This is a genomic window from Hufsiella arboris (assembly GCF_009834875.1).
Lineage (GTDB): Bacteria > Bacteroidota > Bacteroidia > Sphingobacteriales > Sphingobacteriaceae > Hufsiella_A > Hufsiella_A arboris.
The window spans coordinates 1-57671 of the sequence record NZ_WVHT01000004.1 but is presented as its reverse complement, the minus strand read 5'-3'; the positions used below and the strand labels follow the sequence as shown (position 1 = coordinate 57671).

The following is a 57671-nucleotide window of genomic DNA, read 5'->3' as shown; positions in this document are numbered from 1 at the left end:
CCGCGTAAGCGCCCCGGTTCTGTGCATTACTGCGGGAGATCCAGAAGGAATTCATAAAAGGCAAACACAGGATTTCGCCAATGGTGATCATCGTTACCACAATGACGCCCGAAACGGGCAGAACGGGAAGCAGGTTAAGTAGGATATAAGCGCCCCCTGATATAAGCGTCCCCATAACGATATAAAATAGCGGGTGCTTTTTGCCATCGATCTTGTGTATGATGATCATCTCAAAGAATGCGATTATTATCCCGTTCAAGGCCATCAGCATTCCTATTAATCGTTCGTTAAAACCCCACTGCGTTTTAAAGAAAACCGGTTCCATGGTAAATAATTGAAAAAAGCAGGAAGCGAATAATATTACCAGTCCGATAAAAGCCAGGTAAATCCGGTCGCGGTACGGAGACGTTCCGTCCTGCGTATTCTTTGATTTTTTTTCGGCAACAATCGATTTGTAAGGCAATAGCCAAAGAAGAAGGAAAGCCGCGAAGATATTTGTGCAGCCGTCTACCCAAAACAGCAAATGATAATTAAAGGACGCCAGGAAACCACCAAGCGCTCCGCCGAACGACCAGCCCAGGTTAATCGCCAGCCTGTTCAAAGCATAGGAACGTGTTTGATTTTCGGGTGTGCTGTAGTGCGCGATGGCGGTGGAATTAGCCGGCCGGAATGATTCGTTACAGATACTTAAAACGAATGTCCCGATACATAACGCAATGAAATGTGTGAGTAAACCGATCACGATAAACATAATGCCGCCGCTCATGAGCGCGCCGACCTGCAGCTGGTAAAAGCCAAGCTTATCCGTGATCTTGCCGCCGATGAATGCTCCTGCAATCGACCCCAGGCCAAACAACGCCATAATTGTTCCCGCTTGTGTAATTGTATAATGAAGCTGCTGCGTGCAATAGATGGTCATGAATGGTATCACCATCGTGCCGCTGCGGTTGATCAGCATGACAATGCTGAGATACCAGCTGTTTTTGGAAAGGCCGGTATAGGCTGTTTTGTATAATTGAATGGTTGAGGTAAACATGGGAAAGCAAAGATAGGGTTAGAGGAGGTATTTAGGCGTGCAGATTGTTCACTGTGTATTTAGTATTGTAAATTTTTCAAAATATAAAATCCCGAATTAAAGAAAGAGTATTCAGTTTGTTCGATGATTTGTTGAACGGCTTTTTTACCGACGAAGAGTTTTTGAAAGCTACCGCCAGGCAAGGAAAATTACGGATCGTGGAGGAAGAAAGGCCGGCGAGGAAGTGGTTGAGTTGAAAGCGGGCGCATAAGACCTGGACGCAATTATAAATTTTAAAGACTATTTGCGGGGATGCGGACGGCCTTTTTAGTGGATAAGAATACTGGTAAATTATTGTTCGGTTAAAGGGATTGAAAATAAATTATCTTAGCCGAAAGAAAGAAGGAAAATCATCCTTACAAACGGGTTGGCAGCAACATTAATGAACGAGAAAACAAATAACGAAAGGAAATAGCAAAAATGAGTAATATAAAAAAATATGCAATAAACGGACTCTTTAACACTCAAAATGTGGTTATTCCGTTTGATGAAAATATTAAAATTCTTATAGGAGAAAATGGACTTGGGAAAACAACAATTCTTAATTCTCTGTATTATGTCTTGACAAAAAAATGGCATAAACTCATAAAAATTCCATTTGAAAGCATTGAGCTGACTTTTGATAGTAATTCAATAATACGATTTTCAAAAAAACATTTGGAAGCCTATTTAATGGATGACAAAAGGCAACGGAAAAGAGGACACCTCCAAATCATTTCTCAACTTAAAAGCTTAATCCCTAATGTAAACAAGCTTAAAGAGGAGTTATTGAAACCTGATACGGTCAATCAGCAAACTATAATCAACCATCAGGATATTATTAATTATATCATAAAGAACAGAATAAATCAACAAATTGGAGCACCAACGGGTGTGCTTGTTGATTGCTTAATCAGATTATTAACAGATGAATTTGTACTCGTTTTTGACGACATAAATAAAATAATTGAGGAACAACTCGACACAACTATAATGTACTTTCCAACATATAGACGGGTTGAAGAAGAACTACAAAATCTTGGTCAACTTAGAAAAATCAGTAATGACGACTTTGATTTTTCAGACCCATTTGAAGAAGAAGAACGAATTGAGTTATCAAACATAGAAGAAGAAACATTAATACAATTCGGGATGCAAGACGTAGAAACCCGAATTAAAAGTGTGTTATTTCAAATTAGCGAAATGTCTCTGACCGGTTTTACCACGGTTACAGGTCAAGTGTTGTCCCAAATGCTAAAAGGATTTCCTACGGTAGATGAATCATCATTATTACATTTAAACAAAGATGACATTGAAATAATTTTAAATAGAGTAAGGGGGAATCTGTCTGAAACTGACAGAAGGAATATTATTGGAATTGTTGAGTCAAAAAAACTATCAGATAAAAAAGATTTAGTTTTCTTTTTATCAAAATTGATAGGCGTATATGAAACACAAAAAGAACTTGATAACAGAATCAAAAACTTTGTGGCTGTTTGTAACAAATATTTAGTTGGAAAAGAATTGAAATTTGATGAAAGTTCTGTGTCAATTGATATAATCAGAAAAAAATCTGGACAAATGGTCAAATTAAACCAACTTTCGTCCGGTGAAAAACAAATAGTTTCCTTGTTTTCAAAAATCTATCTTGAAGAACATAGTAGCATAACGGTTCTATTTGACGAACCTGAATTATCACTTTCCATTGAATGGCAAAAGCTTCTTCTTCCTGATATTTTAAGTTCTGGAAAATGTAAATTTTTGTTAGCTGTAACACACTCACCTTTCATCTTTAAAAATGAATTGGACAAATATGCGGTGGGTATGAATATATTTATTGATTGATTAATATGGATATTGTAGAACGCCTGAGAGAAGAAGCGACATCTGATTGTGTGGCTTATACGGAATTTATGCTCCAATACAAGAAAACAGAGGATGCTCTTTATTGCTTTTTTGAAGGGTTTGAAGATCCAATTTATTACACAATACGGATAGAAAGCATATCATATAAGACTGTTGTAGATTTTGTTTGTGGAGGAAAAGATGATGTGATTAAAGTTCACAACCTTATTAAAGAAAGTCCTCACTATAAAAATGTAAAAACAGGATTTTTTATTGACAGTGATTTTGACAATTATAATCTTCCTGAAACTATTTACAAAACACCCACCTATAGTATAGAAAATCTCTACTGTGTCCAGGAGGCATTTGAAAAAATACTTCTTGCAGAATTCAAAATGAAAAGAACAGATGATGACTTTGTAAAATGTATCGAGAACTATAAAACTCTTCAACAAAAATTCACATCTGAAATGTTACTATTCAATGCTTGGTTAGCTTGTCAGTCAGATATACGGAATGACCTAAAAACCAAAACAAGATTAAATATTGACAATAAGGTAAAAGCAAAATTTGATAAAGTTGTATTGCCAGACTTGACTGGCATAAAACCTTTAGAGGGATTAACATCCAAACAAGAAATACAAAGCATTTACAACAATTCACCAAGTGTTTCTGACGATGCTTTGAATATAAAATCTCAAGAGTTCGCATACATTAATCAATCCGAAAAATTTAGAGGTAAGTTTTTAATACGATTTCTTGAAAGTTATTTATGTCGGCTGCAATCTATTTTTGGCACTACTTGTTCACCTTTTGTAAACAAATATTCTTGTAACTTGAGAATTGAAAATGCAACTATGTGTTCAAGTTTAAGCCAATATGCAAAGACACCAGAATGCTTGAAGCGATATATAATTGAAACATTACGATAAAGGGAACAAAACCAGCTATCCAGCTGTTCGACATGTTCCGCAGGGCATGTCGAATAATTCGATAGAAGGGATTTCTAATCCCACTTTGTAATTCTCCAAAATTTTTTCATTTTTTCATAATGGCCTTAACTAAACCGGTCAAATTGGATTAGTTGATGGTAAAGGCGGGAATGCACGTTTTAGTTATCCCAGTAATATACGCTATGCCAAAGACGGAACATTGTGGGTTGTGGATGGGAATGGGGGCGGTGAAAACAACTCCGGGGGGAAATACTCCGAACCTGGGCGGCCAAACCATACGACATATAAAAATGGATGGAACTGTAACCACGTTCCTTAAGTTGGATCCTTCTTTGAATTGGGCTATCAACGACGTCGCCGTAACAAAGCGCGACAAGGATTTCAATTTGACTTCTCACGAAAACGCCTTTATATCAATTACCCGTTCAGCTGTAAGTGACACCTCTTCGCTGACCCAAAGAAAGTACCAGATACTGCACTTGTCGTACGATAAGGTTTTGACGCCCATTACCGGGTTGCTTACCGAAGGATTTCAAAACGGAGCAGCAGCACAGGCCACTTTCAGGGGACCGACCGGTCTTACGGTGAACCCAAGCGGCATATTTGTTGCCGATATCTCGAATAACGCTATCCGGAAAATATCCAGGCAGTAGCTAAGTGTGAGTTTTAGTTTTGTGCGGCAGGCGTATGTTTGTCGCTCAGCGGCTCTTAAAAGTGTGCTGAACTGACACTTGCTTTTAAAAGCAATAGAATTATAATTTATCATTTGTATATCCACAAACTTTCCCGAACAACAACAACGGGGGCCAGTTCCGGAACGACGAATTGTTCTACCCATTTCCCTAAACCCATTTCCCCAAACCCATTTCCCGCTCCCCATCAATCCTTTCCCCCATCCACAATCCCCGATTTTTCAACAATCCCGATAAACCAATCCCAATAATTTAATTTAGCGCGTTTAATCAAATACCTTGGCAAAGAGCGCGACGAAAGAAACCCCTTTAATGCAGCAATATAACACCATCAAGGCGAAATATCCCGGCGCCTTGCTGTTGTTCCGTGTGGGAGATTTTTATGAGACATTTGGGGAAGATGCCATCAAAGCATCTGGGATATTAGGAATCGTACTTACAAGGCGGGCCAATGGTGCTGCGACGCATATTGAACTGGCTGGGTTTCCGCACCATTCGCTGGAGACTTATCTGCCGAAACTGGTAAGAGCTGGCCAAAGGGTAGCTATTTGCGATCAGCTAGAGGATCCGAAGACTGTTAAAACCATCGTTAAGCGCGGGGTGACCGAACTGGTAACACCTGGTGTGGCCTATAATGACAATATCCTGAACCAAAAGTCGAACAACTACCTGGCTTCGCTTTTCTTTGATAAGAGTATCATCGGTATCGCGCTTATCGATATTTCAACCGGTGAGTTCATGGTTGCGCAAGGAAATCAGCAATATATCGACAAATTGCTTCAGAGCTTCAGGCCGAGCGAGCTGATCTTTCAGAAGAGCCGTCACAGGGATTTTATTGAGGCTTTTGGCGATAAATATTACACTTATACACTGGACGAATGGCCTTATTCCGGCGACTATGCTTCTGAAAATCTGCTTAAACATTTCGAGGTAAAGTCGCTGAAAGGCTTTGGTATTGAACGTTTAACAGCGGGGATAACTGCAGCCGGCGTAGCACTTCATTACCTCAACGAAACTGAGCACCGCAACCTGCAGCATATCTCCTCTATCTCAAGAATCGAAGAAGATCGTTACATGTGGCTCGACCGCTTTACGATCCGTAACCTGGAACTGATCGGCTCGGCAAATGAAAACGCGCGGACGCTGGTCGACGTTCTGGATCATACCTGCTCGCCGATGGGCGGACGCTTGCTGCGCCGCTGGATCGTAATGCCGCTGAAAGAAAAGAAACCGGTACAGGCCAGGCTGGACGTGGTGGAGTATTTCACAAAACACGAGGAATTACGGGAGCAACTTTCGAATGAGTTGAAACAGATCGGCGATCTTGAACGGCTCATTTCAAAAATCGGTTTACAGAAAGCAAATCCGCGGGAAGTTTGCCAGTTGAAACGCGCGTTGCATTCGATCGAGGCTATAAAGACAGTTTGCGATGCATCGGATAATAATGCTTTAAAAGTAATTGGTGAGCAGCTGAATCCCTGCATACTTATCCGTGACCGGATTGAGAAAGAAATGCATGCTGAGCCGCCTGCCTTGCTGAACAAGGGAAATGTAATCGCATCCGGCGTTGATGAAGAGCTTGACAGGCTGCGAAAGATCGCTTTCGGCGGCAAGGACTACCTGGTGGAAATCCAGCGCCGCGAAGCAGAAGCGACCGGCATCCCTTCGCTGAAAATTGCCTTTAATAATGTATTTGGCTATTACCTCGAGGTGACTCATTCTCATAAGGATAAAGTGCCGGCAGAATGGATACGGAAGCAAACGCTGGTGAACGCCGAGCGTTATATCACGCCTGAGCTAAAGGAATATGAAGATCAGATTTTAGGGGCCGAAGAGAAAATCAATGCGCTGGAAACGAGGTTGTATATTTCTTTGCTGGCGGATCTGCTGGAATATATTAAACCGGTACAGCTAAATGCGCAGCTCGTTGCTCAGCTTGACGTGCTGCTGTGTTTTGCTACCGTCGCGATTAAAAATTATTACGTAAAGCCGGAATTGCTCGACGAAAATGTCCTGGATATCAAGGGCGGCCGGCACCCGGTTATCGAGAAACATTTGCCGACCGGTGAGGAATATATCACGAACGATGTATACCTGGACGGCGAAAGTCAGCAGATTATTATCATCACCGGTCCGAATATGGCCGGTAAATCGGCGTTATTACGTCAAACCGGTTTAATTGTGCTGATGGCGCAGATGGGCTGCTTTGTACCGGTGAAGGAGGCGAAAATCGGCCTTGTCGATAAAATTTTCACGAGGGTAGGAGCTTCCGATAATTTATCTTCCGGTGAATCGACGTTTATGGTGGAGATGAACGAAACGGCCAGTATCTTAAATAATTTGTCCGACCGAAGTTTAATCTTGTTGGATGAAATCGGCCGTGGCACTTCCACCTATGATGGTATTTCGATTGCCTGGTCAATTGCCGAATATTTACACAATCACCAAACGGCAAGAGCCAAAACCTTATTCGCGACGCACTACCATGAGCTGAATGAATTATCGAACTCATTTCCCAGGATCAAAAATTTCAATGTTTCGGTGCGCGAAGTAGCCAATAAAGTAATTTTCCTGCGCAAGCTGGTGCCCGGCGGAAGCGAGCATAGTTTCGGTATTCATGTAGCCAAGATGGCCGGTATGCCGCAGAAACTTATCGGTCGCGCGAATGAAATTTTGAAACGCCTGGAACAGGAGAGGACCGGCGGCGAGCATATCAAGGACAGTATTAAAAAAGTCCAGCAGCAGGCATACCAGCTTCAAATGTTTTCAATCGACGATCCTGTCCTGGTTAAGATTCGCGATGTGCTGAATAATCTTGATGTAAACACGCTGACGCCGGTTGAAGCGCTGATGAAATTGGATGAGATACAAAGGGTGTTAAAGGGCTGATCAATATTGCCAGGCATACGAGCTGCAATGTGAATACTGACGTCTCCATATATTTCGCTTATTCATATATTCTTGCACGGGAAACGGCCACTTTTTTTATCTCAGTGTATTTAAGAACGTTAGGAAAAATTCTCAAAATTTTCACAATTTGACCGGCCTCTATATATAGAAAAGCTATATCCCTAGCTTTACAAATACCAAATTATATTCTAATGAAACGTGAGATATTCAGAGTAATAGCTGTAGCTAGCGCCGCTATTTTCGTTGCTTCTTTTTCAAATTGTAAGAAAGACGATGTTCTTTCGTCTGCCGCGGATAGTTCAACTTTAGCGGTAACAAAAAACACCGACAAAACTTCTGTCGTGTCAGACTCTTTTGTAGTAAGTACGGTTGTCAAATTTGTTTCAGATAAAGGTATCAGCAGGGTCGCCACAGGAGAAGATGGAACACTGTACGCCACCGCGAGCAAAAGTAATGAAGTTTACCGGGTTAAAGGCTCGACCGTCAGCCTGTTTGCGAAAGTGGCAGGCCATCCTTTCGGAATCAAAGTGGGGAAGAATGGCGATGTTTTCGTTATGTGTAAAGACGCCACAAGAGGTATAGCAAGATTTTCGTCTGACGGCCGAATACTGCCTGCCATCCAAACATCCCAGGAATTGTATCAGCCCACCGACATGGCAGTTCTTGATGACGGTACGGCTTACATTACCGATTCCTATCACCATCGGATCATTAAAGTAACACCTGATGGAACTTCAACTGTGATTGCGGGTAACGGATATCCGGGAACAATGGATGGAATTGGTGCCGCAGTCAGGCTTACCAATCCCACAAGTATTAAATACGGTGGCGATGGTTTTATTTATTTTGTTGATGGCAGATCTTTTGGACCGAACTCAGGGGCATTCGAACCTGGACGTTATATTCGCCGCATCAATCAATACGGCAGAGTGAGCACGGTATTTAAAGCGCTGGACGATGTCCAAATCCTGGATTTTGCACTTGCGAAAAAGGACAACTACTTCAATCCAACTCCGGAAACAAATATTTTCGTAACCAATACTAATAATACGATAGGCTTTGTTCAAACAACCGGCGGTGAACAAAGAATGCTTGGCCCGCATGGCAATGGATATACCGACGGACTTTTAAAATATGCGCAATTTCATTATCCGTATGGAATTTCTATAAAAGGTGATGTTATGTATATAGCGGATTACGAAAACAACGCGATCAGAAGAGTAGTAAGGAAATAAGACGTCAATTTCTGGAAATAGCCTTTTCCACAGCTGTGAGTAAAATCAGGTTGCCGCAAAAGTGTACCTTGCGATCTTGTACTATGATACGTTCAAGAAATCGCGCTGTCCTTATACTTTTTTTGTTTCTCCTGATTTTCGGTACGGCTTGCAAAAGTAAAAAGCTGCTGACAGATGCAAGCGACCTTCGTGGAACAAAAAAACTTTCGGGTAGTGTTAAAGAGCGTTATGCTGAGATTTTGAACGTTTCCGGACGGGATATAAAAAACGAGAAGCTTTATAAATTTATCGATGAGTGGATGGGCGTTCCTTATCGTTCAAACGGGATGGATAAAAACGGCGTTGACTGTTCAGGATTTACCACGCTTTTGGAAAGAGAAATTTACGACACTTCGCTTCCGCGGATCGCTAAGCAAATGGCCGCGACGGTTAAGCGAAAATATGAGGAAGATTTACAGGAAGGCGATCTTGTATTTTTTGATTTCGGTGGCCAAAAATATAGCCACGTTGGCGTATATCTTCGGAATAATAAGTTTGTGCATGCATCGACCTCGAAGGGAGTTATCATCAGCGATTTGAAAGATCCCTGGTATTATAAATATTTTTCACGAGCGGGATCTCCCAAAGCGATGTCTTCAGTGCAGGTTCCTGATTAATCAGGAAGCGGCTCTGGCGAGATGTCGTAATCGATATCTTCTTCATTAAAAGTTTCGATCTCGCCGGTTTGAGTAATTTTAACTTCAACTTCATTGGCTTCCTGATCTTTATTAACCAGGCCGTAGCCGGAAGGGGTGGTAACTTTGTCGTTTTTCTTGAAGATCATGTTAGATTTTTTGTCTGAAAACGCAATCCTGTTGAAAAGGTTTTCCGTTTCCAAAAAAACGCGGCTAATTATTCGCCTGTTTCTTTTTCGATTTCTCTACCGATACGGTTAACTTCTTCATCCTCAATAAACAATGGAAGGTCCGTTTCATTATCTAATTTCAACCAATGGTTTTCGGTGTCTTTCAGGATTTTAACGAATTCTTCACCATCTTTAAAAATTGTATATACATCGCCTTCTTCAGGGAAAACCGCGTAATCGATGCCGTTAATCTCTATGTCGAATGGTTCTTTCATCGCTCAAATATACGCACTGTTAAAAATACCAGGAATAGATAATGCTAATTGAAGTAACAATGCAGGCGCTTACAGCGATATTAAACCACCACTTGTTTTTTATTCGGAAGAAGGAAAGCATTGAGTGATGGATTATAAAAGCTACACTAGTCAGCTCGATCCCGATAACAATAAGCAGGCTCAGCAACCGGCTTACCAAACTCGTTACATTATACTGGTAGCTAAATTCGCGTCCCAGTAAAAAAAGCTGGATAGTTATGTTTACGATGAGATAAATGTAGGTCAGAAACCAACCGGACCTTCTTCGCTTAAAAAGCAGAATCAATGCGGGAACAGGTAAAATATATCGTATCAAATGATATAGTACATGCTGCTTATGCTGCAACAGTGATGTCAGAACCGATTGAAAAAGCCCTTCGTTAACAATGAACTGATAAATGTAAACACAGCTTAGTGAGAGCACTATCCACCAGATTCGTTTTTCTGTTTCCGGCTCAAATTCATTGTTTTTTCGCTTGTCATACGGCTCTTGTTCCATGTATCGTTGTCAATCTGATTAAATATACGTTTTGGGTTTTAGAGGTTTTTAACTATCGGTGAAACAATAATTTAATGTGTCGTGTATTGTGTAATATTTCTCGTTTATGGATTTATCGACTCAAATAATCTGGCTTTTCCTGTTAGCCGTACCGATCGCCTGCATTGCATGGACAGTGACACATGAGGAAGTCTTTCGTGAACCAAGGGAGTTTTGTGAAAGGTTAAGCAATGATTGTAACTCCGTCTGGAAGCGTAAGTTCTTTTATCTTTTTACCTGCGAATACTGCTTTAGTCATTATGTTACCGTTGCAGCCTTGTTTTTTACCGACTATCATTTGTTGCTGGATAATTGGAAAGGATATGTTTTGGCCGGCTTTTCACTGGTATGGATAGCCAATATCTACATGAGTCTTTTTGGGTTTTTACGCATCAATATCAAAAAAGACCGCGTAGAAACTAAGGTTGAAGAAATTAAAATTGAAGAGCAGGAATCAGTTAATTCACAAGAATCTTAAAACAGTCTTTTGAAAGCGCTGTTCTCAAGCCAAATTTACTACAACTATGAAATTACTACACCGGATATTTTTAGGATTAACTCTTCTAGCATCATTTAAGCAAGCACAAAGTCAAACCGAATCTCCATATAAAACAAGCTGGAAAGTTGATGCCCCTATCATTGGCGCAGGAGTTGGGTTATCAGTTTTAGGTGTTTCTTTTATAAAAAACAAAGATGGATTAACCGAGCAACAAGTGAATTCTGTGTCAAAAAGCGATGTAAATGGTACCGACAGATTTATAGCAGGAAATTATTCTACTTCGGCAGATAAAGCTAGCTATTACCCGTTTTATGCATCTTTTGCTATGCCCGTAGCCTTGCTGCTAAATAAAAATGAAGGAAGTAAAGCGGGGCAGATAGTCGCACTTTATATAGAAACTATGGCTATCACCGGCGCTTTATATTCAAATTCGGCGGGCTTAATCAACCGTAATCGTCCGTTTGTTTATAGTGACAATGCGCCTATGGATAAAAAAACGAGTGCAGGAGCGAGACGGTCATTTTATGCAGGCCATACGGCAGCAACAGCGGCGGCAACTTTTTTTGCGGCAAAAGTTTTCCAGGATTTTAATCCCGACTCAAAAGCAAAACCTTATGTCTGGGCGGCTGCGGCAATTGTTCCCGCATCAGTGGCGTATTTACGGTCGAAAGCCGGAATGCATTTCCTTACTGATAATTTACTCGGTTACGCACTTGGAGCTGGCGCCGGAATTTTAGTTCCGCAGCTACATAAGAAAACAAATAAAACTAATCTTACCTTAACGCCTGTAATAACACCAGAATACAAATATGCTACGCTCGCCTGCACATTTTAATTTATCTATGATGGCCAAATCATTTTTAATCGCATTTTTTGTGCTTATTAGTATTTCACCAGTAAAATCACAAACCAAAAGTGAAAAGCAGCTGTCCGCAGCACTCGAACAACTGCGCAATGCTATGTTAAATGCTGATAAAGATGTATTGGAAAAAGTCACCTCTAATCAGTTAAGCTACGGGCACTCAAGCGGTAAGATTCAAACCAAGTCGGAGTTTATTAGCTCTTTGGTTACCAAAGAATCGGATTTTGTTACACTTGATTTTAGCAATGTTACGACGGTGGTCTCAGGCAAAACTGCCTTAGTGAGACACCAGTTACAGGCACAAACAGCCGACAGCGGCAAGCCCGGAACGGTGAAGCTCGGAATTTTACTTGTATGGCAAAAACAGGGCTCAGCATGGAAGCTGCTTGGCCGTCAAGCCTATAAGATATAGCCCGACTCGCTGAACAATCAGCTATTTTGCTTGTTTATTTTAAAAGCCAATTGTGGAAAAAAGAAAACCTTTAGCGGCGTTAAACATTGTTTTTTTTATCGTAGCATGCGCTGTTTCGAACCTCAGTTCGTTTAAGATTTTCAGGAGCCGTGATATAGGAAGTATTTCTGATAAGTTCGGAACCATTTTTGCCCCAACCGGCATTACTTTTTCTATCTGGGGAGTGATTTATATAAGTCTGCTCGGCTTTTGTATTTATCATTTGAGAAAGGCGTACAGCAGCGATGCGAATAAAGAATCAACAACTGAGATTTTGCAAATCAATTGGCTGTTTATTATCAACAACCTCGCTGTCGCTGCCTGGGTTTTCGCCTGGTTATACGAAAAGCTGGCTATTTCGGTAATATTGATGTTGATACAACTCATCACTTTATTGCTAATCAATATCCGGCTTAGTATTTATGACCCTTCTCGTTCAGCGAACTCGCGTATTTTCACTCAATGGCCTTTAAGTATTTATTTCGCGTGGATATGTATCGCAACGATAGCGAATATCAGCACTTGGCTGGTAAGCATCGGATGGCGCGGAATGGGTATTTCGGATTCTTACTGGACTATCATCATGATCGGTATCGCAAGCCTCATAACGCTATTTGTTGTTTTGGTTAGGCGGAACGTGTTTTTTGGCTTAGTTGTTATATGGGCTCTTTATGGGATCGTTTTGAAACGTAATGAAGTCAATGGCCAACTTTATCACGATGTTATTCTTGCGTGCTGGGGCGGAATCGTTTTTATCGCTTTGGCGGCGATCATTCAACTCTATAAAAATACGAGATCGGGTTCTTCTCATGTCGAACCAGTTGCTCAAATCTGACGTGCTCAAAATAGCTTACGATCCGATCTATGCGCATAACTTACCTCCCGGGCACAGGTTTCCTATGGTTAAATATGAACTGATTCCAGGGCAGTTATTACATGAAGGATTAATCACCGAAGAAAATATATTTAGTCCTGAGCCTCTTGGCGGGGAAACAATTTTGCTGGTTCATGAAAGGGACTATTGGAATCGCTTAAAAAATCTTACAGTAACGCCAAAAGAGGAGCGACGAATAGGTTTTCCACTATCTGCCAGACTCATCGAACGTGAAACAAGGATTGCAAATGGAACGGTTCAGGGTTGTTTCCATGCAATAGAAAACGGTGTATCTTTCAATGTGGCTGGTGGAACGCATCACGCAGGTACCAATTGGGGTGAAGGTTTTTGCCTGTTAAATGACCAGGCGATCGCAGCTGCATATCTCCTGAAAAAAAGAATAGCTTCTTCAGTTCTTATTATTGACCTGGATGTTCATCAAGGGAATGGGACAGCCCAGATTTTCAGGAATGAACCCGCTGTATTTACATTTTCCATGCATGGTGAAAAGAATTTCCCTTTTCATAAAGAAAAATCAGATTATGACATTGGCTTGCAGGATGGCATCGGTGATGATGAATATTTATCAATTCTAAAGGAAAATCTTTCAAGCCTTTTTGATCAGATCCATCCGGACTTTGTATTTTATCTTTCCGGGGTCGATGTTCTGGAGACTGATAAACTGGGTAAGCTCGCTTTAACCAGGCAGGGCTGTAAAGAACGCGACCGCATGGTTTTTGAGCAGTGTTTTCAACGAAATATTCCGGTGCAGGTAAGCATGGGCGGCGGTTATTCGGCTCACATCCGCGACATTGTCGAGGCGCATTGTAACACTTACCGGGTTGCACATCAGATCTATTTTTAGGGAACCTACGAGGGAAGTGAATGTTAGAATTGGCAAAAACTTTCCTGCTAGTTGGAAGGACGTGCTTGCAATACAGCGCCGACTCAGTGCACAGGCTCCATTTCGCCATGAAAATCAAGCCGTTCGGTAGTAAACCCGACAGCAAGGTAAAGCCCGCAGCAAAGCGTTGGTTTGTGTGCCTGTGGCGAGGACTTGGACTGAATGGCGGGGCTGCAAATGCAAAAAGTGATGAGCGTTCGTTTTCAATAAGTCATCCCAGGTTTTTTATAATCCGGTAAAGTGCTTCTTCATTGGTTCAATAATTATCGGGCTTAAAATATAGAATTAACGAAAACCCACATTTTATCTAAATCGTATCACGCTTCGTGAAATCACGATTGATTAACCTTTTAAACTGGTTATTTAACTTCGATTTTCCTACCTTTGCCCCGTCTCTTCAAAACCCAAATAACATTGGAAAATAATCAGCTTACAACCGTTGAAACCGCTCAGGAACTAGGCCTAAGGCCGGAAGAATTCGATCGTATAAAGGAAATTTTAGGTCGCGTACCCAACTTTACAGAACTGTCGATCTTTTCGGTGATGTGGAGCGAACATTGCTCTTATAAAAACTCAATAGTTTGGCTAAAAACTTTGCCAAAGGATGGCCCGCGAATGCTTGCAAAAGCAGGTGAGGAAAACGCAGGAATGGTTGACCTTGGTGACGGAATTGCCTGTGTATTCAAGATAGAATCGCACAATCATCCTTCGGCTCTCGAGCCTTATCAGGGTGCCGCTACCGGTGTTGGTGGGATCAACCGCGATATTTTTACCATGGGCGCACGCCCGATCGCACAACTTAATTCGCTGCGTTTTGGCGATATAAACCTGGAAAAAACCAAATGGCTAATCAAAGGCGTGGTAAAAGGAATTGGCGACTACGGCAACGCGTTCGGTATTCCGACGGTGGGTGGCGAGTTGTTTTTTGACGAGTCGTACAATATCAATCCATTGGTAAATGCCATGTCGGCCGGCATTGTGAGAGTTGGCGAAACAGTATCGGCAACTTCCTACGGAGTTGGAAACCCGGTTTATATTGTTGGCTCTTCTACCGGTAAAGACGGAATTCACGGAGCGGCTTTCGCTTCAAAAGATATTACCGAAGATTCGGTGAACGATTTACCTTCCGTTCAGGTTGGCGATCCGTTCCAGGAGAAACTTTTATTAGAAGCTACGCTTGAGGTGATCAAAACCGGAGCTGTGGTAGGTATGCAGGATATGGGCGCTGCCGGTATCATTTGTTCAAATTCAGAAATGTCGGCTAAAGGCGAGCATGGAATGCGCATTTATCTTGATCGCGTTCCGACAAGACAGCAAAACATGAAGCCTTTTGAGATTCTTTTGTCCGAATCGCAGGAACGTATGCTGATTGTCGTTGAAAAAGGCAGGGAAAAGGATGTGGAAGCAGTTTTCGACAAATGGGATCTCAACTGTGCCATTATCGGGGAAGTAACGGATACAAAACGACTGGAATATTTCGTTAACGGCGAATTGGTTGCCGACGTACCTGCGGACGACCTCGTTTTAGGTGGCGGAGCACCGGTTTATCACCGGGAATATAAGGAACCAGCTTACTTCGAAGAATACAAGAAATTTTCGATAGACCGGGTTGAGGAGCCGCAAGACCTGAAAGTAGTTGCAGAACACCTGGTTTCACATCATAATATTGCATCAAAACGTTGGGTAACTGACCAGTACGATTCAATGATCGGAACCTCCACAGTCACAACCAACCGTCCAAGTGACGCGGCGATTGTTGCTGTTAAAGATACTGACAAAGCGATCGCCCTTACTGTTGACTGTAACTCAAGGTATGTAAATGCCGACCCTGAAACTGGCTGTGCTATTGCGGTAGCTGAAGCTGCACGGAACCTAACTTGCTCTGGGGCGGAACCGGTGGCGATCACCAATTGTTTAAATTTCGGGAATCCATATGTTCCGGAAGTTTACTGGCAGTTTGTAAGTGCGATCAAGGGAATGTCTAAAGCTTGTACCAAGTTTGAAACACCTGTTACCGGCGGTAACGTTTCGTTTTATAACCAGTCGTCGGACGAAGGCCCGGTTTTTCCTACGCCGACTATCGGTATGCTTGGCGTAATTGATGACCTGGACAGCGTAATGACTTCTGATTTTAAATCAGAAGGTGATCTGATTTTCCTTGTTGGTGAAAGTAAAAACGATATTTCCTCGTCACAATACCTGGCTTCTTTCCACAAAATTACCGCTTCGCCGGCTCCTTATTTTGATTTGGAAAAAGAATATGCCACCCACCAGGTAATTAAGCAACTTATCGGCGAAAAACTGATCGAATCGGCGCATGACGTAGCTGACGGCGGCTTGTATATAACGTTATTTGAATCGGCGATGCCGCAAAACTTAGGCTTCGATATCGAAAGCGATTCGGATATTCGTAAAGATGCATTTCTTTTCGGAGAAGCACAGGGCCGTATCGTAGTATCTGTTAAACCCGAGAAACAAGATCAATTCGTTGAAACGATGGCAACTTCAGAAATAGAGTTTTCATTGCTGGGTACCGTAACATCCGGAAGCCTGATTGTCGATAACGAGTTGTTTTCTACTGTTGGAGAATCAAAACAAGTATTCGACAGCGTGTTGCATAACATTCTTGGAAACTAGAGAAATAAGAAGGCCCCGATCGGGGCCTTTCTTTTGAAGTCTTATTTTTTCTTTTTGTCGGAATTCAGCTCTTTTGCTGCTTTTGACTTTTCTGATTTTGAAGTGTTTGGCGATCTCATTTCCTGAGATGCTTTGCTTTTTGAATCTTTTTTACTGTTAGGCATGATGTTATTAATTTAAGTTTAACAATAGGATTTGGATTAATAACAATCTACTTTAATGTCGGTTCTATCTAATTTGAATTATGTTTAGATTTAAACAGTTCAGCGTCGATCAAACCGATTGCGCTATGAAAATTAATACAGATGGCGTACTGCTGGCTGCCTTGTTAGTATCAGAAACTCCCAAAAGAATAATTGATATAGGAACCGGTACCGGCGTCATCGCTCTTATGCTTGCGCAGCGCTTTGAAAATGCCGCGCTTACCGGGATAGAGCTTGATGAGAAAGCCGTGAAAACTGCGAAGAAAAACTTTTCAGAATCATCGTTTTTATCGCGGGTAGAAGCATATAGCGGGCCTTTTCAAAGTTATTTTGTGGCGGAACAGGAACCGGTAGATTTGATTGTTTCTAATCCGCCCTTTTTTATCGATGCATTGAAATCGCCAAACAAGCAAAAGGAAATTGCAAAACACGCTGACATGTCTTTTTTTGATGATTTACTTCTTGCGGCGAAGACTTTTTTAAAACAATCGGGTGAGTTATGGCTAATCCTTCCTCCTGATACAGCTCAGAAAGTTTTAATCGCTGCAGAAAAATTCGACTTTCACCTTCATTTAATGATACGGCTGAAGTCATTCGAAAGCAGTCAGGAGCACAGGCACATTATCTCTTTAAGCAAGCAAAAGCGACAAGTGCATGAAACGCAATTCGTTATTTACTCAGGCCCCGGACAATATTCAGCACAATATCGCGAGGCTCTAAAAGACTTCTTCATAAATTTTTAATATTGTCATGGTTAAAATTGGGCTAATTTCCGATACACATAACTACCTGGACGACTTGGTTTTTAAGTATTTCGATGATCGCGACGAGATCTGGCATGCCGGTGATTTCGGTTCAATTGAACTAGCCGACAGATTAGCGAATTTTAAACCCTTAAAAGGTGTTTTTGGAAATATTGATGGCAAGGATATCCGGTTGACTTATCCGGAGAATTTACGGTTTATGTGTGAGAGCGTCGACGTCTGGATGACCCATATTGGAGGTTATCCTGATAAGTACAGTCCTAAGATTCGCGCTGAAATTTATCGTAATCCGCCAAAACTGTTTATAACCGGGCATTCTCATATTTTAAAGGTTATTTACGATAAGAAAATATCCTGTCTGCATATGAATCCGGGCGCTGCCGGCAAACAAGGTTGGCACAGGTTGCGGACTTTGCTCAGGTTTAATATTATTGAAGATAGAATCCTCGATCTGGAGATTATTGAATTGGGTCCTAAATAAAGAAAGCATGCATCCTGTAAAAACACTCGGTCAATTTATTATTGAAAAACAAGCTGATTTTCCCTATGCGAAAGGAGAGTTGTCACGATTGCTTCGCGACATAGGAATTGCAGCAAAAATTGTAAACCGCGAAATTAATAAGGCCGGGCTAATCGATATTTTAGGTGAAGTAGGAACCACCAATATACAGGGTGAATCGCAAAAAAAATTAGACGTTTACGCCAATGAACAGTTTATAGCCGCGCTGACAAGCGGAGGCGAATGCTGCATGGTTGTTTCGGAAGAAAACGAGGAAGTAAATCATATAGACTCACCGGTGTCAAGCGATGCAAAATATATTGTAGCTATCGATCCGCTTGACGGCTCGTCGAATATTGAGGTTAATGTAAGTGTAGGCACAGTTTTTTCTATTTACCGCCGGAGGTCTATTGATGGCAGGTGCACGCTCGAAGATATCTATCAAAAAGGTATTAATCAGGTTGCAGCAGGTTATGTCATTTATGGAACATCGACTATGCTGGTTTACACAACGGGCAAAGGAGTGAATGGCTTTACGCTCGATCCCTCCATCGGCGAATTTTGCCTCTCAAATCCCGATATGACGATGCCGAAGGACGGATATATTTACTCTGTTAACGAAGGTAATTATAGGCAGTTTCCGGAAGGGCTGAAAAAATACATTAAGTTTTGCCAGGAAGAGGATGAAGCTACCGGCCGGCCTTATACCGCCCGGTATGTTGGCTCAATGATCGCTGATCTACACCGCAGTATGATAAAAGGAGGGATTTTTATGTACCCCGCATCCGTAAATGCTCCTAAAGGAAAACTTCGACTGGTTTACGAGTGTAATCCTATGGCATTTATCGTTGAGCAGGCCGGGGGAAGAGCAACGACCGGTCAGCAACGTATTCTCGAACTGGAAGTAAATGAACTCCACCAGCGATCATCCATTTATATTGGCTCAGAAAACATGGTATCAAAAGTGGAGCAATTGTTAAACGAGTTTCCGGAATTGGGCGAATAGCGTCAAGAAATGAAAGTTTAAAGCAGCGATTGCCTTTTACATTCCTCTTCGAAAACAGAGTCAATGAGTAGCTTATCTTTCTGCAGGTACGCGGCTACGGCGAGCCTGTCGCAACGCTCATTCTCAGGGTGGCCGGCATGGCCTTTAATCCATTGAAATCTGATATTATGCAGTTTGTAAGATGCAAGGAAGCGGATCCAGAGATCCTTATTTTTTTTGCCTTCAAACCCTTTGTTCAGCCAGCCGAATACCCATTTCTTTTCAACGGCATCTACAACATACTTTGAGTCGGAATAGATAACGATATCTTGTTTAGGTTTTTTTATGGCTTCTAATCCGACGATAACGGCGAGCAGTTCCATCCGGTTATTCGTAGTCTTCCGGAATCCGCCGGAAATCTCCTTATAATGCTGGCCAGACCTTAAAATGGTCCCATAACCACCTGGTCCCGGATTTCCGCTTGAAGCTCCGTCTGTAAAAATTTCAATCGCCATTTGTCTGCAAACATCTTAAAATTATTTCAGTTAAAAGCCGCTAAATGCACTACTCTTTAACAAGAAACGGGATGTTGGCCGTTCCAACCTTGTTGTTTCCGTCACTTAGATAAACAAACAGGCGATAAGCGCCCTCTTTATCAGGCGCTTTTACTGTAGCACCTTTATCATTAGCGCTGTTTACTAATCCGGATATTGGCTGTGGTCTTGATTCGCGGTCGCCGCCGGTTTTCAGATCAGTGCTTTCCGGAAGCAACTCCCAGCGTGCCGTTAGTTTATCATGGTCGGGGTCTTTTCCAAATAACCTGGCAGCATACGTTTTGCCTGGCTGCAATGTGATAAAGTCAAGTACTTGCTTCCCGTCCAGTGTTAACGAGTCAATATGCGGTGCGCGATTAGCAGGCCATTTCCCTGTCCATAAATATTGCATAACATCAATTACTTCCGTTTCCTCGCCGGATTCGGTAAATAAACCGTACCACGTTGGTGTACGTTCCTGTTTCTGTCCCCAAAGAAAAACATACGACCCGACACAGTTTTTGTCAACCTTAATAGAAGCTTCGTAGCGGCTTTTATAAACGGCGGCTTTTTGGCTGCTCGTCTCCTCAACAGACGCCTTCCATGGTGTTTGTGGGCCTTCCCAGTGACCGGTTGGTCCCCATTCAGTTACCATATAAGGCCCATTATAACCAGCCTGGCGAATTTGTTGCGGAACACTGGCGAGTCCGCCATATACCTGGACAGACAAAAGATCAAGGTCGCGGCATCGTGGCAATAGCTCACTCATAACACCTGGATTGACACCAGCAAGCATCGTCGTGCTTAAATGATTCGGGTCTTCCTGGTGGATCATTTTTGAAATATCATTTACTGCGTCCCAAACCTTTGGGTTTTTATAGTCAAGGTTCAGCTCATTTCCAATTCCCCATGCCAGAAGCGCCGGATGATTCCGATATTTAATTACTTGCTGACGCAATGTTTCGAGTTGTTTGTGTACCGCGGCGGTATCGTTGTAGTTGAAACCATGACGTTCACGCGCAACGTTTAACCCCAAAGTTACTGTGAGGCCAAGCTTTTGAGCATTGTCTAAAATAGTATCAGCGTCTCTGGTATCCCAGGTCCTGACTGAATTACCTCCGTACTTTGCTAAGCGATCAATGTACTTTTTGCCGCCTGCACCCTTTATGAAATATGGTTTTCCGTTTCGCGTTAGCGTATAACCAGTTGTTGACTTTACAACTTTAGTTTTAACGGGTTGGGCATTTGCTATTCCGCAAAATCCTGACAATATAGTCGCGGCAGAAAAAAGAATCAACGATTTCATTTGATGAGCTGACTGATTACTTGGTAAAGATGTTCAATTTTCCAACAACGGAAATACTGGAAACAAAAAAAGCAGCCGTTAAGCTGCTTATATTTCGGGTAAGTAATGGGGCTCGAACCCACGACCCCTAGAACCACAATCTAGTGCTCTAACCAACTGAGCTATACCTACCGTTTATGAGATTGCAAAAATATCAATCTTTATTCTATTATCAAGTTTTAAAGGTTGTTTTTTTAAAATTGCCCGCAAATTGCTGATAGTCAATTTGGCAAATAAATGAACAGCCGGTGGAATAACTGTTTACTTATTCAAAAGAGCTTACACACTCTTCCGAATACTCGATAAAGTAGATGAAATCATCTTCATTCTTTAATTCACCAGAGCTAAACGAAATTTTTCTGCCCCAGTTCTCCCAAAAAACTTCGTAAAGATAACGGCCGTTCTTTTCCAATATTTCCATCACATAATGATTGAAAAGCCGGTACTTGACCTTTCCGTTTTTCAGGAATTCCGGCTCAATTTTAAATCTTTTCAATATTTCCGGAGAGATGATCATAATTAAAACCTACGTATGAAGCTGGAAAATGTTTCGAAATTTTTTAAGGTTTGCGAAGAAAAATCTGAGACAACAGAGCAGTGATTCAATCAATAATCGTCATAACTTCACTGATGTTTTTTTAGTCACTTGATTTTCAAGTTATTGAGAAAATGTGCGTTTAAACTCATTTCTTAAAAAAAAAATTTGCAATTCAATTTATTGTGTATATTTGTAATGCCCTCCCAAAGGGCATGTTTTTCATAGGTAGATGTAGGGTCGAGTACTAGTATTCGACCCTTTTTTATTGCTCTTATTTCAGGTTATATTTGTTCGATATGACACGTAAAAAAAAGGTCGTCCTGGCCGTTACCGGAGCAAGCGGGGCCGTATACGCGAAAGTTTTATTAGACAAGCTCACTAAGCTTCACGATCAGATTGAAGACGTCGGTCTGATAATGTCCGACAACGCAAAACAGGTTTGGGAATATGAGCTTCTAAATACAGATTATCTGAATTACCAGTTTAAAACGTATTCAAAGGATGATTTTTTTGCACCCTTCGCGTCCGGTTCAGCGAAGTATGACACGATGATTGTATGTCCGTGTTCCATGGGTACATTGGGTCGAATCGCTACCGGTGTATCTAACGATCTGACCACACGCGCTGCAGATGTAATTTTAAAGGAACGCCGCAAGCTGGTACTGGTTGTACGAGATACTCCGTTTAGTTTGATTCATATCAACAATATGAAAATTATAACTGAGGCAGGTGGAATTATTTGCCCGGCAAACCCATCATTTTATAGTTTGCCGGAAAGTATTGAAGATGTCGCAGAAACCGTTGTTAGCCGTATTATTGATCTTTGCGGTTTTGAGAACGAGTCCTACCGCTGGGGTGAGGATTAAACATGTCAAAGCACTGATAATTAGCTAATCCTCAAAAAAAATTAATCCTTATCTTTGCAGCCTGAAAGTTATGGGCAAAAAAGTAGCATTTTATACATTAGGCTGTAAGTTAAATTATTCGGAAACATCTGCAATTGGCAGGCAATTTCAGAACGCAGGTTTTGAAACTGTTGATTTTACTGCTGCACCTGACGTGTTTGTTATCAATACTTGCTCGGTTACTGATAATGCCGACAAAAAATGCCGGAAGGTGGTTAAGGAGGCGTTAAAACAGTCGCCAAATGCCTATATAACCATTGTTGGTTGTTACGCGCAGTTGAAGCCAAAGGAGATTTCTGAAATTCCCGGGGTGGATATGGTGCTTGGCGCTGCAGAAAAATTTCAAATAATAGATCATATTACAGATCTGACTAAAAAGCCCAAAGCTGTAGTCTACAATCAACCGATAGAATTTGCTAATCAGTTCAATTCCTCGTTTTCAATTGGTGACAGAACACGAACCTTTCTAAAAGTTCAGGATGGGTGCGATTACTCCTGTACGTTTTGTACGATCCCACTGGCGCGCGGTTCAAGCCGAAGTGACACGATTGAAAATATTGTTAAACAGGCAAATGAAATTGCTGCTTCCGGAGTAAAGGAGATTGTATTAACTGGTGTAAATATCGGCGATTTCGGTATAATAGATGGCAAACGCGGAAATCGTTTTTTTGAACTGGTTAAGGAACTGGATAATGTTGAAGGGATCGACCGGATTAGAATATCATCGATAGAACCGAATCTGTTAACGGATGAAATTATCGAATTTGTAGCGACGTCGAATCGTTTTGTGCCGCACTTTCATATTCCGTTACAGTCTGGCTCAAATAAAATCTTGTCGCTTATGCGCCGGCGTTACCGTCGCGAACTTTACAGCGACAGGGTTGCTAAAATCAAATCCTTAATGCCAGATGCGTGTATTGGTGTCGACGTAATTGTGGGCTTCCCTGGCGAATCCCGCGAAGATTTTATTGATACTTATAACTTTTTAAATGAGTTGAATATCTCTTATCTGCACGTTTTTACTTACTCGGAGAGAGAAAATACGTTGGCCGCAACAATGGAGAACACTGTTCCGGGCTCGTTGCGTGCTGACAGAAGCAAAATGCTGCATATACTTTCTGAAAAGAAAAGACGTGCCTTTTACGAAAGTCAGCTGAATACATCTGCGACAGTACTGTTTGAAGGCGATAACAAAGATGGAATCATGCACGGTTTTACGGCTAATTATGTCAAAGTTAAAGCGCTATATGATCCATTACTTGTAAATGAATTAAAAAGAGTTCGCCTTATTTCTATTGCCGCTGATGGGGAAGTTGACATAGAAGAAGAGTCAGAAGTGTTTGTCCATTAAGCATTTTTTTAAGCGAAATACAACCTTCCACAAGTAATCCTTATACTTGTGCCTTAAAAATGTATCATCCGTAACATTCATTTATGTTCCCGACTATATCTTATCTTCTGAATTATTTATTTGGCATTCAAATCCCTCTTCCTGTACAAACCTTCGGCTTTTTTGTAGCTATGGCGTTTATTGCTGGTTACTGGGCGTTTACCCAGGAACTTAAACGGAAGGAAGCGGACGGCCTTATTCATCCTTTCAAAAGAACTGTCAAAGTAGGAGAAGCTCCCCATCCGCTGGAGCTCGTATTGAACGGAATATTTGGCTTTATCATCGGTTATAAGCTGGTATACGGTATTTTTAACTATTCCGAATTTGTTAATGATCCACAAGGTTCTTTGTTATCATTAAAAGGAAATTTTATTGGCGGACTGGTTGTTGCAGCAGTATTTGCTTACTGGGCGTACTCTGAAAAAAAGAAGGCTCAATTACCACAACCTAAGGAAGTGCAGGAAACGGTACATCCGTACCAGTTGATGAGTTCGGTTGTTGTATGGGCTGCTGTTTGGGGCTTCCTCGGTGCGAAGATTTTCAACAGTCTGGAATACTTTGATAACTTCCTTAAAGATCCCGTGGCCGATTTATTATCATTCAGCGGTTTAACATTTTACGGAGGATTGATTTGCGGAGGTGCCGCGGTGCTTTATATTGTTTACCAACGTGGAATTAGGCCCTTGGTAATGTTAGATGTGGGTGCGCCGGGAATGATGCTTGCCTATGCCGTAGGCCGTATCGGCTGTCATCTTTCTGGTGATGGCGACTGGGGAATTGTCAATTCAAATCCTAAGCCTTCGTTATTGAACTTTCTGCCTGACTGGATGTGGTCTTTTAAGTTTCCTCACAATGTGATCAACGAAGGTGTTCCAATTGCCGGATGTACCGGGCGTTATTGCAGTGAGCTTCCAATGGCTGTTTATCCCACTTCGTTTTACGAGGTTATCATATGCCTTATTCTTTTCGTAATACTTTGGAGTATACGTAAAAATATTAAAGCAACCGGATTTATGTTTTCGCTATACCTCGTGTTAAATGGACTTGAGCGGTTTTTTATTGAACACATCCGGGTGAACTCATTATATCATGTTTTCGGTTACGCTTTTACACAAGCCGAACTCATCTCGTTTATTATGATAATTTTAGGGATAGCAGGAATGATTTGGACATCCAGACGTTATAGAAATGAGAAGACGCAATTGACAACTGATTTCTAATTCCAATAAAGCGAGAGATGAATTTAGAAGAAATTACTTTTAAGGTTTCGGAGATCGCAAGGTCGGCTGGCTCGTTTATACGTAATGAGTCGCTAAATTTCAGTTCCTCAAAAATCGAGTACAAAGGATTGAATGACCTGGTATCATATGTTGATAAAGAAGCAGAGAAAAGGATCGTAGAAGGGCTGAAGTCCTTGCTCCCGGAGGCAGGTTTTATCACCGAAGAAAAGACATTGAATATACAGGGCGAAGATTACAACTGGATCGTTGATCCGCTGGATGGAACAACTAATTTTATACATGGCCTGCCGGCGTATTCGGTAAGTATAGCGTTAGAGTATCAGGGAGCACTTGTATCTGGCGTTGTGTATGAAATAAACCGGGATGAATGTTTTTACGCCTGGAAAGATGGTGGTGCCTGGCTTAATGGAACTAAGATTAAAGTTTCTGAAAATGTCGACCTTTCCCAATCATTGCTTGCTACCGGGTTTCCTTATTACAAATTTGATTTGCTTGAAAAATATATTAATGTTTTCAGGGATTTGACACAGGTTTGCCATGGCCTTCGCAGGGTTGGTTCTGCAGCGGTTGACCTGGCCTATGTTGCCTGTGGACGCTATGATGGATATTTTGAATACAATCTCAATTCGTATGATATGGCTGCAGGTATAGTCCTTGTCAATGAAGCCGGCGGACAGACATTCAATTTTTCAGGCGGAACAGAATATTTCAATTCGCGTGAAATTGTTGCTACCAACAAAAAAATCACAGACGAGTTACTGTCTGTGATTCAGAAATATTTTTAAATTTTTAATTTACAACGCTTCAGAAACCACTTCGGTAACCTCCGGAACCATGCGTTTCAAAAGAGCTTCAATACCAGCCTTCAATGTGATGGTTGATGACGGACAACCGCTGCATGAACCCCTCAATTCAACAGTTACAACGCCTTCGTTAAACGATTTGTACGTAATGGCTCCGCCGTCCTGTTCAACTGCTGGACGGACATAATCATGAAGAATTTGCTGAATTTTAACTTCTGCTTCATTGCCTTCGAACGAAACTTCCTGTTCAGATATGTCGTCTTTAACTTTTAATTCTGCTTCGACAGCGCCTTTAACGAAATCTTTTAATACCGGTTCAATATCATCCCAGCTTGCAGTTTCTGTTTTGGTAACTGTTACGAAGTTGCTGGCAAAAAATACACCGTTAACAAAATCAAACTTAAACAGCTCCTTTGCAAAAGGTGATTTTTCAGCGCTCTCTTTGGTAGCATAATCAACACTGCCGTTAATCAGTAATTTGTTTACCAAAAACTTCATAGTAGCAGGATTTGGCGTTGATTCTGTAAATACGTTTATGTTCGATGTTGCTGTGCTCATGACAAAATTATTTGTATACAAAAATACCATTTTTTAGAGGCCGGTATATAGCTTGCAGAGTTTTTACCGCAAAATGACTGCTAGGCCCCGGTATAAGTTTCCGGACTAATACGCTTAATTTCTTCTTTAACTGATGAGGAGATATTAAGTGTTTCGACAAAGCCTGCAATTGTTTCCGCATTCACCTGATGGTTTGTGCGGGTTAGCTCTTTCAGTGCTTCGTATGGATTAGGATAAGACTCTCTTCTGAGGATTGTTTGAATAGCTTCGGCAACAACGGCCCAGTTATCATTCAGATCGCTTTTAATTTTCGCTTCGTTAAGCAGGAGTTTATTCAGCCCTTTAATTGTCGACTTGATGGCAATCAGCGTATGCGCCATCGGAACACCTATATTCCTGAAAACGGTCGAATCTGTAAGGTCGCGCTGAAGCCTGGAAACCGGAAGTTTTGCAGCTAAATGCTCAAATAAAGCGTTGGCTATGCCAAGATTTCCTTCTGAGTTTTCAAAATCGATCGGGTTAACTTTATGCGGCATCGCGGATGATCCTACTTCGCCGGCTTTGATTTTCTGCTTGAAATAATTCATTGAGATATAGGTCCACATATCGCGGTCCAGGTCAATCAAAATGCTGTTAATTCGTTTTAATGCGTCGCAATGTGCAGCGAAGTTGTCGTAATGCTCAACTTGGGTAGTGTACTGTGAACGGTTCAGCTTTAAAGTTCCGTTTACAAAATTGTTCGCGAAAACAACCCAGTCAATCTTTGGATAAGCAATTACATGCGCGTTAAAATTTCCTGTTGCACCACCAAACTTTGCAGAAAACGGAATATGCTTAAGCAATTTGATTTGAGCTTCAATCCGCTCAACAAAAACCAGTATTTCTTTTCCAAGGCGTGTTGGAGATGCCGGTTGTCCATGTGTATGGGCTAGCATTGGTATGTCCTTCCAGTCCCCGGCAAGTTTTTTAAGCAGGTCTTTTAGTCCGTTAATCGCCGGCATATAGCTTTTTTCAACTGCCAATTTAAACGAGTGAGGGATAGAAGTGTTGTTAATATCCTGAGAAGTTAAGCCGAAGTGAATGAATTCCTTAAAGTCGGACAAACCTAAATTATCGAACTTTTCTTTTAGAAAATATTCTACCGCTTTAACATCGTGATTCGTGACTTTTTCGATTTCCTTTACACGTTCTGCATCATCCTGGTGGAAGCGTTCGTAAATCCTTCGTAAATCAGCGAACTTTGACTTGTCAAAATCTTTTAACTGAGGTAACGGCAGTTCACAAAGTGCAATGAAGTACTCAATTTCAACATACACTCTAAATTCAATTAAAGCTGCCTCCGAGAAATAAGAAGCAAGTTCATGAGTAGTGTTTCTATAACGTCCGTCAACAGGCGATATAGCGTATAAAGGCGAAAAGCTCATTTTTTGTGAATTAAAGGCCAAAGTTACATTTTTTGTTAATTGCGGCAATTGTTCGATTCGTTAATATTGGCTTAACGCGAAATAGATAAATTGCCAACAAAAAGATATCAATGAAATTCAAGCAAATCATCTCTGCAGCAGTCTGTTTTATGGCGGTTTTAAATGTATCGGGACAAAGCTATTCGCAATTAAGCGGTTATACTTTTGAAAAAGGAAATAAATATGTTGGTACTTTAATCGGAAAGGAAGGCCCGGTGAAACTTATTGGCGCCGGTTCGGAAAAATTCCGGCTAAAAGGATACAAGCTCTATGTAAATACGAAAGCACTTAATGACAAGTGGCGGGATGTAATGATCGCCGATAACGAAAATCATATTGACACGTTCAGAATCGTACGAAACGACTTCCTGAAAAATCCTGTTGTTGCACATCGCGGAGCATGGAAGAACACAGGCGAGACCGAGAATTCAATCGGTTCTTTAAAAAAGGCAATAGAGCTAGGTTGTTCGGGCAGCGAAACCGACGTTCATCTTTCCGGCGATTCTGTTATTTATATTCACCACGATCCTAAACTTCAGGGCGTGGCGATTGAACAAACAACGTCTGCTGAACTTTCCAAATTAAAGCTTTCCAACGGTGAGCAACTTCCAACTCTTGAAGCTTACCTGCAGGAGGTAATGACACAAAATAAAACAAAACTTGTCCTGGAAATTAAAGCATCGATTGTGAGTAAGGAACGTTCCCTGGCGCTCACAAAAAAGGTATTGAACATGGTACATGAACAAAAAGCACAAGCCTGGATTACTTATATAAGTTTCGATTGGGATGTTTGTAAGCTTATCAGGCAGTTGCAGCCTTACGCTAACGTTGAGTACCTGAACGGTGACAAATCAGTCGGCGAATTATCTGAAAACAAAATGAATGGCCTGGATTACCATTACAGCGTCCTGAAAAAGAACGAAGCTATTTTTAAAGAAGCCGGCGAGAAAAATATCGACGTAAATGTGTGGACAGTAAATGACGAGGCTGATATGGATTGGCTGCTTAAAAATAAGGCAGATTTCATTACGACAAACGAACCTGAAATATTGCTTAAAAAGCTGGCCAAATAATCTCATTCATTTTATTAGATATTTTTTCCTCGGAAACTTTTGAATTGAAAAAAGTTTCCGTAGTTTTGCGTTGATAAAATTTTACCATTAATTGGATATTAAGGAGCATATTTTAACAGAAACCGATAAGCTTTTTTGCCGGTATGGTATTAAAAGTGTTACGATGGATGATATCGCCAGGCAGTTGGGCATATCGAAAAAAACGATATACCAGTTTTTTAAAGATAAAAACGAACTGGTTCAAGTATTGATAGCAGGCCGGATGGAATTGCAGGAATGTGCGATAGACGTTTCAATCAAAAACTCGGAAAACGCCGTTGAGGAAATTTTTTCCAGTGTAACAGAAATGAAACAATTATTATCTAATACCAACGCAATGCTTTTTTACGACTTGCAAAAATATCATCCGGAAGTTTGGAACATTTTCAAAAAATTTAAAGATACCAAGTTAAAAGAGGCGATACGCAGCAATCTGGAACGGGGGATACACGAAAATCTCTTTAGGTCGGACATTAATATTGATATACTGACACGCTTAAGATTAGAACAGGTAGAACGAGTGTTATCAGGAATGTATATGACTAATGATTACAGTTTAGTTGAAGTGATGACTGAAATAACAGAACATTTTTTATATGGGGTTTGCTCGCTAAAAGGGCATCAATTGCTAAACGAATACAGAAACACGAATGAAAACTAAACTCTCACTAATGAAACAGTTATACACACTAATATTTGTGTTTGCAGGATTTACCGCTGTCGCGCAGCAGGATACCTCGCAAATACATAATTTCAACTTGCAGCAATGTATTGATTACGCTTACGAGCATCAGGTTAGCGTTAAAAACGCGCAGCTTGACATAAAGAAAGCGGAATATAAAGTCAAAGAAACCATCGGCATTGGTTTACCGCAAATAGATGGTACCGCAAATTTTCAGGATTATCTGAAGTTGCCAACTACTTTGCTTCCCGGTGAGTTTGTAGGGCAGCCAGGCACCTTTATCCCAGTTAAATTTGGCGTAAAATATCAAAGTACAGTGGCGTTTCAGGCCACGCAATTGCTATTTAACGGTACGTATCTGGTAGGATTGAAAGCATCGAAAACTTACAAGGAATTATCTCAGCGGAGTTTTACCAGGACTCAGATAGAAACAAATGCATCCGTAACCAAGGCCTATTACCAGGTTTTGGTTAACGATGAGCAACTGAGGCTGGTGGACGCTAACATTAAAGAAATAGCACAACAACGTAATGAAGTAACTCAGTTGAATAAGCAGGGTTTTTCGGAAAAGATTGACGTAGATAGGATTAATGTCCAATATAACAACCTGGTAACCGCGCGCGAAAATACAGTGCGCTCACTGGCGTTGGCTGTGCAACTTCTAAAATTCCAGATGGGAATGCCTGTTTCGGAGAATCTTATTATTAAAGAAAAGATTGCAAACCTGAATATCAGCGAAGCAGCGAACAGCAATACTGCGATGGATTCAACAGCTTATCACAACCGGATTGAGTATGGATTGCTTGAAACTCAGAAAAAATTAAATGAGCTGGATCTGAAACGTTATAAAAGCCAATATCTTCCAACTTTATCGGCGTTTTCGAACGGATCATACTCCTTTCAAAATAACTTCTTCAACAATTTGTACGGAAATTCTTTTCCCTCCCTTATTGTCGGCTTACAATTGAATGTGCCGATTTTCAGTGGATTGCAACGCCTTAACCAGGTTAGACAAGCCAATGTTGAGGTATTGAAAAGTATTAATACGTTGAACGATACCAAAAATTCTATCAATCTCCAGGTACAGCAGGCGAGAACGAATTTTAGCAATTCACTTGCGTCATACAATAATCAGAAGCAAAATATGGATCTCGCAAATGAAGTGCTTCGGGTTTCAAAAATTAAATATCAGCAGGGCGTTGGTTCAAGTATCGAAGTAACCCAGGCACAAACGCAATTAGAAACCGCCGAGTTGAATTATATCGAAGCATTATATAATGCGCTAGTTAGCAGAGTTGATTTAAATCAGGCATTAGGTAATATCAAGTAATCTCCCAACAACAAATAGTATGAAACGATCATTTTACCCTTTAATATTTATTTTTCTGGCAGCTTGCGGCGGCAAAAAAGATAAGCAAACTGAACTCGCTGACTTGAAAAAACAGCAGGCGGAAATAGCGCAAAAAATTGCCGTTCTTGAATCCCAAACCGGTAAGCAAGATTCTACCGATAGCAAAGCTGATGTTTCGGTTGTAAGTATCGAACCGTCGACTTTCAAAAACTATGTTGAAGTTCAGGGAACGATTGACGCTGAAGACAATGTAACACCAAATGCGGAAGCTGGCGGAGTGATCACGGCAATCTATGTTCATCCCGGTCAGCAGGTAAGTAAAGGCCAGGTTTTGGTTCAACTTGACAACAAGACGGTACAACAGCAAATCGCCCAGGCACAGGCCCAGGTGGAACTTACAAACAGCCTTTATGATCGTCAAAAGAACCTTTGGGATCAAAAAATTGGAACCGAAGTTCAGTTTATTCAGGCTAAAACCAACCGCGATGTCGCACAGAAACAAATGTCAACTTTGCGTGCTCAGTCGAACATGTATCGCATCGTTTCGCCTATCAGCGGAACGGTTGACCAGATGGATTTAAAACTGGGACAAGTTATACAGCCGGGAAGCCAGGGAATTCGCATTGTAAATCTGAGCCGTTTAAAAGTTAAGGCAAATATCGCCGAATCATACGCTGGTACTATTAAGCAGGGTGATCATGTACTAATCAGCATTCCTGACGCTGCTGATTCAGTTGATGCTGTTGTTACCTATGCGTCTAAAGTTATCGATCCAACTTCGCGTAGCTTTAATGTTGAGGTTAAACTTCCGTCGAAAAATACTTTGAAACCGAATATGACGGCGGTATTGAAAATCGTATCTTACAATAAGCCAAATGCATTGGTTGTTCCTTTAAAAGCTATTCAAAAAACCCCGGATGGTTCTTTCATTTACTTAGCCGATAACAATGCTGCCAAACGTATTGCTGTAAAAACCGGAAATATTTACGGAGGGCAGCAGGAGATTTTAGCAGGAATCAAAGCAGGAGACAAGGTGATTACGGAAGGTGCGCAGAATCTTGAAGATGGCGATCCGGTTACTATCGTTAATTAACCGAAGTATTGAAACCAAAATCTGAAACCAGATGCAAGATATAGAGAAAGAGTTTAAACCGTCAAGCTGGGCCATTGACAATAAAACGGCCATTTATGCTTTGACGGTAATTATAACCATCATGGGTTTGATAGGTTATAATAATTTGTCTAAGGAAAACTTTCCCGAGGTACAAATACCTAAGATTTTTGTTAGTACTGCTTATCCAGGAACATCTCCGGATAACATGGAGAAATTGGTGACTAAGCAACTTGAAAAACAGCTTAAAGCCACGCAGGGATTAAAAAAACTCACATCGAACTCGTACCAGGATTATTCGATCATTACTGCAGAGTTTGACATAAACGTGGACATGACCGTTGCCAAACAGCGGGTAAAAGATGCGGTAGACCGAGCTAAACCAGACCTTCCTACCAGCGACACAAGATTTAAAGATCCGGTAGTTCAGGACATTAATCTTTCGGACCTTCCTGTAATGTATATCAATTTATCAGGTAATTATGATCTGAAAAAGTTGAAAGAATACGCAGATGATTTGCAGGAAAAGATTGAAAGTTTTCCTGAAATTTCAAAGGTAGATATTGTTGGTGCGCTTGATCGTGAAATTCAAATTAACGTTGATTTGAATAAGATGGCTGCCGCTCAGCTTAGCTTTCAGGATATCGGCCAGGCAGTTGGTTCTGAAAACGTTACTTCTTCCGGAGGAACCGTTCCTGTTGACGGTGTAAGAAGAAGCATTAACGTGAAGATGGATTTCAAATCCGCTGATGATCTTCAAAACCTTGTGATCCAAAATCCTTCTGGTAAAACGATTTATCTCCGGGACATTGCCGAAATTAAAGACAGCTTTAAAACGCAGGAAAGCTACGCCAGATTATATGGAAAGAATGTAATTACATTAAACGTTATAAAACGAAGCGGTGAGAACCTGATTGAGGCTTCTGATAAAATCCAGGCGCTGATTAAGGATATGCAAAAAGACCAGTTGCCAAAAGGGTTAAACATTACAATTACCGGCGACCAGTCTGACCAAACACGCGTCACCCTGCACGATTTAATTAACACGATCATCATCGGTTTCGTACTCGTTACTATTGTCTTGATGTTCTTTATGGGTGTTACAAATGCGATCTTTGTTGCGCTTTCCGTTCCTTTATCGTGTTTCCTTGCATTTATCGCCATGCCAATGCTTGGCGGTCTTTTCGATTTCAAGTTTACCTTGAACATGATCGTACTCTTCTCCTTCCTGCTTGCGCTCGGGATTGTTGTGGATGATGCGATCGTCGTAATCGAAAACACACACCGTATTTTCAACAACGGTAAAGTACCGATCAAAAAAGCTGCAAAAATGGCTGCTGGCGAGGTGTTTATGCCGGTACTTTCCGGAACAGCTACGACATTGGCACCGTTTATTCCGCTGCTTTTCTGGAATAGTATAATCGGGAAGTTCATGTTTTTCCTGCCTGCCACATTGATTGTAACGCTGGTAGCATCATTGATTATCGCTTATATTATCAATCCTGTCTTCGCGGTCGATTTCATGAAGCCGCACACGGAACATGAACACGGCAAACCAAAGTTCGACCGCCAGGTAAAACGTACCTCAATCGGCTTTGCAGTATTTGCCCTGCTCGGTTACCTGATGAATGTAGGCATTGGAAACTTCGTTATATTTATTTATTTGCTTTATATATTCCATCATTTTGTCCTGGAAGGCGTCATCAAAAGCTTCCAGGAACACGGGTGGCCAAGATTCCAGAACTGGTATACTAAAAGGCTCGAATGGTTCCTTCACAGGCCGTGGACAACCTTATTAGGAACGGTTGGATTGCTGGTACTTTCGATAGTATTTACGGTAATCAGAAGTCCGAAAGTTGAGTTTTTCCCTTCTTCGGATCCAAACTTCGTTTACGTTTACATTTCACTTCCTGTTGGTACTGATCAGGCATATACTAATCAGATTACGAAAAAGGTTGAAGACCGTGTCATCGGAGTAGTTTCAAAAGATGGTAAAATTGACCCTGTAGTATCATCAGTGATTTCGAATGTTACGAAAGGTGTAACTGATCCTCAGGACGAAGACCAGGGTGATTATCCAAACCGTGGTAAAGTGACCGTTGCTTTCGTAGAATTTGGTAAAAGGAATGGCGCAGATACAAAAACATATCTGACTAAAATTCGGAATGCTGTAAAAGGAATACCTGGCGCTCAGATAAGTGTTAACCAGGAACAAAGCGGTCCGCCGACGGCCAAACCGATCAGTATTGAGATTTCCGGAGATAACCTGGATACATTGGTAAAAACGTCCGAACGCCTGCGTGCATATCTGACGAAAAAGAATATTCCAGGGGTTGAGGAATTACGATCAGATTTTCAAAATAATAAGCCTGAAATAGTTTTCGATGTAGACCGCGAACGTGCTAATCGTCAAGGTATCACTTCTAACACAATCGCTCAAAATTTAGGTGCGGCGATTTACGGGTATGAAGTTTCAAAGTTTCATGATCAGAAAGAAGATTATGAAATAAATGTCAGGGCCGAGGAATCGCAACGCAATAACATTGATGCACTCCGTAACATGAAAATGACTTACCGTGACATGGGCATGGGGGGAATTATACGTCAGGTTCCTATTTCTGCAGTAGCGAATGTCGATTACGTTAATTCCTATGGGGGTATCAAACGTAAGCAGCAAAAACGGATCATTATTTTAGGATCAAACGTGTTAACCGGGTTCAACGCTAACGATGTAGTTGCCAGTATAAAAAGAGAAGTAAGCAGTTATAAACTTCCTGCCGGAATAACGGTGAATATGGCTGGAGAGCAGGAAGAACAAAATGAAGCCGCTTCGTTCCTTGCCGGTGCGCTTTTATCGGCTATTGGTATGATCATCCTGATCCTGATCTTACTGTTTAACTCAATCGGTAAGACACTGATTATTTTAAGTGAGATCATATTCAGTATCATCGGCGTATTATTAGGATTAACGATATTCAACATGAGTTTCGTAATTGTAATGACGATGGTTGGTATCATTGCACTGGCCGGTGTGGTAGTCCGAAACGGTATTTTGCTGGTAGAGTTCTCTGATTATATGATCGAACAGGGGATGTCAGGCTATGATGCCGCTGTTGAAGCTGGCCGTACCCGGATGACGCCGGTAATTCTTACAGCAATTGCCGCGATACTTGGATTAATTCCGCTGGCAGTCGGGTTGAATATCGATTTCACCACGTTGTTTACAGAATTCAATCCTCACCTTTACTTTGGTGGCGATAACGTAGCATTCTGGGGGCCGTTATCATGGACAATGATCTTCGGGTTAGCATTCGGAACGTTCCTTACGTTAATATTGGTTCCTTGTATGTACCTGATCCGTATTAATATGAAGGCATGGCTTCGTGCTAAATTTAAAAAGCAACCTGCTGCTAAAGCGGAAGTAAAAACTCTTGAAGAAAACTATCAATAATAAAGAAAGCACCCAAATGGGTGCTTTTCTTTTAAACAAAAAAACCTCCGCGATTAGCGGAGGTTTTTTTGTTGACCTTAAGGTTCAATTATTTCTTAACTGAATCTTTAGCAGCTGAAGCTGAAGAATCTACAGTGTCTTTTGCAGCTGAAGCAGTTGAATCGATTGAATCAGTTTTAACTGAAGCAGTTGAATCGATAGTGTCAGAAGTAGCTTCTGAAGTTTTGTTTGAGTTACAAGCAGCAACTGACAAAGAGATAGCTAAAGCTAAGAAACCGAATTTGAATAAATTTTTCATGTTGTTTTGTTCTTAAAGTAATTAATAAGTTTACAGCTTAATACCTGCCTTTTTAAAAGGTAACCCGAAAAAAATTAAAAAAATAAAAAAACCCGCAAAAAGCGGGTTCATCATTTAGAAATGTTGTAATTACATTTTCTTTGTAGTGTCAGCCTTAGCTGTGTCAGTCACAGTTGAATCAGTTGTACTAACAGTATCAGTTGTAACTGTTGAATCTACAGTAGTAGAATCTGCTGATGTTGCGCTTTTGTTTGAGCTGCATGCAGCAACTGATAACGAAACTGCTAATGCTAAAAATGCTACGTTGAATAATCTTTTCATGTGTTTTTGATAAAGTTTAATAATTATAAAAAAAGAACCGTCTGCTAACCGACGATTCTTTAGAGTTTACTATTTTGTTGTATCCGCCGCAGTAGAGTCGAGCGTTGTACTGCTCGTAGTATCGGTGCCCATTACGCCCGTGCTATCAGTAGTACTCATTGATGTGTCAGTTACAGTCGAATCTGAACTGCCGCCTGATTTGTTAGAATTACAAGCCGCGATTGATAATGCAATTCCCATTGCAATTAATCCTGTTTTTAATGTGTTTTTCATAGTGTAGTTTTATTTTAGTTCTTCCCTTAATTCCTTTAATCAATAAAAAGTAACCCTTTGCGTTATAAATTAATTCCCGATTTTTTTTCTTTATCATTGGGTTACTATTCATCAAACATCGTATTAAAGAGTGAACAGAGAGTTAAGAAAGTCATTCCCAGCAGATAGCGAAGTAATTGAGGGTGTATTAAAAGGCTCAGAAGAAACACTTAACCAGTTGTATAAAGCATATTTCCCGATGGTTTTGCAGTTTATTTTAAGCAACACGGGTGATGATGATGATGCGAAAGACATATACCAGGAAACCATCATCGTTTTGTACAACAAAATTAAGAGCGGGAATTTCCAGTTAAGCAGTAAGCTTAAAACTTTTATCTACTCTGTTGCAAGGCGGCTATGGCTGAAGAAGCTTAGTCAGAAGAGCAGAAGTTCAAATAATATAAAGGATTTTGAAGATATTCTGCCTGTTGAAGATGATCTCGAATCATATGAAGAGAAGGACAGGCAATTCAAAAAAATAGAGACAGCTCTCAGCCAGATTGGCGAACCTTGCAAAACTATATTGGAGGATTTTTACATGCAAAGTAAATCCATGCAGGATATCTGCGAAAAATTTGGATATACTAATGCCGATAATGCAAAGAATCAAAAATATAAATGCTTGCAGCGATTGAAAAAACTGTTTTTTCAGTCTTAATATATACGAAATGAATACAGAAATGGAACTGATCAATCAAATTGAGGCCTATTTGAGGGGAGAGATGCCGGCAGAGGAGCGCAGGGCTTTTGAGCAGTTACGTACGGAAGATCCGGTATTAAATGCGCAGGTAGTGGCTCACCTTGCTCTTATGAAAGAACTCGCTGATTACGGAAAGAATCTTGCTTTAAAACGTCAGATGAACCGTATTCATCAATCGATGAATATTGAAGCTATCAGAAGTTCTGTTATAAAGGAACCTGCTATGGTGGTAGTGATGTGGAAGAAATATCGCGCAAGCATTGGTATAGCGGCTTCTGTGGCGATATTAGCTGTGTTTACAACGTTATTTTCGGTTGGTGTATTCAACGAGAAGAAAGCGGACTATAACGCGCTTCGCCGTGTAATAGAGATGGATAAACGCATTGACAACATAACGAAATCTCAAAATGCGTTGCTTCGTGATATGAAACCCCATGCGCCAACCATCCCGGCTAAATACGGCGGAACAGGTTTTGCACTGACTACCAACGGATATGTCCTTACCAATTATCATGTAATAAGCGGCGCTGATTCGGTTTATGTGCAGAATACGGATGGCGAAGCATTCAAAGCGAAAACCGTTTATTCTGATAAGGAAAGTGACGTGGCAATTCTTAAAATTGTCGATTCTAATTTTAAAAATTATAATTCCCTTCCTTATACCTTTAAAAAGACTTCCGATCTCGGAGAAGATGTTTATACCATCGGGTTCTCAAAGGATGAACCGGTTATAGGAAGCGGAATATTGAGTTCACGCAATGGATATTCCGGAGATACAACTGCTTACCAGGTTTCTATGCCCGTTAATAACGGTAATAGCGGCGGTCCGCTGATTGATCCAAGAGGAAATATTATAGGAATTGTTAAAGGTAAACAAGACCAGATCGAGGGTGCTGCTTTTGCGGTAAAAACTGATTTCATTCTTAAAGCAATCAACGATATTCCTGAAGATTCCCTGACTTCCAAGTTGGTGATAAATAAAAAGAATGCTTTGGCAGGCCTCAACCGGCCATCTCAGATCAAAAAGATCAGGGATTACATATTTATGGTTAAGGTTTATTAATCTTTACAAGATTACATACAAGAGAAAAGCTCGTTCAGATTTGAACGAGCTTTTTTTAGCGGTCAACTTCGCCTAAAACGATATCGATCGAACCAAGGATCGCAATAAGATCAGCGATTAATACGCCCCTCGAGATTTCTGATATAACAGATAAGTTATTGAAACTCGGCCCTCGGGCTTTTACACGTTTAGGAATTTCCGTGCGGCCATCGGTAATAAAATAGAAACCTAGTTCGCCTTTTGGATTTTCTGCTCGTATATAGAAGTCCTGTGCCTTAGGAATTATTTTCTTCGGAAGTTTCGCTCTTGGGTCGAAGTCAGGGGTGCGTTTAAGTTCTTTTTGCAGCCTTTCAAGACATTGCTCGATAATACGGAGCGATTCAACCACCTCATCAACGCGCACTTTGTAACGGTCCCAGCAATCGCCAACTGCACCCATTTCCCCTTTTCCAACAGGAATCTCAAATTCCAGTTCCGGATAAGCGGAATATTCATCAACACGCCGCAAATCCCACTTTAGTCCTGAACCGCGAAGCATCGGGCCCGAGCAGCCATAATTGATGGCAACATCAAGGGGCAATACGCCAACATTTGCTGTACGCTCAATGAAAATCTGGTTGTTGGTTAGCAGCTCATTCAGCTCCTTTAATTTAGGCTTAAAATAGTCGACGAATTCTTTACAACGCTCTTCAAAACCTATGGGCAGATCGTAAAATAAACCGCCCACCCAAATGTAATTGTAAAGCATTCTTGCACCAGACGCCCACTCAAGTAGTCCCATGATATGTTCCCTGTCGCGGAAGCACCATAAAAAAGGTGTGAAGGCGCCAATGTCAATTCCGTAAGTTCCGATTGCGATTAGGTGTGATGCTATCCTGTTGAGTTCGCAGACAAGTACCCTGATATATTCAACGCGTTTTGGAATATCTTTTTCAATGCCCATCATTCGCTCAACGCCCATGACCCAGGCGTGGCTGTTGTTCATCGAAGCGAGGTAATCCATCCTGTCGGTAAAAGGAATGGTTTGCTGATAGGTCAGATGTTCGGCGTGATTTTCAAAACACCGGTGCAGATAGCCTATATGAGGAATGACTTCTTTGACCACTTCTCCGTCGGTAATGAGCTCCAAGCGCAAAACTCCATGAGTGGAAGGATGTTGCGGACCCATGTTCAGGATCATTTCCTGCGGCTCGGTATTGGCTATTAATTCTTCGTATCTGGTTGCGTATGGCATGGTTTAAAAGTCAATTTTTATTCCATTGTATTCGGCCGCAGTTTTATAATCTTTTCTCAATGGATAACCTTCCCAGTCGTCGGGCAGCAAAATTCTCCTTAAGTCAGGATTTCCATCAAAAAATACCCCAAGCAGATCATAAGCTTCGCGTTCATGCCATTCTGCCGTTTTCCACACAGATGAAACACTTTGACAAATAGGTAATGAGCCAGATGTTCTGTCAAATTCCTGGACAACCTTAAGTGTTAGTTGTGTTTTATAAGGAATTGAAGCGAGATGGTAAACGACGCTCATTTTATTCTCCTCCAAACCATGATCAACGGCAGATAAGCAGGACAAAAAATCAAAATAAGTCTGATCGTTGGTTCTCAGTTCTAAACAAACTGCAGTTATCCGATCTTTCCTGATGATCAGCGCCGGCTGCAGCCCGGTCGTTTCTTCCGCTTCGATCACTTCTGGACCGAAACGCTTAACCAGCAGATCTTTTATTTCGTCAAAAGTCATTTTATGGAGCCAGACGGACGATTTTCCAATTATTTTTATCTGCCTTGCGATAAACTATCCGATCGTGTAGGCGGCTTTTTCGTCCCTGCCAAAATTCAATTAACTGGGGTTTTACCAGGTAACCACCCCAGTAGGATGGTTTCGGAACTTCGGTATCCTGATATTTTGTCTCAAATTCTTCCCAGGCTTTTTCCAAAACAGAACGGTCTTTAATCTCCTGGCTTTGAGGAGACGCCAACGCACCAATCTGGCTGCCCTTTGGCCTTGATTGGAAATATTGTTCGGATGCTAGTTTATCGAGTTTTTCTACGGTGCCTTCAATTCGGATCTGCCTTTCGAGTTCGGGCCAGAAAAATACCAGAGATACAACTGGATTTTTAGAAATTTCTTTACCCTTGCGGCTGAGATAGTTACTAAAAAAGACAAATCCTTTTTCGCTGAATCCTTTTAACAATACAATTCTGGCAGATGGTTTTCCATCATGAGTTGCCGTGGCAAGTGTCATGGCATTCGGTTCGTAAACATTGCTGTTCAGAACTTCGCTAAACCATTTGTCAAATTGTTCTATAGGGTTCCTGAGAACATCACTTTTGTTTAACGTTGCGGATATGTAATCCTGGCGCAAGTTTTCGAGGTCTTTTTTATCCGTAATCATATATTGTTGCAAACTTACTAATTGAAATACTTATTTTTATCATATAACGGAGTGGCCACAACATCCGCTCGTCAAAAAAAGATGCCTATGATCAGCAATAATCAACCAAAAACGGGTGGTCTTCTTATTTCTGAGCCGTTTATGATTGACCCCAATTTCAAACGTTCGGTTGTACTGCTCACGGAGCATGGCGAGGAAGGAACTGTTGGCTATGTGTTGAACCAGAAAAGTAATCTGCTTTTAAAAGATGTCTTAAACGAGTGCCCCGATGCTGTATTTCCAGTTTATTACGGCGGGCCGGTTGCATCTGATACGCTTCATTATATTCACAAGCGCAATGACTTAATTCACAGTGGTATTGAAATTAAAAAAGATATTTTTTGGGGCGGCAATTTTGAGACGATTAAAATACTGATCAACAGCAATCAGCTTGCCGATGACGAAATACGTTTTTTTATGGGTTATTCAGGCTGGGGCCATGATCAGTTAAAGAACGAGATTCGTGAAAACTCCTGGATTACAGGCGACAAATTTAATTCAGATATTGTTTTCGTAGCTAATGAAGAAGACTTATGGAAAGAAGTTATCATTAGTCTCGGGCCTAAATATGCCCATATAGTTAACTTTCCCGAAAATCCAATGTGGAATTAAATATCGCCCATCTCTCGTGCGCTTTCTTCTACTTTTTGCTTTAATGTCTCTTTGTAGGAAATCAGTTTTTGTGATACAGCCGGATCTGCGATAGCAATAATCTGTGCAGCCAGCAGCCCTGCATTTGTGGCTGCATTTAATGCAACTGTTGCAACCGGTATTCCATTTGGCATTTGAAGAATTGATAGAATTGAATCCCAGCCATCAATTGAATTTGAGGATTTTACCGGAACGCCGATAACAGGAAGATGCGTAATCGAAGCCACCATGCCCGGCAAATGAGCGGCACCGCCCGCGCCGGCGATGATAACATTTAATCCACGTTCATGAGCGGTTTTCGCATAATTAAACATACGTTCAGGGGTACGGTGAGCCGAAACGACCGTGATTTCAAAATCGACGCCAAGCTCTTTCAGTATATCAGCGGCATCTTGCATAACAGGTAAATCCGATTTGCTGCCCATGATAATGCCTACTTTATGTTTATTGCCCATGTTTATAAGGTTCGTTTTGTGTCTGTATAAAATTTATGCCCGGCGTTAATATCTAAACTTTAACTTTTACCGTTTCCTGCACTTTTCGAGCTTTTTCAATCGCAAGCTGGCGATCATTGTCAATGATAGTTACATGCCCCATTTTCCGGAACGGTTTGGTGAATTTTTTTCCGTAAAGATGAACATAAACGCCGTCCATTTTCAATATGTCGTTTAAGCCTTCGTAATCTGCCAGTCCTTCAAATCCTTTTTCGCCCAGCAGGTTGATCATCACCGCATTGCTGATGCAGCGCGTATCGCCTAACGGAAGATCAAATATTGCGCGCAAATGCTGTTCAAACTGTGACACGTAATTTCCCTCAATACTTTGGTGACCACTATTATGCGGACGGGGAGCCAATTCGTTGATCAAGATCTTGCCGTCCTTCGTAAGGAACATTTCTACTGCGAGTAAGCCAACTATTTTTAGCTGATCAGCAATCTTTGCTGCGAGGTTTTCAGCTTCAAGCTGGATGTCTGCAGGAAGGGTAGAAGGTGAAATTAAAAACTCTACAAGGTTTGCTTCCGGGTTGAACTCCATTTCAACTACAGGAAATGATTTCAACTCGCCGCTGTCATTACGGGCTACGATAACTGCAATCTCTTTTTCAAAATCAATCCATTCTTCAACAATACTGGGCTTATCGAAGGCGGTAGAATAGTCAGCTTCCGAGACGACCTTATGCACACCTTTGCCGTCGTAACCGTCTCGCCTAAGCTTTTGAATGTAGGGAAATTTTAGCGCGGATTTTTTTAATGTCGCCCTGTTTTCGATAAGCTGAAACGGTGCGGTAGGGATATCATTTTGTTTAAAAAACTCTTTTTGAAGTCCTTTGTCCTGTATTAAGCGGATAACACGGGGTTGCGGATATATCAAAATACCTTCCTGCTCGAGCTTCTCGAGCGCATCAACATTTACCTTCTCAATCTCGATAGTGATAAGGTCTTGCTTTTTGCCGAAGTTATATACTGTTTCAAAATCCGTAAGAGATCCTTGCGTAAAATCATCGCACAGATTTTTACATGGAGCATCGGCGTCAGGATCGAGTACGCGAATACTTACGTTGTAATTAATAGCCTGTTGTATAAGCATGCGGCCAAGTTGTCCGCCTCCCAAAATTCCAACGCGTAAATCTCCGTAAAATGCTTTCATTAAATCTTTTTATAAATCGAATAGCTTATGATTGTGTTTACTGTCAGGCATTTGTGATGCTTTCAGTTTCAATTTTTTTCTGCAGTTCAAGAATCGCCCCGATAAGTGATTCAGGTCGTGGCGGGCAGCCCTGAACATAAACATCAACCGGAATTACTCTATCGACGCCCTTCACTACATGATAACCATGTTCCCAATAAGGGCCGCCGCAGTTGGAGCATGAGCCCATAGAAATAACATATCTCGGCTCCGGCATTTGTTCATAAAGGCGTTTGATACGTTCAGCCATTTTAAAAGTCACTGTTCCGGCAATAATAATAACATCCGATTGGCGGGGCGAAGGCCGCGGAAAAACACCAAACCGGTCGAGATCATAATTCGATGCCATAGATCCCATCATCTCTATGGCGCAGCATGCGATACCAAAGCTCATCGGCCAAAGGGATGACAGTCTTGCCCAATTAAGCAGATCATCCAGTTTGGTAACCATTACGCCGCCGTTTTCCGAAATTTTATTTAAACTCATGGGGTAGCCTTTCTGAAGGTAGGTTTAAACGAAGGTTTGGTCACCGTTGCAGCGATCACAGGTTCTGAATCTTTTGGCTTCTCAAGCGAAAATTCCCGTATTTGATATATTTCCTGGTTGATATGTTCATATAGCAATCCGGGTACGGGGTTGTCAACTTTCGGTACAATTGGCTTTGAGCGAATCCATTCCAGGTCGCCTTTCTTCCAGACGTACACGAGGCCGATAATTAAAATCCCAATGAAAATGAACATTTCTGAGAGGCTGAACCAGCCCCAGCGGCTATCGGCCGCTATCAGCGAACTTTGTGCGTAAATAGTTGTCCAAGGAAAAATGAAGGCCATTTCCACATCAAAGAGCAAAAAGACAATCGCAATCACATAAAATTTGGGATTAAATTGTACCCAAGAGGTGCCACTGGTTTCTTCGCCGCACTCGTACGTGCTGAGTTTTATCGGGTTAGGTCTTCTTGGAGCGAGAAATCTCACAACCAGGAAAGCTGCCAGCACAAAGAGTACTCCCATGATCAAAAAGATCAAAACTTTTCCGAATTCAGTTAACTGTGAAACTTCGTTCATTGCTGCAAAATTAACAATATTTGCCAAATGGATGAATTGGATGCTGTAATTATTGGGGGTGGTGCCTGCGGGTTGATGTGCGCGGTACAGGCTGGTTTTCTGGGAAAGCAAACCTTAGTTCTCGAGAAAAATTCAAAGCCAGGCGCCAAAATCCTGATTTCGGGCGGGGGGAGATGCAACTATACTAATCTCTATTCATCATCGGCCAATTTCATTTCGAAAAATGATCATTTTTGTAAGTCAGCTTTTTCTCAATGGACCGTTCAGGATACCATATCATTTTTTGAAACCTACGGGATTGAAGGGCAGGAAAAGACCTTGGGGCAGCTTTTTCCGGTAACAAACAATGCAAAAGACATCGTTAAAGTGTTTACTGAGTTAAGCAGGGAACTTGGCCAGGAAATCAGGTGTAATGCAGATGTCACATCCATCGAAAAAATATCAACAGGTTTCCGGGTCAGATATTTGTTAAACGGTTCGGAAGCAACGATTGATGCCGCGAAAGTTGTGATAGCGACAGGCGGCTTACCTGTGCAAAAAATGGGAGCTACTGATTTTGCATTGCGAGCCGCCAGGCAATTTGGTATGGAGATTGAACAAACTGCGCCGGCTCTTGTGCCTTTAACAATAACCGGCAAGGACAGCGAATGGTTCGCCGAACTTTCGGGTAATACTGTGTTTTGCAGGGTTTGGAATGATCGTATAAGTTTCGAGGAAAATATTCTTTTCACTCATTGGGGACTAAGTGGACCGGCAATTTTACAGATCTCATCCTACTGGAAACCGGGCGAGCAAATTTTTATTAATTTGTATCCAAAGGAGGATATAAGCGAACAGATCTCTCAGGACCGTATCTCCAACGGAAAAAAAACTTTGTTAAATTTTCTTGCCGGAATATTCACCAGGAAATTTGCAGAAGCTCTTGGCAAATTTCTCCCGGTTGATAAAAATCTCGCATCTTTAACTAAAGAAGATATAAACAAAATTACCCAGCTGATCCATAATTTTAAAGTGAAGCCTGCAGGCGACAAAGGCTATGATAAAGCAGAAGTTATGCGTGGAGGAGTGGCTACCGGCAATCTTTCGTCAAAAACATTGGAGGCAAAAACAGTTCCGGGATTGTTTTTTGGCGGCGAGGCAGTTGACGTAACCGGATGGCTAGGAGGTTATAACTTCCAGTGGGCCTGGGCGAGCGGTTTTGTTATCGCACAAAACTTGTAATGAATAATATTGTTGTAGAAAACTTAAGAATAATCTGATGAAAATAATAAGAATTTTGTTGCCCGTTTTGTTAGCTGCCGCATCGTGCAAATCGATGAAATCAACTTCTGAAGAACCACAGCTTGAAGGAACGCATTGGAAACTCGTGGCGTTAAATGAAAAATCTATCGACCTTGGTGAGAATGCTTTTGTGGAGTTTAAAGATAAAAAGGCCAGTGGCAAAGCCGGATGTAATAGTTTTACTTCAGAATATGAGTCGGCGGGAAAAAGCCTTAGTCTCTCCAAAATTGCTTCAACAAAAATGTTTTGCAACGATATGATGGACAAGGAGAATCAAATTATTACTAACCTGGAAAGCGTAAAACGATACGAAATCCGTTACGGCTTGCTCTATTTGTACGGTTCGAATAAACTTTTAATGACCTATAAAAAGTAGGTCCGCGGCATCCTATTCTGTCGCATTTATCCCTTAAAAAGTCGTTTTATCCCGCCGATAATTGTAGCGTAACTGGTTAACTTGCAGTATAAACTTAATACTGTAAGAAATGAAAAGTCCAATTTATCCGTCTTTGTGGTTTGATGGCAACGCTAAAGAGGCCGCCGAATTTTATTGTTCCGTTTTTAAAGGCGGAAAAGTAACATTTGAGTCACCTATGGTCGTTTTTTGGGAGGTTAACGGAACCAAGTTTATGGGTTTGAACGGCGGCCCGAACTTTAAGTTCAATGAAGCGGTGTCCTTTGTAGTTGAATCTGAAACCCAGGAGGAAATCGATTTTTTATGGGAAAGTCTTACCGCGAATGGCGGTCAGGAGAGTATGTGCGGTTGGCTCAAAGACAAATTCGGACTTTCGTGGCAGATTGTTCCGACAGTTATTGGCGAGTTGATGTCTGATCCGGAACGAGCTCCACGGGTGATGGCAGCTATTATGGATATGAAAAAACTCGACATGCAGAAACTGATAGACGCATAGTCATTGGAATTGCTCCCGGAAGTTGAACCGGGAACAATTTTATTTTTAATCACCATCTAAAACCTGGTGCGTATACGTTTCGATATTTCCGGAAGGTAGTGTGGCGGTTTCTGCATGTCCCATTTGCCACCAGAATCTTCCACGGGATTTTTCGGTATTTCCTATCTCATTCATCGTTTCAGAATCATACAAGCGTCCGTTTACCATGACGAATTTGATTTTTTCGCTGTTGCGGATGTCTTCTAAAGGATTGGCATTTAAGATAATAAGATCAGCAAGCTTGCCGGTTTCCAATGATCCGATTTCTTTGCCCATACCAAGATAATTCGCGCCATTTATCGTCGCACAACGTATAGCCTCTAATGGTGACATGCCACCCTGTGCAAGCATCCATAATTCCCAATGTGAGCCGAGCCCCTGGAGCTGTCCATGGCCGCCCAGGTTAACTTTAGTGCCGCCGTCAGCAATTTGCTTTACCGCTTTCGACACTTCTATATGTCCGTAATCCGCAAACTCAGACGTTGTTCGTCTTCTGGAGCGGGCATCAATAATTTGCCTCGGCGTGTAACTCAGGAGATGCTCATTTTCCCAAACGTTAGTACGATCATACCAAAAGTTTTCGCCCGACTGTGCACCATAAGAAACTATTAAGGTTGGTGTGTAACCTACTTTAGTTCCGTTCCAGAGCGTTTTAACATCTTTATAAACGGGCAAAACAGGGATGTTATGTTCGATACCAGTATGCCCGTCCAGGATCATACTCATGTTAGTGAAAAACGTTGAACCTCCCTCAGGAACGACTTCCATGCTTAACTCCCTTGCCGCCTGAATGATCTGCTGGCGTTGCTCTCGTCTCGGTTGATTGTAAGATTTTACTGAGAACGCACCTAGAGCTTTCATTCTGCGAACATGTGAACGGGCATCATCAAGGCTGTTAACCACAGCTTTAAAATCTCCGTCAGCGCCGTATAAAATTGTTCCGGTTGAATAAACACGAGGACCAATCATGCGGCCCGCTTTAAGCATTTCAGACTGGCTGAAAACCATTTCAGAATTGCTTGAAGGATCATGAGCGGTTGTTACTCCATAAGATAAATTTGCATAATAGCTCCAATCCTGTTTGGGTGAGATGCCGTCGGGACTGGTGCGAAGATGTGAATGGACATCGACTATTCCCGGCATAATGGTTTTATCGGTTGCATCGATCACCTTTGCATCTGCAGGAACGGTAACTGAAGCCGCAGACCCGACAGCGATTATTTTATTTTTTTCCACTATCACTGTGCCGTTTTCGATTACTTCGTCGCCTTTCATAGTGATTATACGTGCATTGGTAAAGGCAATTTTACCAACCGGTACATCGTTTTTCAGGCGCAGTCCGATTTCAACTCCAATACTGTCTGCCGCGGGGAGTTTAGATGGTGCTCCCTCCACGAAACTGAACGAATTTCGTATATCCCTGGAAAAATATTGCGAACCAAGAGTCCACATTAATCGCTGACTGTCTTTGCTCCATTGTAAAAAGCTGCCGGCATCACGGCTAACCTTTGTTAATGGAAGGGATTTATTTGCTGACGAAAGGTCAAGGGAAGCGCCGGTAGCGGCGAATGGTGTGATATATACATTGAAAAGCTCATCAAAAGCCATCCATTTGCCATCGGGACTCGGTAAAAATTGAGTAGCATAGGTGGATGTGTACAGCGTTTTTTTGTCGGAACCATTTAGATTTACCGACTTGAAAGCTTTCTTTCCATCAGCGGACGATTGAAAATAAATACGCTGATCGTCTGCACTAAACAACGGTTCAATACCTTCATCGGAGATTTTTTCTCCGACACCGCCGTTGGCTGGCATAACGTAAATTCCCGGATTTTTCCCGAAAGCAAACCCTAAAACCTCGTTGCCAACACCTTTGCGATACACAATTTTATCACCTTTATTTGAGTAGGATGGCGAATAGTAAAATCCTTTTTCACGGGTAAGATGAATGACGCGTCCTCCCTTTGCATCGACTTTATTGATCGAAGCTTTGGTTTCATCATTCCAGCTTACAAAAACTATAGTTCGTCCGTCGGGACTGAAGCTTGGTTCAAATTCGAAGTCAGTGCCGTTTGTTAAGCGTTCAGGCTTACCGTTAGGCAAATCTTTTGTATAAATAAAACCTGCAGCGTTAAAGGCAACACGTTTTCCATCAGGCGAGGTCACCAGCTGCCTGATCATTTTTACATCGAACTCATCTTTGAAAACTGTCTGTTCGAAATGTAATGACTCAGTAACCGTTTGGTTAACACTTGCAGTAAACGGAATAACCGTTGTCTCCTGGCTGCCGATGTCAATTTTTCGAATCTTTCCCTTGGCATAAAACACGATATTTTTACTATCGGGCGTCCAGGCGAAATTTGGGTAAACGCCGAAGATTGCCCATGCTTCCTGTTGGTCGTGAGACAGATCGTCATAAATCGGCCATTCTTCGCCTGTGTCGAGATCCTGAAGGTAAAGAGCCGATTTCGTCCTGACCCGTTTTACAAACGCGAGATATTTACCGTCCGGGGAAGGCTGCGGCCTGACAGCGCCGCCCTGGCCGCCGGCGATAGTTTCAATATCTCCGGTTTCGCGGTTCAGACGCCGGATATTATAGATTTCTCCGTTTGGATCCTTGTTGTACTGGAAAAAAGGTCCGGGACTTACGTCTTCGCTGAAATAAACATATTTGCCCCGCGGTGAAATGGCCGGCTCGCCAGCATCCTGCTGATCGTTTTTTCGTTTTGTAAGTTGGATTCCTTCACCTCCGCCTGCGATATGATACATCCACATTTCTCCGGCACCCAGTGATCTTCTCGCAGTAAAATGTTTACGCGCGATGATGTATTGATTATCTGGAGTCCAGACAGCGTTGTTCAGTAATCTGAAAGTTTCTTTGGTAATCGAATGTTTGTTAGACCCGTCAGAGTTCATTATCCAAATATTATCACCGCCCTCTTTATCGCTTGTATAAGAAATGAATTTACCGTTAGGGCTAAACCTTGGTTGTACCTCAAATGCCATTCCACCGGCTAAGACAGTCGCCTGCCCACCCTCGATCGGCATTTTATAAATGTCTCCCAACATATCGAAAACGATCTCCTTGCCGTCGGGACTAATGTCAACGTTCATCCAGGTTCCTTCATCGGTAGTGAAATTTATATTTTTTTTAGGACCTGAGGGTTTCTCAATATTCCATTTTGGCGCCTGTTGCTGGCTAAATAAGCTGAATGCAGAAACGGTAAAGGCTAGGAGCAAAGCTGCTTTTTTCATAACGAAGGAACTCTTTAGCCACAAATATAGGAATGCCGGTTTAATAGTAATAGTAGTTACATATTACGCAAACAATGATTCGTAATCGCTATTTTTGACATTAACGAACAATTTTTAGCTGATTGCTCTTATGATTTCCATCTACCAGATTTTACAGCAATATTGGGGTTACAGCCAGTTCAGGTCCCTGCAGGAGGAAGTTATAACATCGGTTTTAGAAGGCAACGACGCGCTCGCTTTAATGCCGACCGGCGGCGGAAAATCAATTTGCTTCCAGGTTCCGGCTTTAGCCAAACCGGGAATTTGTATCGTGGTATCTCCGCTCATCGCCTTAATGAAAGACCAGGTCGAAAACCTGAAAGCTCGTGGTATTAAGGCGATTGCCATTGTTTCGGGCATGGGTAAACGGGAGGTTGATATTTTACTGGATAACTGCATCTACGGCGATATTAAATTTTTGTACTTGTCACCAGAAAGGCTTTTATCGGAACTGGTGCAGGAACGTATCAGGCAGATGAACGTAAATTTGATCGCTGTTGACGAGGCACATTGTATTTCGCAATGGGGTTACGATTTCCGGCCGCCATATCTTCATCTTGCCGATTTACGAGCCTTACATCCCACCGTGCCGGTTTTGGCTCTTACAGCAACAGCTACAAGCCGTGTGGTGGAGGATATCCAGGAAAAACTGTCTTTTAAACGTCCGAATGTTTTCCGCAAAAGCTTTATCCGTAGTAACCTGAGTTACGTGGTTGTCAACGAAGACGATAAACTTCGGAAACTGTTCGCCGTAGCAAATAAGGTGAAAGGGTCGGGAATTGTCTATGTGCGCAATAGGAGGGAAACCCAGGAAATCTCTCGTCTACTTAATCAGCAACGTATTTCAAGTGATTTTTATCATGCCGGCCTCGACAGCCAGACACGCAGTAATAAGCAGCAGGCATGGAAGGAAAATCGAATCAGGGTTATCGTTGCAACCAATTCATTCGGGATGGGTATTGACAAGCCGGATGTGCGGTTTGTCGTACATCTCGATTTGCCAGATAGTCTCGAGGCGTATTATCAGGAAGCAGGCCGGGCCGGGAGGGACGATACTAAAGCCTTTGCCGTATTGCTTTTTAACAAGGCTGATATTTCGCAGTTAAAAAGAAAGTTTGAACTCAGTTTTCCATCCATTGACGAAATAAAACAGGTTTACCATCAACTCGGCAACTATTACCAGCTCGCACATGGAGCGGGGCTGGATCTTACGCTGGATTTTGACATTGCAGACTTTTGCACAAAGTATAAACTTGATGCAATCAAAACCATCAGCACTTTAAAGTTCCTAGAAAAGGACGAATACATTTCTCTCACCGAAAGTGTCTTTCTTCCGTCACGGGTAAAAATTAATATTACATCCGAGGAATTGTATCGCTTCCAGATAGAACATGCTTCCTTCGATCCTTTCATAAAAACACTGCTCAGATCATACGGAGGTTTGTTTGAGTACTTCACTGCAATAAATGAATCGGATATTGCCAAACGTACCGGGTTAACTGCTTCGCAGGCCATTGGTTTTTTAAAGCAACTGGAAATTATGGGATTGCTGTCCTATCAGCAACAAACGGATAAGCCGCAGCTCCAGTTCCTTCGCGAACGTGTGAGTTCATCGCAGCTTCATATAAACAAGAAATATATTAGCGAACGCAAAGAAATAACGAAGAGCCAGATTGATGCAGCTGTGAACTATGCTGAAACTCAACATTGCCGCAGTCAGCAATTGTTAGCATACTTCGATGAACACGATTCGCCGAAATGCGGTATTTGTGATGTTTGCCTTCATGAGTCGCGGGAAGACAAACAGGAGAATATTGAACAATCCATTGAAAATGAGCTTTTGAAGCTTCTTGCGTTAAATCACCTGAGCATTGATGAGTTAGTGCTTTCGCTACAATCAGGCGTTGAAAAACAACGTATTGACGTTATCAGGAACCTGCTGGATGCCGGCCGTATAAAAAGCGACGGCGAAAAGTTTTATATTTAGTGTAACCATTCCGGCTGTCCGGTTGTCAAATTGCAAAATCAGTTTTATGAAATCAAAGCTTCTCTTATTCTTTTTCGCTTCCATCGTAATTTTGAATGCTGGCTGTAATAACGTCGGTTGTATAACCGGCTCTGGTAAACAGGTTAGTCAAACGAGAGAAATCGGCGATTTCAGAATGCTGAAGGCCAGCGGTTCAATGAAAGTTTTTATCAGGCAGGATTCTGCCCAGTCCGTAAAAATCACCGCCGACGATAATATTATTGATCATATCGAATCCCGCGTTAAAGGAAATACGCTGGAAATAGGGATGGAACGCGGTATGTATTGTACGGAAGGAGATATCACGGTTTATATCTCTTCGAAATATTTCAACGGGCTCGATGCTTCAGGCGCAAATGAAATTGTAACCGAGGGGAAATTTAATACAGAAAATTTTGACCTTGATTTAAGCGGATCAAATAAAGTTAAGCTCGATTTAAATGCTGCGGATGTCAGAACACAAGCCAGTGGATCTTCAGAGATCGTATTAAGCGGCCAGGCCCGCAGTCACACGCTGTCAATGAGCGGCTCGGGTGAAGTAAACGCGTTGAACTTTACTGTCGGCGAATATAAAATTGAAAGCTCGGGAGCCAGTAAGTGCAGTATAAACGTATTGAAAAGCCTTAAAGTAAATTCGAGCGGAAGCAGTGAGATTGTTTATCGTGGCAGCCCGTCTGTTGTTAACAATGACAACTCGGGTGCTTCCAGCATTAAGCGGGTAGATTAACTTTAAGCAAGTATTTTCGCATTATAAAACCACGTTTACTACGTGGTTTTTGTTTCTCTTTTTTCGTTACAGATAACGTTCCATTACCTGAATGTTTCCAGTATTGGTTACGTTGTCAGCTAATCGAATTTCCAGTCACTTTGATTTTAATTAACCAGTTAACAAAAATTAAAAATGAAGTGTTATGGCAAAACGAATCAAGCTGACGGCAAATGTTGCTGTAAGCGAAATTACAACTCATCTGCAGTATCGGAGCAATGCATTTAAACTCCTCGCAGCTAATCCCAATTTTTTCGGCACCAACCCCGAAAGTAATCTCCAGCCGGAGTTTGTAATTCAGAATAATAAATATTTTGAGGAACTGGGCTGCATCGGTTATCACCCAACAACTTCTGAACTCACTGCAAATATTCAAATTAAGCAATCATCCGGCTATGGCGGCAATCTTTGCAGCCGCGGATCGCATGAATTTGTTCGTTTTTTTCTCGACTATGGAGACGGTATTTGGCTTGATATGGGCGTAACCGCCGTAAATGTCCATGATATCGAAGACGCTTATGATTGCGAAAAGGCGCTTGAAAAACCATTGTCTTACGTTGTCCGTCTCAAAATAGACCCGAAGCATTTAATTTGCTCAAAACCGAATCTGCCGAAAATCCGTGCGGTGCTTTCCTGGAATATTACACCACCGCCGGGCAATATTAATCCACCAACAATCTGGGGTGATACAAAAGAAGCGTTCATTCAAATCAGTCCGTTACGGATCTTATTTCCAACATTTCCGTTAGATGAAATCGGCCCATTGCTGGCCAGCGCGATTCTGAATCCCTCGATCAGTCTTTCTGATATCGCCGCGACAACCTTTAAAGGGATCGAAAAATTAGATCTTGCAAAACAGGCGATCGCGCAGCCTAAGGCCGAACTTTCTGAATTAACAGCTGCTTATGCAAACGCCCAGGTTGAGCCTGAAAGGATTGCGACTAAAATTTTGAATGAAACCATTATTTCCAAAAATCCGGCGATTCTGTCTGTCAATAAGGATATCCTGATTAAAGCGGGGATAGATTTAACGGCTGCTTTGAAAAACTTCGCTTCACTGAATGGAAATACCAGTTACGAGCAGTTATATTGCGTTGGCGCCGATTATCACCAGGAAGCATTGGTAGCTAATATCCAGGTAAAAAAACCTTATGGCTACAGCGGCAGCCTTTGTAAAGCTGGGAGTAAGGAGTACGTCGGCTTTTGGATCCAATCGCCTCAAACGGATTGCAGATGGCAGTTTGTCGGAACGTCATTTGTGAACTCTTATGACATTGAACTTCCTGAAGGCGGACTTTCGTATTCAGTTATCCTGCCGGCTGACTTTTCGAAATTTCGTACAGCATGTTCCTCACCGACTATTTTAAAGGTGCGTGCGGTGCTGTCATGGAACGTGCCGCCATCAGATTCAAATCCCAATGAGGTACCATATTGGGGAAATATTATAGATTCCTATATCCAGGTTTCGCCAGGTAAGCAGTGGGATGGAAAGAATCCTGTGATGATTACCCTTGGTGGGGTATCGGTTGATAACATCGATGACATTTCCGGATTAACACTTGCCGGTGCAGTATTAGAGTTTAACCAGGCGCCGGTTTATAACGCGAGCCCATTTGCGGGAATTATCGTTTTACAGGGACTATCACACCCGCTTGCCGGATTAAAATATCGTGTTAAAATCCGTAACCTGGCCGATGGTTCGCAATATTACTATAATGCCGGATTGCATCTTTTAGGTTTTGATCCGGTTACCAGCACCATCATCCATCCGGTTATTTATCCCGATGCAGATAACTACTATGTTTATCAAAGCTATCTGAATAACATCGACAGCATACTGGCAAGGTTCAGTCCCGGAACGAATGATCTGTTGGAGATTACCATAGAGCATGAAGACGGAGCCAGTGTTTCTAAACGCATCCAGATGGATAACCAGCTACCGCAGATTTCGCTGACCGTTGATCGCCCCGGTTGCGGTGGCTATGCAAAAGGCGAACATATCACAGGTAGTTTTTCTGTGTATGATGCTTACCTGCTTAATTATTCACTGGGCAGCAGCTGGCCTGCCGCTGTGGTTCCAAATAATTATTCCGGCACTACTAATGTCGCTTCCAGCTTCGACTTTGATACATCCGGAACTGACAACCCTTGCGGAAGTATCGGTCTGAGTGCTACCGAGAAAACAATTCACGACAGTGCCTGGGCGGGTTATACCGTTTATGCATCTGAAGTGGTTTGTTTGAAGTGATTTAGTTTTTAATTGAGCGCTTTCGAAGTTTTGTTCAGCCAGGCGGTTTTAACATAGCAATTCACATTGCCTGAATAAATTTAACTTCGAAGCGCTTTTTTGTGTTCGTTCATTACATTAACAATTTGACTGAACAGCCAGTTAAAATTTAGCTGTTGATTGTCAATTTTACACTTCCTGTAAATTTTTCAGTATTGTTGTTTATTTTGGCCTGATAACCAAATAAACTTATGAATCTGAAATATTCTTCCGGGCTGCTCAGCTCATTTGTGGTGATAGCTACTTTTTCAATATATCAAACAGCTGAAGCCAAAGTTAAACTGCCATCCGTTTTTAGCGATAACATGGTGTTTCAGCAGAAAACACAAGCCGCGATTTGGGGTAAGGACGATCCTGGTAAAACAATTACAATCATCCCATCATGGGATAAAAAGAAATATACGGTCAAAACCGATGCTTCCGGAAATTTTAAGCAGAAGATCCAGACACCATCGTACGGTGGTCCTTACACAATTTCAATCAACGATGGTGAAGACTTGACTTTAAAAAATGTCCTGATCGGAGAGGTTTGGGTTTGTTCAGGCCAGTCGAATATGGAAATGCCGCTGGCAGGCTGGGGAAAGGTAAATAACTATGAAGATGAAATTGCTAAAGCGAATTATCCAAACATTCGTTTGCTGCAGGCAATCCGGAAAACAAGCAACTTCCCTTTAGACGACGTCGAGGTGAGAAACACCGGTTGGGATGAATGTTCGCCCGCCAGCGTAGCCGACTTCTCATCAGTAGCGTATTTTTTTGCACGCGAACTTTATAAGGAAACAAAAATCCCGATCGGGTTAATTCATACCTCCTGGGGCGGTACAATCGCCGAAGCCTGGACAAGCGCCGCAACGCTGAAAACCATGCCAGACTTCAAGGATGCTGTGGTGAAAATTGAAAGCTCATCGAAAGACCAGGCCGAACTTAAGCGGAAATACCAGGCTGATCTAGCAAAATGGCAAGCGGACATGGTTGGAAAGGATGCCGGTTACCGTGAAGGAAAGGCTATTTGGTTGGATAATCAAAGCTCAAATGATTGGAAGACAATGGCCGTTCCCGGATTATGGGAAGAAAAGGCCTTGCCGAGCTTTGATGGTGTTGTTTGGATGAAAAAGAAGATATCTATCCCTCAGTCTTGGGTCGGGAAGGAGATTCAGCTTTCGCTGGGCACAATCGACGATGACGATATTACCTGGATTAATGATACTAAAGTTGGACAAACTGTTGGTGTATCCGTTCCAAGGAAATATACCATTGCTGCAAACACATTAAAAGCCGGAGACAATACGATCACTGTCCGTGTTTTTGACAGCGGCGGCGGCGGCGGTTTTTTCGGCGACGAAAAAAGTTTGGCCCTTATCAATCCTGACGGCGAGAGGATTTCCTTAGCGGGACAATGGCAATATCATGTCGGAGTAGATGTAAAAGATGTTGGTGCGGCGCCGACCGTGGTTGATGGTCCGAACCGACCTACCGTACTGTACAACGCGATGATCCATCCTTTCCTAAACTTTGCCATCAAGGGGGCGATTTGGTACCAGGGCGAAAGTAACGCGGGCCGCGCTTATCAGTACCGGGAGCTGTTTCCTGCGATGATCAAGGACTGGCGGAAAAACTGGAACGAACCAGATTTTCCTTTTTACTTCGTACAGCTGGCCAATTATCAGAAAAGAGGCGAGCAACCCGGAGAATCGGACTGGGCCGAATTAAGAGAGGCTCAATCAAAAACATTGGCACTGCCAAATACCGGTATGGCATCGGCTATTGATATTGGCGACGCCGGCGACATTCACCCGAAAAATAAACAGGAAGTAGGCCGAAGGCTGGCACTGATCGCCCTTGCAAAAAACTATGGCAAGAAGATCACTTATTCCGGCCCGGTTTATACCACTCACCAGGTTGCCGGTAATACGATCAAGTTATCATTCACTCATACCGACAGCGGTTTGAAATCGACCACGGGTTCGTCATTAAAAGGATTTGAAATTGCCGGCGACGATCATAAATTCGTTTGGGCCGATGCCAAGATCGTAGGCAACCAGGTTATAGTAAGCAGCCCGCAGGTTAGCAAGCCAACGGCGGTTCGTTATGGCTGGGCAAACAACCCGGAAGTAAGTTTAACAAACGCATCCGGCCTGCCGGCGTCGCCTTTTAGAACTGATGATTGGAAAGGCATTACTTATAGCGCGAAATAGCGTCTCAAAAGGGGCTCTTATCGTCGTAGCAGGGTCTCTCTAAGAGGACCCTTGAATAGGCGCAGGGTTCTCTTCGAGAGACGCTGCTTTTACGGAAGTCCTTTAATGATCAACGACCGATTTATTATGTCTTAGAAATTTATTATGTCTTAGAAGGGTCTCTCGCAGAGGACCCTTCGTTCTTAAATTCGACCGCTGCAACTTCTAAATTCTCTAATCAATATCCATAGGGGTCTCTTAAAATGATCCTTTAATGATCCCATTGTCGACCGATTTATGGAACAACTACAACGCCTCTCTAAAATCTTTAATCTGTAAATGTTCGTGCGGAATCCCAAGCTCGTAAAACGCTGCGCTGCTATGCGGATAATTCACAAAATCAGTGCATAAATTCCATTTACCTGATACGGGATTATGGTGTATATAATCCAATTTTTGCTGATAAAAGCTATCGGAGAAAATAGGTTTTGCATCAAAAGAGGCTTCAAAGACTTTGTGTAATTGTCCTTTCGAAATGTCATTAACTGATCTCGAATTTCTTAGTTTGGAAAGGATTTCTGTTGAATTAATTGCTTTCAGTCGTTTTATGATTTCATAAGCCATGAAACGTTTTCCGTTTGAAATGATTTTATTGAGATTGGATTCTTCATGAGATAAAAGCTCAATAATCAGGTGTACATGATTAGGCATGATTACAAAGCCTAATGTTTCCGCGATATCTTTTTCTTTCAGGAAGTTAAGCCATTTGTACGCGAGCGAATAGGAATCACTGATATGAAACAGGGGGATCCAATTATA

Annotated in this window: 56 protein-coding genes and 1 tRNA gene (1 of these 57 running past the window's edge); 34 read left to right on the top strand and 23 right to left on the bottom strand. The window is 41.8% G+C overall.

What is annotated here, in order from left to right; genetic code table 11:
• Nucleotides 1-1036: the 5' portion of an MFS transporter gene (locus GS399_RS09635; protein ID WP_160844414.1), read on the bottom strand. Its footprint begins 170 nt before the window's first position; the window shows 1036 of its 1206 coding nt (coding positions 1-1036); its start codon is at nt 1034-1036; its stop codon lies off the left edge, out of view.
• A 459-nt stretch (nt 1037-1495) separates the two neighbouring features.
• Here GS399_RS09635 and GS399_RS09630 point away from each other — a divergent pair, with 459 nt between their 5' ends.
• The 6 genes from GS399_RS09630 to GS399_RS09605 all read left to right on the top strand — a co-directional run bounded on the left by GS399_RS09630 (nt 1496) and on the right by GS399_RS09605 (nt 9345).
• Nucleotides 1496-2899 carry an AAA family ATPase gene (locus GS399_RS09630; protein WP_160844413.1) on the top strand — a complete coding sequence of 468 codons (1404 nt, stop codon included), beginning with the start codon at nt 1496-1498 and terminating at the stop codon, nt 2897-2899.
• Nucleotides 2900-2904: 5 nt separating this feature from the next.
• On the top strand, nt 2905-3831 hold the full coding sequence (locus GS399_RS09625) for a DUF4435 domain-containing protein (RefSeq protein ID WP_160844412.1): 927 nt from the start codon (nt 2905-2907) through the stop codon (nt 3829-3831).
• A gap of 203 nt (nt 3832-4034) precedes the next feature.
• Nucleotides 4035-4505 (top strand): NHL repeat-containing protein, encoded by a 471-nt coding sequence (locus tag GS399_RS09620; protein WP_160844411.1) that lies wholly within the window; start codon nt 4035-4037, stop codon nt 4503-4505.
• Nucleotides 4506-4823: 318 nt separating this feature from the next.
• Nucleotides 4824-7433 (top strand): DNA mismatch repair protein MutS, encoded by a 2610-nt coding sequence (gene mutS, locus GS399_RS09615; protein WP_160844410.1) that lies wholly within the window; start codon nt 4824-4826, stop codon nt 7431-7433.
• Nucleotides 7434-7645: 212 nt separating this feature from the next.
• Nucleotides 7646-8689, top strand: coding sequence for an NHL repeat-containing protein (locus tag GS399_RS09610; protein WP_160844409.1), 1044 nt, complete (start codon nt 7646-7648; stop codon nt 8687-8689).
• An 83-nt stretch (nt 8690-8772) separates the two neighbouring features.
• Nucleotides 8773-9345, top strand: a complete 573-nt coding sequence (locus GS399_RS09605; protein ID WP_202409421.1) for a C40 family peptidase — start codon at nt 8773-8775, stop codon at nt 9343-9345.
• Here the strand turns inward: GS399_RS09605 and GS399_RS09600 are convergent.
• The 3 genes from GS399_RS09600 to GS399_RS09590 all read right to left on the bottom strand — a co-directional run bounded on the left by GS399_RS09600 (nt 9342) and on the right by GS399_RS09590 (nt 10346).
• Nucleotides 9342-9512, bottom strand: a complete 171-nt coding sequence (locus tag GS399_RS09600) for a hypothetical protein (RefSeq protein WP_160844408.1) — start codon at nt 9510-9512, stop codon at nt 9342-9344. The genes GS399_RS09605 and GS399_RS09600 overlap by 4 nt on opposite strands.
• A 68-nt stretch (nt 9513-9580) precedes the next feature.
• Complete coding sequence (locus tag GS399_RS09595) at nt 9581-9808, bottom strand: hypothetical protein (RefSeq protein WP_160844407.1); 228 nt, start codon at nt 9806-9808, stop codon at nt 9581-9583.
• A 19-nt stretch (nt 9809-9827) separates the two neighbouring features.
• Nucleotides 9828-10346 (bottom strand): hypothetical protein, encoded by a 519-nt coding sequence (locus tag GS399_RS09590; RefSeq protein WP_160844406.1) that lies wholly within the window; start codon nt 10344-10346, stop codon nt 9828-9830.
• Between the two features lie 106 nt (nt 10347-10452).
• Here GS399_RS09590 and GS399_RS09585 point away from each other — a divergent pair, with 106 nt between their 5' ends.
• From GS399_RS09585 to purL, 6 genes are all read left to right on the top strand, one after another.
• Entirely contained in the window at nt 10453-10863 is a 411-nt protein-coding gene (locus GS399_RS09585) for a hypothetical protein (protein WP_160844405.1), read from the top strand.
• 46 nt (nt 10864-10909) lie between these two features.
• Nucleotides 10910-11719 (top strand): phosphatase PAP2 family protein, encoded by an 810-nt coding sequence (locus GS399_RS09580; protein WP_160844404.1) that lies wholly within the window; start codon nt 10910-10912, stop codon nt 11717-11719.
• Between the two features lie 7 nt (nt 11720-11726).
• Nucleotides 11727-12158 carry a nuclear transport factor 2 family protein gene (locus GS399_RS09575; RefSeq protein ID WP_237487922.1) on the top strand — a complete coding sequence of 144 codons (432 nt, stop codon included), beginning with the start codon at nt 11727-11729 and terminating at the stop codon, nt 12156-12158.
• A gap of 52 nt (nt 12159-12210) precedes the next feature.
• Nucleotides 12211-13032: a TspO-related membrane protein gene (locus GS399_RS09570; RefSeq protein ID WP_160844403.1), complete on the top strand. Its 822-nt coding sequence runs from the start codon at nt 12211-12213 to the stop codon at nt 13030-13032.
• A gap of 1 nt (nt 13033) precedes the next feature.
• Nucleotides 13034-13936 (top strand): histone deacetylase family protein, encoded by a 903-nt coding sequence (locus GS399_RS09565; RefSeq protein WP_160844402.1) that lies wholly within the window; start codon nt 13034-13036, stop codon nt 13934-13936.
• A 453-nt stretch (nt 13937-14389) separates the two neighbouring features.
• Nucleotides 14390-16612 (top strand): phosphoribosylformylglycinamidine synthase subunit PurL, encoded by a 2223-nt coding sequence (gene purL, locus GS399_RS09560; protein WP_160844401.1) that lies wholly within the window; start codon nt 14390-14392, stop codon nt 16610-16612.
• 41 nt (nt 16613-16653) lie between these two features.
• On the opposite strand, the gene GS399_RS20980 is transcribed toward purL, so the two are convergent.
• Nucleotides 16654-16776 carry a hypothetical protein gene (locus tag GS399_RS20980; protein ID WP_255491625.1) on the bottom strand — a complete coding sequence of 41 codons (123 nt, stop codon included), beginning with the start codon at nt 16774-16776 and terminating at the stop codon, nt 16654-16656.
• Nucleotides 16777-16856: 80 nt separating this feature from the next.
• Between GS399_RS20980 and GS399_RS09555 the strand changes: the two genes are divergently transcribed.
• The 3 genes from GS399_RS09555 to fbp are packed head-to-tail and all read left to right on the top strand — an operon-like array spanning nt 16857 to nt 19084.
• Entirely contained in the window at nt 16857-17558 is a 702-nt protein-coding gene (locus GS399_RS09555) for a tRNA1(Val) (adenine(37)-N6)-methyltransferase (RefSeq protein WP_369410113.1), read from the top strand.
• A 7-nt stretch (nt 17559-17565) separates the two neighbouring features.
• On the top strand, nt 17566-18060 hold the full coding sequence (locus GS399_RS09550) for a metallophosphoesterase family protein (protein WP_160844399.1): 495 nt from the start codon (nt 17566-17568) through the stop codon (nt 18058-18060).
• Between the two features lie 7 nt (nt 18061-18067).
• Nucleotides 18068-19084, top strand: coding sequence for a class 1 fructose-bisphosphatase (gene fbp / locus GS399_RS09545; protein ID WP_160844398.1), 1017 nt, complete (start codon nt 18068-18070; stop codon nt 19082-19084).
• A 17-nt stretch (nt 19085-19101) separates the two neighbouring features.
• On the opposite strand, the gene rnhA is transcribed toward fbp, so the two are convergent.
• From rnhA to GS399_RS09525, 4 genes are all read right to left on the bottom strand, one after another.
• Entirely contained in the window at nt 19102-19578 is a 477-nt protein-coding gene (gene rnhA, locus GS399_RS09540; protein WP_160844397.1) for a ribonuclease HI, read from the bottom strand.
• A gap of 49 nt (nt 19579-19627) precedes the next feature.
• Entirely contained in the window at nt 19628-20902 is a 1275-nt protein-coding gene (locus tag GS399_RS09535; RefSeq protein ID WP_160844396.1) for a glycoside hydrolase family 2 TIM barrel-domain containing protein, read from the bottom strand.
• Between the two features lie 97 nt (nt 20903-20999).
• A tRNA-His gene (locus GS399_RS09530) sits at nt 21000-21073 on the bottom strand.
• 133 nt (nt 21074-21206) lie between these two features.
• A complete protein-coding gene (locus GS399_RS09525) occupies nt 21207-21458 on the bottom strand; it encodes a hypothetical protein (protein ID WP_160844395.1) in 252 nt (83 codons plus the stop codon).
• Between the two features lie 317 nt (nt 21459-21775).
• On the opposite strand from GS399_RS09525, the gene GS399_RS09520 reads away from it, so the two are divergent.
• The 4 genes from GS399_RS09520 (at nt 21776) to GS399_RS09505 (ending at nt 25800) form a co-directional block, all read left to right on the top strand.
• Nucleotides 21776-22345 (top strand): UbiX family flavin prenyltransferase, encoded by a 570-nt coding sequence (locus GS399_RS09520; protein WP_160844394.1) that lies wholly within the window; start codon nt 21776-21778, stop codon nt 22343-22345.
• Between the two features lie 70 nt (nt 22346-22415).
• A complete protein-coding gene (gene mtaB / locus GS399_RS09515) occupies nt 22416-23735 on the top strand; it encodes a tRNA (N(6)-L-threonylcarbamoyladenosine(37)-C(2))-methylthiotransferase MtaB (protein WP_160844393.1) in 1320 nt (439 codons plus the stop codon).
• A gap of 83 nt (nt 23736-23818) precedes the next feature.
• Nucleotides 23819-24994, top strand: coding sequence for a prolipoprotein diacylglyceryl transferase (locus GS399_RS09510; protein WP_160844392.1), 1176 nt, complete (start codon nt 23819-23821; stop codon nt 24992-24994).
• Nucleotides 24995-25011: 17 nt separating this feature from the next.
• On the top strand, nt 25012-25800 hold the full coding sequence (locus GS399_RS09505) for an inositol monophosphatase family protein (protein WP_160844391.1): 789 nt from the start codon (nt 25012-25014) through the stop codon (nt 25798-25800).
• A gap of 9 nt (nt 25801-25809) precedes the next feature.
• Here GS399_RS09505 and GS399_RS09500 read toward each other — a convergent pair whose 3' ends face one another.
• Together GS399_RS09500 and purB are read right to left on the bottom strand one after the other, a co-directional pair.
• The gene (locus tag GS399_RS09500; protein ID WP_160844390.1) at nt 25810-26376 is read right to left on the bottom strand and encodes a NifU family protein; all 567 of its coding nucleotides are present in this window, start codon (nt 26374-26376) and stop codon (nt 25810-25812) included.
• A gap of 80 nt (nt 26377-26456) precedes the next feature.
• Nucleotides 26457-27800: an adenylosuccinate lyase gene (gene purB / locus GS399_RS09495; RefSeq protein ID WP_160844389.1), complete on the bottom strand. Its 1344-nt coding sequence runs from the start codon at nt 27798-27800 to the stop codon at nt 26457-26459.
• Between the two features lie 110 nt (nt 27801-27910).
• Here purB and GS399_RS09490 point away from each other — a divergent pair, with 110 nt between their 5' ends.
• The 5 genes from GS399_RS09490 to GS399_RS09470 all read left to right on the top strand — a co-directional run bounded on the left by GS399_RS09490 (nt 27911) and on the right by GS399_RS09470 (nt 35546).
• The gene (locus GS399_RS09490; protein WP_237487921.1) at nt 27911-28912 is read left to right on the top strand and encodes a glycerophosphodiester phosphodiesterase; all 1002 of its coding nucleotides are present in this window, start codon (nt 27911-27913) and stop codon (nt 28910-28912) included.
• Between the two features lie 91 nt (nt 28913-29003).
• Entirely contained in the window at nt 29004-29612 is a 609-nt protein-coding gene (locus tag GS399_RS09485) for a TetR/AcrR family transcriptional regulator (protein WP_160844388.1), read from the top strand.
• Nucleotides 29613-29622: 10 nt separating this feature from the next.
• Nucleotides 29623-30963: a TolC family protein gene (locus GS399_RS09480; RefSeq protein ID WP_160844387.1), complete on the top strand. Its 1341-nt coding sequence runs from the start codon at nt 29623-29625 to the stop codon at nt 30961-30963.
• Between the two features lie 19 nt (nt 30964-30982).
• Nucleotides 30983-32077, top strand: coding sequence for an efflux RND transporter periplasmic adaptor subunit (locus GS399_RS09475; RefSeq protein ID WP_160844386.1), 1095 nt, complete (start codon nt 30983-30985; stop codon nt 32075-32077).
• Nucleotides 32078-32108: 31 nt separating this feature from the next.
• Nucleotides 32109-35546, top strand: a complete 3438-nt coding sequence (locus GS399_RS09470) for an efflux RND transporter permease subunit (RefSeq protein WP_160844385.1) — start codon at nt 32109-32111, stop codon at nt 35544-35546.
• 88 nt (nt 35547-35634) lie between these two features.
• Here GS399_RS09470 and GS399_RS09465 read toward each other — a convergent pair whose 3' ends face one another.
• The 3 genes from GS399_RS09465 to GS399_RS09455 form a co-directional block, all read right to left on the bottom strand.
• Complete coding sequence (locus GS399_RS09465) at nt 35635-35844, bottom strand: hypothetical protein (RefSeq protein WP_160844384.1); 210 nt, start codon at nt 35842-35844, stop codon at nt 35635-35637.
• Between the two features lie 129 nt (nt 35845-35973).
• A complete protein-coding gene (locus tag GS399_RS09460; RefSeq protein ID WP_160844383.1) occupies nt 35974-36165 on the bottom strand; it encodes a hypothetical protein in 192 nt (63 codons plus the stop codon).
• A 69-nt stretch (nt 36166-36234) separates the two neighbouring features.
• Nucleotides 36235-36438: a hypothetical protein gene (locus GS399_RS09455; protein WP_160844382.1), complete on the bottom strand. Its 204-nt coding sequence runs from the start codon at nt 36436-36438 to the stop codon at nt 36235-36237.
• Between the two features lie 130 nt (nt 36439-36568).
• Here GS399_RS09455 and GS399_RS09450 point away from each other — a divergent pair, with 130 nt between their 5' ends.
• Both GS399_RS09450 and GS399_RS09445 read left to right on the top strand, forming a co-directional pair.
• Nucleotides 36569-37135 (top strand): RNA polymerase sigma factor, encoded by a 567-nt coding sequence (locus tag GS399_RS09450; protein ID WP_160844381.1) that lies wholly within the window; start codon nt 36569-36571, stop codon nt 37133-37135.
• Nucleotides 37136-37145: 10 nt separating this feature from the next.
• Nucleotides 37146-38240 (top strand): S1 family peptidase, encoded by a 1095-nt coding sequence (locus GS399_RS09445; RefSeq protein WP_160844380.1) that lies wholly within the window; start codon nt 37146-37148, stop codon nt 38238-38240.
• Nucleotides 38241-38295: 55 nt separating this feature from the next.
• Here the strand turns inward: GS399_RS09445 and GS399_RS09440 are convergent, their stop codons facing one another.
• From GS399_RS09440 to pdxH, 3 genes are read right to left on the bottom strand one after another with little or no spacing between them, the layout of a single operon-like run.
• Nucleotides 38296-39474, bottom strand: coding sequence for an NADH-quinone oxidoreductase subunit D (locus GS399_RS09440; RefSeq protein ID WP_160844379.1), 1179 nt, complete (start codon nt 39472-39474; stop codon nt 38296-38298).
• Nucleotides 39475-39477: 3 nt separating this feature from the next.
• Complete coding sequence (locus GS399_RS09435) at nt 39478-39978, bottom strand: NADH-quinone oxidoreductase subunit C (RefSeq protein WP_160844378.1); 501 nt, start codon at nt 39976-39978, stop codon at nt 39478-39480.
• A 1-nt stretch (nt 39979) separates the two neighbouring features.
• Nucleotides 39980-40633, bottom strand: a complete 654-nt coding sequence (gene pdxH, locus GS399_RS09430) for a pyridoxamine 5'-phosphate oxidase (RefSeq protein WP_160844377.1) — start codon at nt 40631-40633, stop codon at nt 39980-39982.
• An 87-nt stretch (nt 40634-40720) separates the two neighbouring features.
• Between pdxH and GS399_RS09425 the strand changes: the two genes are divergently transcribed.
• Complete coding sequence (locus GS399_RS09425) at nt 40721-41284, top strand: YqgE/AlgH family protein (RefSeq protein WP_160844376.1); 564 nt, start codon at nt 40721-40723, stop codon at nt 41282-41284.
• Here GS399_RS09425 and purE read toward each other — a convergent pair.
• From purE to GS399_RS09405, 4 genes are read right to left on the bottom strand one after another with little or no spacing between them, the layout of a single operon-like run.
• Nucleotides 41281-41778: a 5-(carboxyamino)imidazole ribonucleotide mutase gene (purE, locus tag GS399_RS09420; protein ID WP_160844375.1), complete on the bottom strand. Its 498-nt coding sequence runs from the start codon at nt 41776-41778 to the stop codon at nt 41281-41283. The genes GS399_RS09425 and purE overlap by 4 nt on opposite strands.
• Nucleotides 41779-41830: 52 nt before the next feature.
• Nucleotides 41831-42970 carry a 5-(carboxyamino)imidazole ribonucleotide synthase gene (locus GS399_RS09415; protein WP_160844374.1) on the bottom strand — a complete coding sequence of 380 codons (1140 nt, stop codon included), beginning with the start codon at nt 42968-42970 and terminating at the stop codon, nt 41831-41833.
• A 43-nt stretch (nt 42971-43013) separates the two neighbouring features.
• Entirely contained in the window at nt 43014-43496 is a 483-nt protein-coding gene (locus GS399_RS09410) for an NADH-quinone oxidoreductase subunit B (RefSeq protein ID WP_160844373.1), read from the bottom strand.
• Nucleotides 43493-44074, bottom strand: a complete 582-nt coding sequence (locus tag GS399_RS09405) for an NADH-quinone oxidoreductase subunit A (protein ID WP_160844372.1) — start codon at nt 44072-44074, stop codon at nt 43493-43495. Before GS399_RS09405 ends, GS399_RS09410 begins: the two co-directional genes overlap by 4 nt.
• Nucleotides 44075-44101: 27 nt before the next feature.
• On the opposite strand from GS399_RS09405, the gene GS399_RS09400 reads away from it, so the two are divergent.
• The 3 genes from GS399_RS09400 to GS399_RS09390 all read left to right on the top strand — a co-directional run bounded on the left by GS399_RS09400 (nt 44102) and on the right by GS399_RS09390 (nt 46266).
• Complete coding sequence (locus GS399_RS09400; protein WP_160844371.1) at nt 44102-45295, top strand: BaiN/RdsA family NAD(P)/FAD-dependent oxidoreductase; 1194 nt, start codon at nt 44102-44104, stop codon at nt 45293-45295.
• Between the two features lie 94 nt (nt 45296-45389).
• The gene (locus GS399_RS09395; protein WP_237487920.1) at nt 45390-45731 is read left to right on the top strand and encodes an META domain-containing protein; all 342 of its coding nucleotides are present in this window, start codon (nt 45390-45392) and stop codon (nt 45729-45731) included.
• A 109-nt stretch (nt 45732-45840) separates the two neighbouring features.
• Complete coding sequence (locus GS399_RS09390) at nt 45841-46266, top strand: VOC family protein (protein WP_160844369.1); 426 nt, start codon at nt 45841-45843, stop codon at nt 46264-46266.
• Between the two features lie 45 nt (nt 46267-46311).
• Here GS399_RS09390 and GS399_RS09385 read toward each other — a convergent pair whose 3' ends face one another.
• On the bottom strand, nt 46312-49560 hold the full coding sequence (locus GS399_RS09385) for an amidohydrolase family protein (RefSeq protein ID WP_160844368.1): 3249 nt from the start codon (nt 49558-49560) through the stop codon (nt 46312-46314).
• Nucleotides 49561-49690: 130 nt separating this feature from the next.
• On the opposite strand from GS399_RS09385, the gene GS399_RS09380 reads away from it, so the two are divergent.
• The 4 genes from GS399_RS09380 to GS399_RS09365 all read left to right on the top strand — a co-directional run bounded on the left by GS399_RS09380 (nt 49691) and on the right by GS399_RS09365 (nt 56873).
• Nucleotides 49691-51586 (top strand): RecQ family ATP-dependent DNA helicase, encoded by a 1896-nt coding sequence (locus GS399_RS09380; protein WP_202409420.1) that lies wholly within the window; start codon nt 49691-49693, stop codon nt 51584-51586.
• A gap of 46 nt (nt 51587-51632) precedes the next feature.
• A complete protein-coding gene (locus tag GS399_RS09375) occupies nt 51633-52352 on the top strand; it encodes a head GIN domain-containing protein (RefSeq protein WP_160844367.1) in 720 nt (239 codons plus the stop codon).
• Between the two features lie 184 nt (nt 52353-52536).
• A complete protein-coding gene (locus GS399_RS09370; protein WP_160844366.1) occupies nt 52537-54639 on the top strand; it encodes a hypothetical protein in 2103 nt (700 codons plus the stop codon).
• 230 nt (nt 54640-54869) lie between these two features.
• Nucleotides 54870-56873 carry a sialate O-acetylesterase gene (locus GS399_RS09365; RefSeq protein ID WP_160844365.1) on the top strand — a complete coding sequence of 668 codons (2004 nt, stop codon included), beginning with the start codon at nt 54870-54872 and terminating at the stop codon, nt 56871-56873.
• A 285-nt stretch (nt 56874-57158) separates the two neighbouring features.
• On the opposite strand, the gene GS399_RS09360 is transcribed toward GS399_RS09365, so the two are convergent.
• Nucleotides 57159-57671: transposase (locus GS399_RS09360; RefSeq protein ID WP_160844364.1), on the bottom strand; the 513-nt coding region annotated here is incomplete at its 5' end.

Excerpts from the sequence above, each read along its gene's own strand:
- GS399_RS09630 (WP_160844413.1), top strand. The coding sequence starts at position 1,496 with ATGAGTAATATAAAAAAATATGCAATAAACGGACTCTTTAACACTCAA.
- GS399_RS09625 (WP_160844412.1), top strand. The coding sequence starts at position 2,905 with ATGGATATTGTAGAACGCCTGAGAGAAGAAGCGACATCTGATTGTGTG.
- GS399_RS09620 (WP_160844411.1), top strand. The coding sequence starts at position 4,035 with ATGCCAAAGACGGAACATTGTGGGTTGTGGATGGGAATGGGGGCGGTG.
- GS399_RS09610 (WP_160844409.1), top strand. The coding sequence starts at position 7,646 with ATGAAACGTGAGATATTCAGAGTAATAGCTGTAGCTAGCGCCGCTATT.
- GS399_RS09605 (WP_202409421.1), top strand. The coding sequence starts at position 8,773 with ATGATACGTTCAAGAAATCGCGCTGTCCTTATACTTTTTTTGTTTCTC.
- GS399_RS09600 (WP_160844408.1), bottom strand. The coding sequence starts at position 9,512 with ATGATCTTCAAGAAAAACGACAAAGTTACCACCCCTTCCGGCTACGGC.
- GS399_RS09595 (WP_160844407.1), bottom strand. The coding sequence starts at position 9,808 with ATGAAAGAACCATTCGACATAGAGATTAACGGCATCGATTACGCGGTT.
- GS399_RS09590 (WP_160844406.1), bottom strand. The coding sequence starts at position 10,346 with ATGGAACAAGAGCCGTATGACAAGCGAAAAAACAATGAATTTGAGCCG.
- GS399_RS09585 (WP_160844405.1), top strand. The coding sequence starts at position 10,453 with ATGGATTTATCGACTCAAATAATCTGGCTTTTCCTGTTAGCCGTACCG.
- GS399_RS09580 (WP_160844404.1), top strand. The coding sequence starts at position 10,910 with ATGAAATTACTACACCGGATATTTTTAGGATTAACTCTTCTAGCATCA.
- GS399_RS09575 (WP_237487922.1), top strand. The coding sequence starts at position 11,727 with ATGATGGCCAAATCATTTTTAATCGCATTTTTTGTGCTTATTAGTATT.
- GS399_RS20980 (WP_255491625.1), bottom strand. The coding sequence starts at position 16,776 with ATGCCTAACAGTAAAAAAGATTCAAAAAGCAAAGCATCTCAGGAAATG.
- GS399_RS09555 (WP_369410113.1), top strand. The coding sequence starts at position 16,857 with ATGTTTAGATTTAAACAGTTCAGCGTCGATCAAACCGATTGCGCTATG.
- GS399_RS09550 (WP_160844399.1), top strand. The coding sequence starts at position 17,566 with ATGGTTAAAATTGGGCTAATTTCCGATACACATAACTACCTGGACGAC.
- fbp (WP_160844398.1), top strand. The coding sequence starts at position 18,068 with ATGCATCCTGTAAAAACACTCGGTCAATTTATTATTGAAAAACAAGCT.
- rnhA (WP_160844397.1), bottom strand. The coding sequence starts at position 19,578 with ATGGCGATTGAAATTTTTACAGACGGAGCTTCAAGCGGAAATCCGGGA.
- GS399_RS09535 (WP_160844396.1), bottom strand. The coding sequence starts at position 20,902 with ATGAAATCGTTGATTCTTTTTTCTGCCGCGACTATATTGTCAGGATTT.
- GS399_RS09525 (WP_160844395.1), bottom strand. The coding sequence starts at position 21,458 with ATGATCATCTCTCCGGAAATATTGAAAAGATTTAAAATTGAGCCGGAA.
- GS399_RS09520 (WP_160844394.1), top strand. The coding sequence starts at position 21,776 with ATGACACGTAAAAAAAAGGTCGTCCTGGCCGTTACCGGAGCAAGCGGG.
- mtaB (WP_160844393.1), top strand. The coding sequence starts at position 22,416 with ATGGGCAAAAAAGTAGCATTTTATACATTAGGCTGTAAGTTAAATTAT.
- GS399_RS09510 (WP_160844392.1), top strand. The coding sequence starts at position 23,819 with ATGTTCCCGACTATATCTTATCTTCTGAATTATTTATTTGGCATTCAA.
- GS399_RS09505 (WP_160844391.1), top strand. The coding sequence starts at position 25,012 with ATGAATTTAGAAGAAATTACTTTTAAGGTTTCGGAGATCGCAAGGTCG.
- GS399_RS09500 (WP_160844390.1), bottom strand. The coding sequence starts at position 26,376 with ATGAGCACAGCAACATCGAACATAAACGTATTTACAGAATCAACGCCA.
- purB (WP_160844389.1), bottom strand. The coding sequence starts at position 27,800 with ATGAGCTTTTCGCCTTTATACGCTATATCGCCTGTTGACGGACGTTAT.
- GS399_RS09490 (WP_237487921.1), top strand. The coding sequence starts at position 27,911 with ATGAAATTCAAGCAAATCATCTCTGCAGCAGTCTGTTTTATGGCGGTT.
- GS399_RS09480 (WP_160844387.1), top strand. The coding sequence starts at position 29,623 with ATGAAACAGTTATACACACTAATATTTGTGTTTGCAGGATTTACCGCT.
- GS399_RS09475 (WP_160844386.1), top strand. The coding sequence starts at position 30,983 with ATGAAACGATCATTTTACCCTTTAATATTTATTTTTCTGGCAGCTTGC.
- GS399_RS09470 (WP_160844385.1), top strand. The coding sequence starts at position 32,109 with ATGCAAGATATAGAGAAAGAGTTTAAACCGTCAAGCTGGGCCATTGAC.
- GS399_RS09465 (WP_160844384.1), bottom strand. The coding sequence starts at position 35,844 with ATGAAAAATTTATTCAAATTCGGTTTCTTAGCTTTAGCTATCTCTTTG.
- GS399_RS09460 (WP_160844383.1), bottom strand. The coding sequence starts at position 36,165 with ATGAAAAGATTATTCAACGTAGCATTTTTAGCATTAGCAGTTTCGTTA.
- GS399_RS09455 (WP_160844382.1), bottom strand. The coding sequence starts at position 36,438 with ATGAAAAACACATTAAAAACAGGATTAATTGCAATGGGAATTGCATTA.
- GS399_RS09445 (WP_160844380.1), top strand. The coding sequence starts at position 37,146 with ATGAATACAGAAATGGAACTGATCAATCAAATTGAGGCCTATTTGAGG.
- GS399_RS09440 (WP_160844379.1), bottom strand. The coding sequence starts at position 39,474 with ATGCCATACGCAACCAGATACGAAGAATTAATAGCCAATACCGAGCCG.
- GS399_RS09435 (WP_160844378.1), bottom strand. The coding sequence starts at position 39,978 with ATGACTTTTGACGAAATAAAAGATCTGCTGGTTAAGCGTTTCGGTCCA.
- pdxH (WP_160844377.1), bottom strand. The coding sequence starts at position 40,633 with ATGATTACGGATAAAAAAGACCTCGAAAACTTGCGCCAGGATTACATA.
- GS399_RS09425 (WP_160844376.1), top strand. The coding sequence starts at position 40,721 with ATGATCAGCAATAATCAACCAAAAACGGGTGGTCTTCTTATTTCTGAG.
- purE (WP_160844375.1), bottom strand. The coding sequence starts at position 41,778 with ATGGGCAATAAACATAAAGTAGGCATTATCATGGGCAGCAAATCGGAT.
- GS399_RS09415 (WP_160844374.1), bottom strand. The coding sequence starts at position 42,970 with ATGAAAGCATTTTACGGAGATTTACGCGTTGGAATTTTGGGAGGCGGA.
- GS399_RS09410 (WP_160844373.1), bottom strand. The coding sequence starts at position 43,496 with ATGAGTTTAAATAAAATTTCGGAAAACGGCGGCGTAATGGTTACCAAA.
- GS399_RS09405 (WP_160844372.1), bottom strand. The coding sequence starts at position 44,074 with ATGAACGAAGTTTCACAGTTAACTGAATTCGGAAAAGTTTTGATCTTT.
- GS399_RS09400 (WP_160844371.1), top strand. The coding sequence starts at position 44,102 with ATGGATGAATTGGATGCTGTAATTATTGGGGGTGGTGCCTGCGGGTTG.
- GS399_RS09395 (WP_237487920.1), top strand. The coding sequence starts at position 45,390 with ATGAAATCAACTTCTGAAGAACCACAGCTTGAAGGAACGCATTGGAAA.
- GS399_RS09390 (WP_160844369.1), top strand. The coding sequence starts at position 45,841 with ATGAAAAGTCCAATTTATCCGTCTTTGTGGTTTGATGGCAACGCTAAA.
- GS399_RS09385 (WP_160844368.1), bottom strand. The coding sequence starts at position 49,560 with ATGAAAAAAGCAGCTTTGCTCCTAGCCTTTACCGTTTCTGCATTCAGC.
- GS399_RS09380 (WP_202409420.1), top strand. The coding sequence starts at position 49,691 with ATGATTTCCATCTACCAGATTTTACAGCAATATTGGGGTTACAGCCAG.
- GS399_RS09375 (WP_160844367.1), top strand. The coding sequence starts at position 51,633 with ATGAAATCAAAGCTTCTCTTATTCTTTTTCGCTTCCATCGTAATTTTG.
- GS399_RS09370 (WP_160844366.1), top strand. The coding sequence starts at position 52,537 with ATGGCAAAACGAATCAAGCTGACGGCAAATGTTGCTGTAAGCGAAATT.
- GS399_RS09365 (WP_160844365.1), top strand. The coding sequence starts at position 54,870 with ATGAATCTGAAATATTCTTCCGGGCTGCTCAGCTCATTTGTGGTGATA.